The 55181-nt window shown below is 71.3% G+C and carries 50 protein-coding genes and 4 pseudogenes (1 of these 54 cut by a window edge); 26 read left to right on the top strand and 28 right to left on the bottom strand.

Translation table 11 applies throughout. The annotated features are described in order from the left end of the window. Together ACIRP7_RS30950 and ACIRP7_RS30945 are read left to right on the top strand one after the other, a co-directional pair. On the top strand, window positions 1-123 hold the 3' portion of the coding sequence (locus ACIRP7_RS30950; RefSeq protein ID WP_352386196.1) for a YciI family protein. Its footprint begins 219 nt before the window's first position; the window shows 123 of its 342 coding nt (coding positions 220-342); its start codon lies off the left edge, out of view; the stop codon is at window positions 121-123. Beyond that, complete coding sequence (locus ACIRP7_RS30945; protein ID WP_403665884.1) at window positions 120-1481, top strand: RNA polymerase sigma factor; 1362 nt, start codon at window positions 120-122, stop codon at window positions 1479-1481. The genes ACIRP7_RS30950 and ACIRP7_RS30945 overlap by 4 nt, the downstream gene beginning before the upstream one ends. Before the next feature lie 16 nt (window positions 1482-1497). On the opposite strand, the gene ACIRP7_RS30940 is transcribed toward ACIRP7_RS30945, so the two are convergent. Next, window positions 1498-1905: a nuclear transport factor 2 family protein gene (locus ACIRP7_RS30940; protein WP_403665882.1), complete on the bottom strand. Its 408-nt coding sequence runs from the start codon at window positions 1903-1905 to the stop codon at window positions 1498-1500. 68 nt (window positions 1906-1973) lie between these two features. Here ACIRP7_RS30940 and ACIRP7_RS30935 point away from each other — a divergent pair, with 68 nt between their 5' ends. Together ACIRP7_RS30935 and ACIRP7_RS30930 are read left to right on the top strand one after the other, a co-directional pair. Beyond that, window positions 1974-2537 carry a PadR family transcriptional regulator gene (locus ACIRP7_RS30935; protein WP_403665880.1) on the top strand — a complete coding sequence of 188 codons (564 nt, stop codon included), beginning with the start codon at window positions 1974-1976 and terminating at the stop codon, window positions 2535-2537. A gap of 5 nt (window positions 2538-2542) precedes the next feature. Beyond that, window positions 2543-3271: a class I SAM-dependent methyltransferase gene (locus tag ACIRP7_RS30930; protein WP_403665878.1), complete on the top strand. Its 729-nt coding sequence runs from the start codon at window positions 2543-2545 to the stop codon at window positions 3269-3271. On the opposite strand, the gene ACIRP7_RS30925 is transcribed toward ACIRP7_RS30930, so the two are convergent. The 5 genes from ACIRP7_RS30925 to ACIRP7_RS30905 all read right to left on the bottom strand — a co-directional run bounded on the left by ACIRP7_RS30925 (window position 3268) and on the right by ACIRP7_RS30905 (window position 7711). Continuing rightward, a complete protein-coding gene (locus tag ACIRP7_RS30925; protein ID WP_403665876.1) occupies window positions 3268-4470 on the bottom strand; it encodes a serine hydrolase domain-containing protein in 1203 nt (400 codons plus the stop codon). The genes ACIRP7_RS30930 and ACIRP7_RS30925 overlap by 4 nt on opposite strands. 100 nt (window positions 4471-4570) lie before the next feature. Next, a complete protein-coding gene (locus ACIRP7_RS30920; RefSeq protein ID WP_403665874.1) occupies window positions 4571-5539 on the bottom strand; it encodes an acetylxylan esterase in 969 nt (322 codons plus the stop codon). A 101-nt stretch (window positions 5540-5640) separates the two neighbouring features. Beyond that, window positions 5641-6225 carry a DUF3592 domain-containing protein gene (locus ACIRP7_RS30915; RefSeq protein ID WP_403665872.1) on the bottom strand — a complete coding sequence of 195 codons (585 nt, stop codon included), beginning with the start codon at window positions 6223-6225 and terminating at the stop codon, window positions 5641-5643. Between the two features lie 117 nt (window positions 6226-6342). Then, complete coding sequence (locus ACIRP7_RS30910) at window positions 6343-7113, bottom strand: ferredoxin reductase (RefSeq protein ID WP_403665870.1); 771 nt, start codon at window positions 7111-7113, stop codon at window positions 6343-6345. After that, window positions 7106-7711, bottom strand: coding sequence for a sulfite oxidase-like oxidoreductase (locus tag ACIRP7_RS30905; protein ID WP_403665869.1), 606 nt, complete (start codon window positions 7709-7711; stop codon window positions 7106-7108). Before ACIRP7_RS30905 ends, ACIRP7_RS30910 begins: the two co-directional genes overlap by 8 nt. Before the next feature lie 169 nt (window positions 7712-7880). Here ACIRP7_RS30905 and ACIRP7_RS30900 point away from each other — a divergent pair, with 169 nt between their 5' ends. Continuing rightward, window positions 7881-8798 carry an NADP-dependent oxidoreductase gene (locus tag ACIRP7_RS30900; RefSeq protein WP_403665867.1) on the top strand — a complete coding sequence of 306 codons (918 nt, stop codon included), beginning with the start codon at window positions 7881-7883 and terminating at the stop codon, window positions 8796-8798. Beyond that, on the top strand, window positions 8795-9505 hold the full coding sequence (locus ACIRP7_RS30895; RefSeq protein ID WP_403665865.1) for a GNAT family N-acetyltransferase: 711 nt from the start codon (window positions 8795-8797) through the stop codon (window positions 9503-9505). The genes ACIRP7_RS30900 and ACIRP7_RS30895 overlap by 4 nt, the downstream gene beginning before the upstream one ends. On the opposite strand, the gene ACIRP7_RS30890 is transcribed toward ACIRP7_RS30895, so the two are convergent. Further along, window positions 9502-9942 (bottom strand): MarR family winged helix-turn-helix transcriptional regulator, encoded by a 441-nt coding sequence (locus tag ACIRP7_RS30890; protein WP_403665863.1) that lies wholly within the window; start codon window positions 9940-9942, stop codon window positions 9502-9504. The genes ACIRP7_RS30895 and ACIRP7_RS30890 overlap by 4 nt on opposite strands. Before the next feature lie 223 nt (window positions 9943-10165). Between ACIRP7_RS30890 and ACIRP7_RS30885 the strand changes: the two genes are divergently transcribed. Further along, window positions 10166-10954 carry a putative protein N(5)-glutamine methyltransferase gene (locus tag ACIRP7_RS30885; protein WP_403665861.1) on the top strand — a complete coding sequence of 263 codons (789 nt, stop codon included), beginning with the start codon at window positions 10166-10168 and terminating at the stop codon, window positions 10952-10954. Between the two features lie 31 nt (window positions 10955-10985). After that, window positions 10986-11084: pseudogene (locus ACIRP7_RS30880) on the top strand (sulfur reduction protein DsrE); the annotation flags it as partial. A gap of 11 nt (window positions 11085-11095) precedes the next feature. Here the strand turns inward: ACIRP7_RS30880 and ACIRP7_RS30875 are convergent. Continuing rightward, the gene (locus ACIRP7_RS30875) at window positions 11096-12022 is read right to left on the bottom strand and encodes a LysR family transcriptional regulator (RefSeq protein ID WP_403665859.1); all 927 of its coding nucleotides are present in this window, start codon (window positions 12020-12022) and stop codon (window positions 11096-11098) included. Window positions 12023-12155: 133 nt separating this feature from the next. On the opposite strand from ACIRP7_RS30875, the gene ACIRP7_RS30870 reads away from it, so the two are divergent. Next, window positions 12156-13406, top strand: a complete 1251-nt coding sequence (locus ACIRP7_RS30870) for an MFS transporter (protein WP_403665857.1) — start codon at window positions 12156-12158, stop codon at window positions 13404-13406. 236 nt (window positions 13407-13642) lie between these two features. Here ACIRP7_RS30870 and ACIRP7_RS30865 read toward each other — a convergent pair whose 3' ends face one another. After that, window positions 13643-15724 (bottom strand): SpoIIE family protein phosphatase, encoded by a 2082-nt coding sequence (locus tag ACIRP7_RS30865; RefSeq protein ID WP_403665855.1) that lies wholly within the window; start codon window positions 15722-15724, stop codon window positions 13643-13645. Window positions 15725-15986: 262 nt separating this feature from the next. Here ACIRP7_RS30865 and ACIRP7_RS30860 point away from each other — a divergent pair, with 262 nt between their 5' ends. Continuing rightward, the gene (locus ACIRP7_RS30860) at window positions 15987-16862 is read left to right on the top strand and encodes a hypothetical protein (protein WP_403665853.1); all 876 of its coding nucleotides are present in this window, start codon (window positions 15987-15989) and stop codon (window positions 16860-16862) included. A 317-nt stretch (window positions 16863-17179) separates the two neighbouring features. Then, on the top strand, window positions 17180-17548 hold the full coding sequence (locus tag ACIRP7_RS30855; RefSeq protein WP_403665851.1) for a hypothetical protein: 369 nt from the start codon (window positions 17180-17182) through the stop codon (window positions 17546-17548). Here ACIRP7_RS30855 and ACIRP7_RS30850 read toward each other — a convergent pair. Next, window positions 17509-18441: an SDR family oxidoreductase gene (locus ACIRP7_RS30850; RefSeq protein WP_403665849.1), complete on the bottom strand. Its 933-nt coding sequence runs from the start codon at window positions 18439-18441 to the stop codon at window positions 17509-17511. The two genes, ACIRP7_RS30855 and ACIRP7_RS30850, sit on opposite strands and share 40 nt — an antisense overlap. Window positions 18442-18569: 128 nt before the next feature. On the opposite strand from ACIRP7_RS30850, the pseudogene ACIRP7_RS30845 reads away from it, so the two are divergent. From ACIRP7_RS30845 to ACIRP7_RS30835, 3 genes and pseudogenes are all read left to right on the top strand, one after another. Beyond that, window positions 18570-19435, top strand: a pseudogene (locus tag ACIRP7_RS30845) (helix-turn-helix transcriptional regulator). Window positions 19436-19543: 108 nt separating this feature from the next. After that, window positions 19544-21559: an FAD-dependent oxidoreductase gene (locus ACIRP7_RS30840; protein WP_403665847.1), complete on the top strand. Its 2016-nt coding sequence runs from the start codon at window positions 19544-19546 to the stop codon at window positions 21557-21559. Window positions 21560-21592: 33 nt separating this feature from the next. After that, window positions 21593-22135, top strand: coding sequence for a PadR family transcriptional regulator (locus ACIRP7_RS30835; RefSeq protein ID WP_403665845.1), 543 nt, complete (start codon window positions 21593-21595; stop codon window positions 22133-22135). Between the two features lie 35 nt (window positions 22136-22170). On the opposite strand, the gene ACIRP7_RS30830 is transcribed toward ACIRP7_RS30835, so the two are convergent. Then, window positions 22171-22722: a hypothetical protein gene (locus tag ACIRP7_RS30830; RefSeq protein WP_403665843.1), complete on the bottom strand. Its 552-nt coding sequence runs from the start codon at window positions 22720-22722 to the stop codon at window positions 22171-22173. A 185-nt stretch (window positions 22723-22907) separates the two neighbouring features. Continuing rightward, window positions 22908-23888, bottom strand: a complete 981-nt coding sequence (locus ACIRP7_RS30825; protein ID WP_403665841.1) for a fibronectin type III domain-containing protein — start codon at window positions 23886-23888, stop codon at window positions 22908-22910. 347 nt (window positions 23889-24235) lie between these two features. On the opposite strand from ACIRP7_RS30825, the gene ACIRP7_RS30820 reads away from it, so the two are divergent. Further along, the gene (locus ACIRP7_RS30820) at window positions 24236-24961 is read left to right on the top strand and encodes a glycoside hydrolase family 75 protein (protein ID WP_403665839.1); all 726 of its coding nucleotides are present in this window, start codon (window positions 24236-24238) and stop codon (window positions 24959-24961) included. On the opposite strand, the gene ACIRP7_RS30815 is transcribed toward ACIRP7_RS30820, so the two are convergent. From ACIRP7_RS30815 to ACIRP7_RS30795, 5 genes are all read right to left on the bottom strand, one after another. Further along, window positions 24946-25356, bottom strand: a complete 411-nt coding sequence (locus ACIRP7_RS30815) for a PTS-dependent dihydroxyacetone kinase phosphotransferase subunit DhaM (protein ID WP_403665837.1) — start codon at window positions 25354-25356, stop codon at window positions 24946-24948. The genes ACIRP7_RS30820 and ACIRP7_RS30815 overlap by 16 nt on opposite strands. Further along, window positions 25349-25948, bottom strand: a complete 600-nt coding sequence (dhaL, locus tag ACIRP7_RS30810) for a dihydroxyacetone kinase subunit DhaL (RefSeq protein ID WP_403665835.1) — start codon at window positions 25946-25948, stop codon at window positions 25349-25351. Before dhaL ends, ACIRP7_RS30815 begins: the two co-directional genes overlap by 8 nt. A 37-nt stretch (window positions 25949-25985) precedes the next feature. Continuing rightward, window positions 25986-26978, bottom strand: coding sequence for a dihydroxyacetone kinase subunit DhaK (gene dhaK / locus ACIRP7_RS30805; protein ID WP_352386144.1), 993 nt, complete (start codon window positions 26976-26978; stop codon window positions 25986-25988). 131 nt (window positions 26979-27109) lie between these two features. Further along, on the bottom strand, window positions 27110-27778 hold the full coding sequence (locus ACIRP7_RS30800) for a TetR/AcrR family transcriptional regulator (protein ID WP_403665833.1): 669 nt from the start codon (window positions 27776-27778) through the stop codon (window positions 27110-27112). After that, window positions 27778-28182: a PaaI family thioesterase gene (locus ACIRP7_RS30795; protein WP_403665831.1), complete on the bottom strand. Its 405-nt coding sequence runs from the start codon at window positions 28180-28182 to the stop codon at window positions 27778-27780. The genes ACIRP7_RS30800 and ACIRP7_RS30795 overlap by 1 nt, the downstream gene beginning before the upstream one ends. 100 nt (window positions 28183-28282) lie before the next feature. On the opposite strand from ACIRP7_RS30795, the gene ACIRP7_RS30790 reads away from it, so the two are divergent. Continuing rightward, window positions 28283-28936: an NAD(P)H-binding protein gene (locus ACIRP7_RS30790; protein ID WP_403665829.1), complete on the top strand. Its 654-nt coding sequence runs from the start codon at window positions 28283-28285 to the stop codon at window positions 28934-28936. A gap of 41 nt (window positions 28937-28977) precedes the next feature. Here the strand turns inward: ACIRP7_RS30790 and efeB are convergent, their stop codons facing one another. From efeB to ACIRP7_RS30775, 3 genes are all read right to left on the bottom strand, one after another. Next, on the bottom strand, window positions 28978-30258 hold the full coding sequence (gene efeB / locus ACIRP7_RS30785) for an iron uptake transporter deferrochelatase/peroxidase subunit (RefSeq protein WP_403665827.1): 1281 nt from the start codon (window positions 30256-30258) through the stop codon (window positions 28978-28980). A gap of 44 nt (window positions 30259-30302) precedes the next feature. Further along, entirely contained in the window at window positions 30303-32336 is a 2034-nt protein-coding gene (gene efeU, locus ACIRP7_RS30780) for an iron uptake transporter permease EfeU (protein ID WP_403665825.1), read from the bottom strand. 197 nt (window positions 32337-32533) lie between these two features. Beyond that, window positions 32534-33916: a Tat pathway signal sequence domain protein gene (locus ACIRP7_RS30775; RefSeq protein ID WP_403665823.1), complete on the bottom strand. Its 1383-nt coding sequence runs from the start codon at window positions 33914-33916 to the stop codon at window positions 32534-32536. 492 nt (window positions 33917-34408) lie between these two features. Here ACIRP7_RS30775 and ACIRP7_RS30770 point away from each other — a divergent pair. Next, window positions 34409-34675 (top strand): annotated as a pseudogene (locus ACIRP7_RS30770) (glycoside hydrolase family 15 protein); the annotation flags it as partial. A 91-nt stretch (window positions 34676-34766) separates the two neighbouring features. On the opposite strand, the gene ACIRP7_RS30765 reads toward ACIRP7_RS30770, so the two are convergent. Further along, complete coding sequence (locus ACIRP7_RS30765; RefSeq protein ID WP_403665821.1) at window positions 34767-35144, bottom strand: DUF6479 family protein; 378 nt, start codon at window positions 35142-35144, stop codon at window positions 34767-34769. A gap of 127 nt (window positions 35145-35271) precedes the next feature. Between ACIRP7_RS30765 and ACIRP7_RS30760 the strand changes: the two genes are divergently transcribed. From ACIRP7_RS30760 to ACIRP7_RS30740, 5 genes and pseudogenes are all read left to right on the top strand, one after another. After that, window positions 35272-35646 (top strand): ferredoxin, encoded by a 375-nt coding sequence (locus tag ACIRP7_RS30760; protein ID WP_403665819.1) that lies wholly within the window; start codon window positions 35272-35274, stop codon window positions 35644-35646. A gap of 70 nt (window positions 35647-35716) precedes the next feature. Next, window positions 35717-36895 carry an acyl-CoA dehydrogenase family protein gene (locus ACIRP7_RS30755; RefSeq protein ID WP_403665817.1) on the top strand — a complete coding sequence of 393 codons (1179 nt, stop codon included), beginning with the start codon at window positions 35717-35719 and terminating at the stop codon, window positions 36893-36895. A 384-nt stretch (window positions 36896-37279) separates the two neighbouring features. After that, window positions 37280-37642 (top strand): annotated as a pseudogene (locus ACIRP7_RS30750) (transposase family protein); the annotation flags it as partial. A 91-nt stretch (window positions 37643-37733) separates the two neighbouring features. Next, complete coding sequence (locus ACIRP7_RS30745; protein WP_403665815.1) at window positions 37734-38231, top strand: ISAs1 family transposase; 498 nt, start codon at window positions 37734-37736, stop codon at window positions 38229-38231. Between the two features lie 86 nt (window positions 38232-38317). Continuing rightward, window positions 38318-38497: a hypothetical protein gene (locus ACIRP7_RS30740; protein ID WP_403665966.1), complete on the top strand. Its 180-nt coding sequence runs from the start codon at window positions 38318-38320 to the stop codon at window positions 38495-38497. A 48-nt stretch (window positions 38498-38545) separates the two neighbouring features. On the opposite strand, the gene ACIRP7_RS30735 is transcribed toward ACIRP7_RS30740, so the two are convergent. Further along, a complete protein-coding gene (locus ACIRP7_RS30735; protein WP_403665813.1) occupies window positions 38546-40021 on the bottom strand; it encodes a hypothetical protein in 1476 nt (491 codons plus the stop codon). 360 nt (window positions 40022-40381) lie between these two features. Here ACIRP7_RS30735 and ACIRP7_RS30730 point away from each other — a divergent pair, with 360 nt between their 5' ends. Further along, entirely contained in the window at window positions 40382-40750 is a 369-nt protein-coding gene (locus tag ACIRP7_RS30730) for a signal peptidase I (RefSeq protein ID WP_403665964.1), read from the top strand. A gap of 240 nt (window positions 40751-40990) precedes the next feature. Here ACIRP7_RS30730 and ACIRP7_RS30725 read toward each other — a convergent pair whose 3' ends face one another. The 6 genes from ACIRP7_RS30725 to ACIRP7_RS30700 form a co-directional block, all read right to left on the bottom strand. Beyond that, complete coding sequence (locus ACIRP7_RS30725; protein WP_403665811.1) at window positions 40991-42796, bottom strand: RICIN domain-containing protein; 1806 nt, start codon at window positions 42794-42796, stop codon at window positions 40991-40993. 21 nt (window positions 42797-42817) lie between these two features. Further along, complete coding sequence (locus tag ACIRP7_RS30720) at window positions 42818-44983, bottom strand: beta-galactosidase (RefSeq protein WP_403665809.1); 2166 nt, start codon at window positions 44981-44983, stop codon at window positions 42818-42820. A 49-nt stretch (window positions 44984-45032) separates the two neighbouring features. Continuing rightward, window positions 45033-45968 carry a carbohydrate ABC transporter permease gene (locus tag ACIRP7_RS30715; RefSeq protein ID WP_403665807.1) on the bottom strand — a complete coding sequence of 312 codons (936 nt, stop codon included), beginning with the start codon at window positions 45966-45968 and terminating at the stop codon, window positions 45033-45035. Further along, window positions 45965-46909, bottom strand: a complete 945-nt coding sequence (locus ACIRP7_RS30710) for a carbohydrate ABC transporter permease (protein WP_403665805.1) — start codon at window positions 46907-46909, stop codon at window positions 45965-45967. The genes ACIRP7_RS30715 and ACIRP7_RS30710 overlap by 4 nt, the downstream gene beginning before the upstream one ends. A 73-nt stretch (window positions 46910-46982) precedes the next feature. Next, the gene (locus ACIRP7_RS30705; RefSeq protein WP_403665803.1) at window positions 46983-48380 is read right to left on the bottom strand and encodes an ABC transporter substrate-binding protein; all 1398 of its coding nucleotides are present in this window, start codon (window positions 48378-48380) and stop codon (window positions 46983-46985) included. Between the two features lie 353 nt (window positions 48381-48733). Next, window positions 48734-49888 (bottom strand): LacI family DNA-binding transcriptional regulator, encoded by a 1155-nt coding sequence (locus ACIRP7_RS30700; RefSeq protein ID WP_403665801.1) that lies wholly within the window; start codon window positions 49886-49888, stop codon window positions 48734-48736. 326 nt (window positions 49889-50214) lie between these two features. On the opposite strand from ACIRP7_RS30700, the gene ACIRP7_RS30695 reads away from it, so the two are divergent. The 3 genes from ACIRP7_RS30695 (at window position 50215) to ACIRP7_RS30685 (ending at window position 55028) form a co-directional block, all read left to right on the top strand. After that, window positions 50215-51060 carry an oxygenase MpaB family protein gene (locus ACIRP7_RS30695; protein ID WP_403665799.1) on the top strand — a complete coding sequence of 282 codons (846 nt, stop codon included), beginning with the start codon at window positions 50215-50217 and terminating at the stop codon, window positions 51058-51060. Window positions 51061-51120: 60 nt separating this feature from the next. Beyond that, entirely contained in the window at window positions 51121-53394 is a 2274-nt protein-coding gene (locus ACIRP7_RS30690; RefSeq protein ID WP_403665797.1) for a tetratricopeptide repeat protein, read from the top strand. Between the two features lie 62 nt (window positions 53395-53456). Then, on the top strand, window positions 53457-55028 hold the full coding sequence (locus ACIRP7_RS30685) for a phytoene desaturase family protein (RefSeq protein WP_403665795.1): 1572 nt from the start codon (window positions 53457-53459) through the stop codon (window positions 55026-55028). Window positions 55029-55181: the final 153 nt, after the last annotated feature.

Raw genomic sequence — 55181 nt, 5'->3', positions numbered from 1 at the left:
GAGTACATCGCCGGCATCGACATCATCGAGGTCGCCGACCTGGACGAGGCGATCTCCCTCGCGTCCCGGCATCCTGCGGCCCTCGGCGGCGGCTCCGTCGAAGTACGGCCCGTGTGGGAGTGACGGCCGAAGAGGCGGTCGCCGCCGCCTTCCGCGAGGAGTGGGGCCAGGTCGTCGCCACCCTGATCCGGGTGACCGGCGACTGGGACCTCGCCGAGGAGTGCGCGCAGGACGCCTTCGCCCAGGCCCTCGACCGGTGGCGGCGCGACGGTGTCCCGCGCCGCCCCGGCGCCTGGCTCACCACCACCGCCCGCCACCGGGCCATGGACGTACTGCGCCGGGAGGCGGTCGGAGCACGCAAACTACGGGAGGCGGCCATGCTCACGGCACCCGGGGAGCCGTACGACGACAGCGGTGTCCAGGACGAGCGGCTGCGGCTGATCTTCACCTGCTGCCACCCCGCGCTGCACATCGAGGCCCGGGTCGCCCTGACCCTGCGCACCCTCGCCGGACTGACCACACCGGAGATCGCCCGCGCCTTCCTCGTCCCCGAGACGACCATGGCGCAGCGCCTGGTGCGCGCCAAGAAGAAGATCCGCAACGCCGGCATCCCCTACCGCGTGCCGCCCGCCCACCTGCTGCCCGAGCGCACGACGGGCGTGCTCGGCGTGATCTACCTGCTGTTCAACGAGGGGTACGCGGCCACCTCGGGCGCCGATCTCGTACGCCGGAGCCTGTGCGCGGAGGCGATCCGGCTGGCCCGGGTCCTGGCCCGCCTCATGCCCGACGAGCCCGAGGCCCTCGGCCTGCTCGCGCTGCTGCTCCTGCACGACGCCCGCCGCGGGACCCGGGTGGACGCGGACGGCGAACTGGTGACCCTGGAGGACCAGGACCGCACCGCGTGGGACCGCGCCGCGGCCGACGAGGGCGCCGCCCTGCTGGAGACCGCGCTGCGCCGCGGCCGGCCGGGGCCGTACCAGATCCAGGCCGCCATCGCCGCCTGCCACACCACCGCCGCCACGGCCGAGGACACCGACTGGGCCGACATCGCCGCCCTGTACGGCGAGCTGCTCCGCTTCGTGCCCTCGCCCGTGGTCCGCCTCAACCGCGCGGTGGCCGTCGGCATGGCCGAGGGCCCCGAGGCGGGGCTGGCCCTCGTCGCGGAACTGGAGCGGGAGGGCGAGCTGAGCGGCTACCACCTGCTCCCGGCCACGCGCGCCGACCTGCTGCGCCGCAGCGGCCGTACGACCGAGGCGGCGCAGGCGTACGAGCGGGCCCTGGAGCTGGTGGAGAACGACGCCGAGCGACACTTCCTCGACAGGCGGCTCGCGGAGTGCCGGTCGGCGCCGGAGGCGTTCGTCGCGTCAACGCCGGTACTGGAAACCCTGGTGACCGGGGCGGACGACGCTCGCGACGCCGGGCCTGTGCGGGGCGGACATCGACCTGTCGGCGGGGATGATCGCCCCGGCGCAGCGCCCTGACTCCAGGGGCGTGCATTCAGGAGGCGGCGGCGGCCCTCGCTTCCGCTTCCTTCGCGACCTCCTCGAACCGCGCCCCCATTGCCGTCGCGAGGGCCTGCGCGCCCGACAGCGGACGGACCATCACCATCAGCCGGTCGATCAGGCCGTCGTCGTCGAGGTGGATGAAGTCGCAGCCGTCCAGCGCCCGTTCGCCGACCCGGGTCGCGAAGACCAGCGCGTGGTCACGGCCGTCCTCGCTGCTCAGCTCACTCACATAGCGGAAGTCCTCGAAGACCTTGACGACCGTGCCCAGGATCGCCGCGGTGATGGCCTTGCCCTCGTACGGCTTGAACACCACCGGACTCGTGAAGACCACGTCCTCGGCCAGCAACGCCTCCACAGCGCCGAGGTCACCCGCTTCGACCGCTTCTCGGAACGCTCGCACGCCGCCTCCATAGTCAATTTGTTGAGTAGGTGTGGAGTAGACTAATCACCCGCTGCTAGCGTGTCCACATGTCGCTCAAGTACGCCGTTCTGGCCGCCCTCCTGGAGGGCGAGGCCTCGGGCTACGAACTGTCCAAGGCCTTTGACGTCTCGCTGGCGAACTTCTGGCCCGCGACCCCTCAGCAGCTCTACCGTGAGCTCGAACGACTGGCGCGGGACGGGCTGATCGAGGCGCGGGTGGTGCAGCAGGAACGACGGCCCAACAAGCGGCTGTTCACCCTGACCGAGACCGGCCGACACGAGCTGCGCGCGTTCGCCGCCGAACCGCCCCGCAGGCCGGCCGCCCTCCGGGACGAGTTCCTGATCAAGATCCAGGCCATGGACACCGTCGACCCCGAGGTCACCCGGGCGCTGCTCGAGGAGCGCATGTCGTGGGCGCGCGGGAAACTCGCCCGCTACGAGCGCCTCCGTGACCGGCTCCTCGACGGCCGCACCGAGGAGCGGTACCTCGCGGAGGCCGACCGCATCGGCCCCTACGTCACGCTCATGGGCGGAATCGCCCTGGAGACGGCCACCGTCCGCTGGTGCGAGCGCGCGCTCGGCATCCTGAAACGCCGCGCTCCCCTAAGCTGACCCGGATGTTCAGCCCAGAAGGCCCCAGCCTCCGCGAACTCGCCGTCCAGGCGCTGTCCTCCGTCGAGCGCGGCTACGACCTGCTCGCCCCCAAGTTCGACCACACCCCCTTCCGTACGCCCGACTCGGTGCTGGACGCCGTCGCGTCCGCGCTGCGCCGAATGGGCCCCTTCGAGGCGGGCCTCGACCTGTGCTGCGGTACCGGTGCCGGGGTCCGGGTGCTGACGCGGGTCTGCCGGGAGAGCGTGACCGGCATCGACTTCAGCGCCGGGATGCTCGACGTGGCCCGTAAGCGGACCCGGTCCGGGGGGCCGCGCGTCTCCTGGGTGCGGGGTGACGCGCGCGCACTGCCGTTCGCCCCCGCCACCTTCGACCTCGTCGTGAGCTTCGGCGCCTTCGGTCACTTCCTGCCCAGCGAACTGCCGGGCCTGTTCGCCCAGGCCCGCGACGTGCTGCGGCCGGGCGGCTGCTTCGCCTTCCCGATCGTCGCCCCACCCCGGCCGTCGTCGCCCGCCTACTGGATGCTCCTCGGTTTCGACGCCGTGATGCGCGTGCGCAACGCCCTGTGGCGACCGCCGTTCGTCATGTACTACCGGGCCTTCCGACTCGGGGACGTACGACGGGAACTGGAATGGGCCGGCCTTCAGGTGGAACTGCACGCCCTGCCCGGGTTCGGCGTGCGCCGGGACGGCAGTCCGCGGGTCCGGATGGTCGTGGCCAGGCGGCCCCTCTAGCCGGTCGCCGCGGTTGCCCTGGCGGCTGTCTGTCCCAGGGCGCTGTACAACGCCTCGATCAGCGTCATCTTGCGTGGATCGTCGGCGATGTGCGGCCCCATACGGTTCATGACATAGCCCAGCGCGACCCCCGCCTCGGGATCGGCCAGCCCGCACGACCCACCGAAACCGTCGTGCCCGAAGGCCCGGAGGTTGGGCCCGTACGAGCCGTTCGGCCCGCTGAGCCACAGGCCGAGCCCGAGCTCCGTCTCGCTGTCCAGCCCCGCGCCGAGCACCAGGTCACGGCACCTGCCCTGGCTCTCGCGAACCCGCTCGGCGGCCTCCGGGGACAGGATGCGCCGGCCGTCGAGGGTGCCCCGGCCCGCGAAGATCCCGTAGAGCGCGGTGACGGCCCGGGCGGTGCCGTGGCCGTTCGCGGCGGGGATCTCGGCGGCCCGCCACTCGGGCGTGTTCGCCTCCGCGGCGCCCGCGAAGGGGTTGGTCAGGGCGGCGATCGCCGCGGGTGCCAACTGGGCGAAGATTGCGGCCTGTTCGCCGGTCGACGCGACCGGCGGATGCACCAGCTCGGCCGCCCGGTCGGCCTCCTTCTCCGGCAGGCCGATGGTGAAGTCGATGCCGAGCGGCCCCGTCACCTCCCGCTCGAGGAAGGCGCCCGGCAGCAGCCCCGAGACCCGCCGGACGACCTCCCCGACCAGGAAGCCGTACGTGAACGCGTGGTACCCGGACACCGTGCCCGGCTCCCACCAGGGCTCCATGGCCGCGAGCCGCTGTGTCGTCAGTTCCCAGTCGAAGAGCTCGGCGAGGGTGTGGGGTTCGCGCAGTCCGGAAAGGCCGGCCCGGTGCGACAACAGGTGCCGCACGAGAACCTTCTCCTTGCCCGCAGCGGCGAACTCCGGCCAGTAGGCGGCCACCGGGGCGTCGAAGTCGAGCAGACCCCGGTCGGCGAGGAGGTGGGCGCACAGGGCGGTCGGGCCCTTCGTCGTCGACCACACGTTGACCAGCGTGTCGCGTTCCCAGGGGCGGGTGCGGGCCGCGTCGGCCCAGCCGCCCCACAGGTCCACGACCGTCTCGCCGTCGACCGTGACGCTCACCGCGGCGCCCAGCTCGGCACGGTCCCGGAAGTTCTCCTCGAAAGCCGCCCGCACTGCCGCGAAGCGCTCGTCGCAGTGGCCGTGGACAGTCGGCCGGTGCTCGGACATGGACCCTCCGTCGTCGCCGGAAGCCCGGACCGCGACACTGCGATCCGGGTCCCGAGAACATACCGACTGGTCGGGCCGGCGGGAAGGTTCCCGGCAGGACTCAGGCGTACGCGCGCAGCCAGTGCAGCTTCGCCGCCTCCTGGTAGGGGCCGCCGCCCTCGTGGTCGTTGAAGTCGTAGACCTCGATCGCCTTGTCGGCGTGGGCCCAGGCGTTGAAGGCCGCGAAGACGGTGGAGGGCGGGCAGGTCTGGTCCTCCAGGGCCGCCGAGAAGAGCGCCGGGGTGCGGGCGCGGCTCGCGAAGTGCACGCCGTCGAAGTAGGCGAGGGTGCCGAGGACGTCCTCGAAGCGGCCGCGGTGCGTCTTGAGGTAGAGGCCGATCTCGCGGTAGGGGTGACGGTCCGTGATGGTCGCCGCGCGTGGGAAGTCGCACAGGAACGGCACGTCCGGGGCGACCGCCGCCAGGTCCGGGACCAGGCCGCCGACCGCGATCGAGATGCCCCCGCCCTGGCTGCCGCCGAGGACGACCGTGCGGGCCGGGTCGGTCAGCGGGTGGGAACGGGCCGCCTCCACCGCACGCACCCCGTCGGTGAACACCCGGCGGTAGTAGTAGTTCTCGGGGGTGTCGATGCCCCGGGTCATGAACCCGGGGTACGCGGGCGCGCCGGCCACCGGGTCGGCGGTGCCGCCGCCGCCGCCCCAGGCGCTGCCCTGACCGCGGGTGTCCATGACGAAGTGCGCACGGCCCGTGGAGGCCCACAGCAGATGCTCGTGGGGCAGACCGCGGCCGCCGCCGTACCCGATGAACTCCACGACCACCGGGACCGGCGCCGAGACCTCGGCGGGGATCGTGAACCAGCCCTTGACCGGGTGGCCGCCGAACCCGGCGAACGTCACGTCGTACACCTTCACGGTGGACAGGCCCGTGTCGACGAGTTCGAAGCGGGCGTCCAGGTCGTGCTCGCGGGCCTCCTGAAGGGTCTTGGACCAGAACGCGTCGAAGTCCTCGGGCTCGGTGGAGTCACTGCGGTACTCGCGCAACTCGTCGATGGGGAGGTCGAACAGGGCCATGCAGGACCGCCTTTGCGAAGGGACAGGGCCGGATGATCACACCGTACGTGTGTCGTCGGACGAATCGCCAGGCTTTTGCGGGCGCCCCGGGGCCCTCGTGGTCAGGCCCGGCGGCGGGTCCACTGCGGCTCGGTGAGAGTCCAGTCGCGTTCCCACTCGACGAGCCGGCGGCGGTCCGCCACACCGCGGACGACTGAGTGACCGAGAAGGATCACGGCGATCGTGCCGCCGACGCCACAGGCGCCCATCACCAGGGTGTGCTGCCAGATCGCCGTCTCGTCCGGAGGTGCGGTCACGCTCCGGCCCCGGGAGTCGAACCACACGTCGACCTTGTCGCCCCGGTCGGCACCCGCCGGGACCCGGGCCGTGGCGGTCTTCGTGGCGCCGCCCGCATCCGTCCAGTGCACGGTCACCCGGTAGGAGCGTTCCCGGCCGCCCTGGACAGTGGGCGGCGAGTCCGGGACCCTGCCGACGACCTCCGCGCGGACCCGATGGCGTTCGGAGCGCTGCTCGGTCGCCACCGCGCGGGCGTCGTCATGCGCCCACCAGCCCACCACCGCGCCGATCAGCGGCGCGGCCACCAGCATCAGTACAGCGACGGCCAGCACCGTCCACGCCTCGACGACGTCCGACCGGCGCCTGAGCGGATTGCGCCGCCAGCGCCAGCCGCGCACCCGGGTTCGCATGTCGACCTCCGCACCCCGCACTCCTGCGAGTGGGCCTACAGATGTAGTACCCCTCCACCCGCGTCGTTCACGTGTGGTGGGGCGCACATATGCGCCCGGTGTGCCCGCGCCCCACCGTCAGCCGAAGCGCTCGATCCGGATACGGTCCACCGGCTGACCGGCCTCCACCAGCAGTCGCGAGGCATGTTCGGCGAACGCGTTGGAACCACACACATAGGCCTCCCATCCAGCTTCCGGCTGATCGGCCAGGAGTGGCGCCACATGTGCGGCCGACATACGTCCCACGGGCACCCCCTCCGGGGCGCTCCGCGTGAACACCGGGGTCGTCTCGTCGCCGAGCTCCCGCGCGTAGATCAGCTCCTCGGGGCCGCGTGCCGACACCAGCAGCCGCAGCGGAACGGACAGCCCGCGCGCCCGGTGGTGGCGCACCATCGACATCAGCGGTACGACCCCTGAACCGGCCCCGATCAACAGCGCGGGCCGGTCGCCGGGCCAGGCGAAGAAACCGCTCAGCGGCCCCCGCACCTCGACCTCGTCACCGGGCTCGGCCACCGTGTGGAACCAGGTCGAGACCTCGCCGCCCTCGACATGGTCCAGGGTCAGCTCGATGTGCCCGGAGTCCTCCGGCGGCGACGCGAGCGAGTAGTGGCGCTGGGCCGTGTAGCCGTCCTCGGCGGTCAGCCGCAGCATCAGATGCTGGCCGGGCAGATGCCCCTGCCACCCGGGCACGGCGAAGCGGAACGTGGACGCGTAGGGGGTCTCGCGGCGGACCTCGGTGAGCGTGGCGGTCTGCCACTCGGAGGCGGCCCGGTTGCTGACGGCGATCCGCCCGGGCACCGCGAACCGCGTGATGGGAGCGAAGGCGGGGGTGGAGAGCGCCTCAGTCACCGGAGTACCTCTGCTCCTCCCACGGGTTGCCCCGCGCGTGATAGCCGTTCTGCTCCCAGAAACCCGGCTCGTCGTGGTCGAGCAGAGTCAGCCCCGCGACCCACTTGGCGCTCTTCCAGAAGTACAGATGGGGCACCAACAGCCGCGCCGGGCCGCCGTGTTCGGCGGGCAGCGGCTTCCCGTCGTACTCCCACGCGATCCAGGCCCGCCCGCCGGTCAGGTCCGCGAGCGGCAGGTTCGTGGTGTACCCGGTGTGCGAGTACGCGACGGCATGGGTGGCGGACCCATGTGGCCGCGCCACAGCCAAGAACGCGTCCAGTGACACACCCGCGAACCGCACCCCGAACTTCGACCAGCTCGTCACACAGTGGATGTCACCCTCGTAGGCCGACGCGGGCAGCGTGTGCGCCTCGTCCCAGTCCCAGGTGTGGGGTCGTTCGACCAGTCCGTCCACCCGGAACGTCCACTCGGCCGGCGACAGGTCCGGCGTGACCTCCGCGGACAGGACGGGCCAGTCGTCGCCCGCGTCGTACTGGCCGGGTGGCAGCCCGCCGTTCGGGACGCGGGGGCGTCCGGTGAAGCCTCGGGTGACGTTCATGCATCAACCGTACGCTGTCGTCGCGGCGCGCTCCGTCCCAGGTCAGTGCCCCGATCGTTGCGGCCGTATGAACACTGTGCGGCACCGGGAATAGCCGCCGCGCACCGCTCCTTGGCGCTGGAGTGCCGGGCCGGTGTCCCGGTGACAGCGCGAGAGAGTGAGGAAGCAGATGCCCAAGGCGTACGTCTTCACGCGGTACGGCGGACCGGAGACCGAGGCGTTCGTGGACGTGGACCGGCCGAGTCCCGGCCCCGGACAGCTTCTGGTGGCCGTCCACGCGGCGGGCGTGAACCCCGTGGACTGGAAGCAGCGCACGGGCTACCGGCGCCCCGGCGAGAGCGATGAGCGGGCCTTCCCCGTCGTGTTCGGCAACGAGGTCTCCGGTGTCGTCGAGGAGATCGGGGACGGCGTCGAGGGGTTCGCCGTCGGGGACGTGGTCTTCGGCATCGCGCTGGCCGGCGGCTACACCGAGTACACCCTGGTGCCGGCTGCCGTCGCCGCGCACAAGCCCGCCGAGCTGTCCCACCCGGTGGCCGCCACCCTGCCGGTCGCCGCCTCGACCGCGTACGACGGCGTCCGCCAGCTCGACCTGCCCTCGGGCGCCACGCTGCTGGTGACCGGCGCGGGCGGGGGAGTCGGCGCGGCGGCCGTACAGATCGCCCGCGCCTTCGGACTGAGGGTCGTCGGCGTCGCGAGCGAGGGCAAGAAGGACTTCGTCGAGTCGCTCGGCGCCGACCACGTGGCTTCCGGTCCCGGCTGGGCCGAGCGGGCCCGGGCGAGCGCACCGGACGCCGTCTACGACCTGGTGGGCGGTCAGGTGCTCGCCGAGGCCGCCGAGTTGCTCACCGACCGCACGAAGCTCATCACCGCCGGCGCCCCGGAGGAGGACGTGCGGCGGCTGGGCGGCGCACGGGTGGCGCGGGCCCGCAACGCCGCCGTACTGGAGGAGGTCGCCCGGCTCGTCCTCAAGGGGGACCTGGACCCGCACATCACCGAGACGTTTCCCCTCGACAGGGCGGGCGACGCGCTGCGCACGGTCGAGGAAGGCCACGCCCGCGGCAAGACGGTCATCGGGGTCACCCGATGAGCGCCGGTGCACGGCACGTCCTCGACAACCCGGCCCTCGCCTCCCTGACCGGCCCGCACGCCCACTTCGCCGAGAAGCGCGGCCGGGTGCTGCGCTACCCCACCGACGTCTCGCCGTGGCTCGCCCTGCCCGACGAGCCCGACGCCGGCGACTGGGCCGACCTCGCGGCGCTCGCGGGTGTCGGCGCGGAGGTGCCGCTGCCGGGCTACGCGGGCCAGGTGCCCGAGGGCTGGGAGATCACCTTCCAGATCGAGGGCGTGCAGCTGGTCGACGACGGTCTCGATGCCGCGCCCGACCCGGAGGCGGTCCGCCTCGGCCCCGCCGACGTGCCCGAGATCCTCGAGCTGATCGCCCGCACCCAGCCCGGACCCTTCCTGCCCCGCACCATCGAGATGGGCACCTACCTGGGCATACGCCGGGACGGCGCCCTCGTCGCGATGGCGGGGGAGCGGCTGCATCCGCCGGGCTGGACCGAGATCAGCGCGGTCTGCACCGACCCCGCGGCCCGCGGCCAGGGCCTCGCGACCCGGCTCATCCGTGCCGTCGCCCACGGCATACGAGAGCGCGGTGAGACGCCCTTCCTGCACACCAGCGCCGCGAACACCTCTGCCATCCGGCTCTACGAGTCCCTCGGATTCCGGCTGCGGCGCACCACCGCCTTCCTCGCCGCACGGGCTCCCGAGCGGTTGCCGGAGGCGGTCTCCTAGACATCGTCGTCCTCCGGACCGGCCCAGGCGTTGTAGCGCACGAGGTACCCGGCGAACCGCTCCAGGTCCTCCTGCGACCACTCCGCGAGCCGCTCGCCGACGGCCACGCGGCGGCTCACGGTGACCCGGGCCAGGATGCGCCGGCCGGCGTCGGTCAGATGCAGCACCTGGACCCGGTGATCCTCCGGGTCCTGGCGCCGCTCGATCAGGCCGGCCCGCTCCAGGGTGGCGACCTGCCGGCTCACCGTGGACTTGTCCAGGGCGTAATGGGCGGCCAGGTCGGTGGCGCGGCAGCCGTCGCGCTCCTCCAGATGCCCGAGGAGTGTGTACGACACCAGCGACAGCTCGGGATGCAGACGGCCCGCCGAGGCCCGGGCCCGTCGCGCGAAGACCGTCATCTCGCGCTGGATCGTCTCCACGGCCGTTGCAGCTTCCACCGGACCTCCCTCGCAGTACTGGTTGCAGAATACAACTCCCCGTGCCCTGGGGTAGGGTGGCCCTCCGGCTGAGGGCGGTCCCAGCCGTGAGGTACCGAGGAGGTGAGACCCATCAACGCTGTGTCAGATCGGGTGCTCTCTCCTCGAACCGGCGCGGATCACCGCCGCTAGGCCCAGGTGACCGCGAGAGCGCCCTTCGGCTCTCGAAAGGCTCCCGGCTTCCATGCCTTCACTCTCTCCCCGCTTCACCTCCGCCGACTCCGTCGTCGCCGCCCTGCGCACCGCGGGCTGTGTCTTCGCCGAGGACGAGGCCCGGCTGATCCTCGCCGCGGCCCGTACCCCGGCCGAACTGGCCGACATGGTCGACCGCCGGGTCATCGGCCACCCCCTCGAACTCGTCGTCGGCTGGGCCGAGTTCCGGGGACTGCGCATCACCGTGGCGCCCGGCGTCTTCGTGCCGCGCCGTCGCACCGAGTTCCTCGTCGACCAGGCCCTCGCCCGGGTGCCGGACGCCTCCGTCGTCGTGGACCTGTGCTGCGGCTCGGGTGCGGTCGGCGCCGCGCTCGCCGCCGCGCTGGGCCCGGTCGAACTGCACGCCGCCGACATCGACCCGGCCGCGGTGGACTGCGCCCGGCGCAACACCGCCGACGCGGGCGGCCGGGTCCACACCGGCGACCTCTTCGAGGCCCTCCCCGCCGACCTGCGCGGCCGTATCGACATCCTCGCGGCCAACGTGCCCTACGTCCCCACCGACGAGGTCGCCCTCCTCCCCACCGAGGCCCGCGACCACGAGCCCCTGGTCGCCCTCGACGGCGGCACGGACGGCCTGGACATCCTGCGCCGGGTCGCGGCCGAGGCCCCTCGATGGCTCGCCCCCGGTGGCTGCCTCCTCGTCGAGACCAGCGAACGCCAGTCCGCCGCCGCCCTCGACGCCTTCACCCACAGCGGCCTGACACCCCGCCTGGCGGTCTCGGACGAGCTGTACGCCCATGTCGTGATCGGCACCAGCTGATCGAGGCGACCGCCGGTGCCGACGCCCCCGAGCGGTGCTCGCGGGCGGGCGGCGCACCCTGTGCGCCCAGTGCGCGGCTCGCGGGGACATCACGGAGAAGGGCGTCATCGAGGGCGTACGGGCCGCGGGGCGCAGGGCGGCTCAGGCCCAGCTCGGGGCCCACGTCCCCACGCCCGGTGGTTCGGGACGTGTGGTGTGCAGATGGGCCCGGAGGGCGGCGAGCGCCGGGTGCGGGTTGTCGGCCCGCCAGAGAAGGGAGTGCGGGTAGACCGGCGTGGGCCCGTGGACCGGGATGCGGCGCAGGTCCTGGTCGGACAGCCAGACCAGCCGGGTCAGCTCGCCGACCAGGGTCGCCAGGGTGGGGGAGTCGGCGATGGTGTCGAGCAGGGGGTCGGTGCCGAAGTCGGGGCCGGTGACCTCGATGGTCAGGCCGAAGGCGGCGGCGAGGTCGTCGTAGTAGGTGCCCCACTCGGTTCCGGTGACCAGGCCGGGCATCCAGATGCGGTGCCCGGCCAGCCGGGAGAGTTCCACCGAGCGGGCTCCCGCGAACGCGTGGCCGGGGCCGGTGAGCAGTTGAACCGGTTCGTCGTAGACCCGCGCGGACTCGATGCCGTCGGTGGACTGCCGCGCGGAGTGCGGGACGGCGCGGAAGGTGGCGTCGATCGTGCCGGACCGGAGGGCGGCGAGCGCCGCGTCGGCGTCGAAGAGGGTGACGACGTCCAGCTCGACACCGGGGTGCGCGCGGTGGAAGGCGCCCAGCAGCTCCGCGGGGGCGAGCCGGCGGCCGATCACGTCGACACGCAGGGCCCGGCTGCCCGGTCGTACCGAGGCGGCCGCCCGTTCCGCGACCCGGAGCAGTTCGCGGGCGTGCGGCAGGAACGCCTGTCCGTCGATGGTCAGCCGCGCGCCGCGCGGGGTACGGGTGAACAGCCGCGCCCCGAGGTCCCTCTCCAGCGCGGCGACCCGCTTCGACACGGCCTGCTGGGTGACCGCCAGCCGGTCGGCGGCCTCCTGGAACCGCCCCGCGTCCGCCACGGCGACGAAGGTGCGTACGGCGTCGAGATCCATGCACGCAAGGCTAGGCCGTCATGACACAACCGGGGGTTGTGACCGGTCGGTGCCGTGGTTGTTTGATCGGCAGGCCCGGCACTCGGTTGGATGGCGTCGGTCAACGTGGAGTTGTCGGCGAGGGGGTTCGGGCGTGGGTGCGAGACGGTCGCTGGGGCGGCGGTTCGGGTGGTTGTGGGCGGCCTACGCGGTCAGCGCGTTCGGCACCTCGTTGTCGTTCGGCGCCTTCCCCCTCATCGCCGTCCTGGTGCTGCACGCCGGCCCCGCCGCGGTGTCCGCGCTGGCGGCCGCCGGGCTCGCGGTCGGGGCGGCGGTGGCCGTACCGCTCGGACCCTGGGTGGAGTTCCGCCGCAAGAGACCGGTGATGGTCGCGATGGACCTGGTCCGCTTCGCCGCCCTGCTGAGCGTGCCCGCCGCGTACGCGCTCGGTGCGCTGGGCTACGTCCAGCTCCTGGCCGTATCGGTGGTCGTCGCGGCGGCCGACATCACCTTCACCGCCGCCTCCGGGGCCTTCCTCAAGTCCCTCGTCGGCCCGGACGACCTGTTGGTCGCCAACGGCCGGTTCGAGGCCACGAACTGGACCAGCATCGTGATCGGACCTCCCCTCGGCGGGGCCGCCATAGGGCTCTTCGGCCCCGTGACGACCCTGCTGGCCGACGCCGTCAGCTACTTGCTGTCGGCCCTGGGGATCCGCGCGATCGGCGCAGGCGAGCCACGGCCCGGCCCCACCGCCGGGGCGGTGAAGGGGTCCCTCCTGGAGGGCTGGCGTCACATCCTCGCCGGCCCCACCCTGCGCCCCCTGTTCTTCAACACCGTCCTCGTCAACGCCCTGATCATGGTGCCGGTGCCGCTGCTGACCGTCCTCATGCTGGGCCCGCTGGGCTTCGCCCCCTGGCAGTACGCCCTCGCGTTCTCGGTGCCCTGCCTCGGCGGCCTGCTCGGCTCACGGATGGCACGCCCCCTGGTCACCCGGTTCGGAGAGCACCGCGTCCTGATCACCTCGGGCATCCTGCGCGCGTGCTGGCCCCTCGGGCTGGCTTTCGTCGGCCCCGGTCCGGCCGGGCTGCTCCTCGTGATGGCCGTCGAGCTCGGGGTGATCACCTCCTGCGCCGTCTTCAACCCGGTGTTCTCCACCCACCGGCTGCGGACGACACCGACGGACCGGGTGGTCCGCACCCTGTCCGCCTGGTCGGTGACGGGCAAGCTGACCACCGCGGCCCTGACCGCGCTGTGGGGCCTGCTGGCCACGCTGACCGGAACCCGTGAGGCGATCGCGCTGGCCGGCCTCCTGCTGCTGGCCACCCCGCTCCTGCTGCCCCGGCGGCCCACCGCCGTACCCGACGCGAGTCAGGACGCCCTGCCCTCTTCCGCCGGGTCCCCTTGACGGCGGGCGCCCGGGCCTCCCGGGTGCCGCTGAAGACCCCGGCGGCGGTCCTGATGCCGCCGCCGGCGAGCCTGCCGGTCAGCTCCTCACGTGACCCGGTTGCCGTCGATCGCCTCAACGATGCCGGACCGCCAGGCGGTCTCCCGGAGTCGTACCGTCGGAGCCCGTCCGGGACCCCGGCGCAGGTGATCGTCCGGAGTGCGTTTCCCCCGCCCCGTATGCCGGGCGCACGTCCCTCAGGTCACAGGCGTCTGCACCCGTGCGATCAGCAGTGCCACGTCGTCGGAGTTGTCCGGCTGGTGCAGGGTGCGCAGCAGCAGGTCGCAGATATCTTCCAGCGGGCCGTCGGGGGTGTCGAGCAGGTCGAGGAGCGCGTCCAGGCGCTCGTCGAGCGGATGCTGGCGGGTTTCGACGAGACCGTCCGTGTACAGCACGAGCCGGTCACCGGGTGCGAGGTCGACGGTGGTCGTGGAGAAGGCGACACCGCCCACGCCCAGCGGCGCCCCCGTGGGGAGTTCGAGCAGTTCCGGCGGTCGGCCGGGGCGCAGCCGTACCGGCGGCAGATGTCCGGCGTTGGCGATGCGGCACTGACCGAGCCGCGGATCGTGCACGGCGTACACGCACGTGGCGATGGAGTGGTCCAGCTCCTCGGTGATCCGGTCGAGGTGTTCGAGGAGCCTGGCCGGGTCGAGGTCGAGGGAGGCCAGGGTGTTCGTCGCGGTCCGCAGCCGGCCCATCGTCGCGGCGGCGTTGATGCCGCTGCCCATCACATCGCCCACGACCAGCGCGGTCTTGCCCTCGTCCAGCGGGATCACGTCGAACCAGTCGCCGCCGACCTCGGCGGTGGCGCCCGCGGGCTGGTAGCGGGAGGCGACCTCCAGGCCGCCGGTCACCGAGGGGTGGCTGGGCAGCAGGCTGCGCTGGAGGGTCAGAGCGGTGTTGCGGGCGTCCTGGTACCAGCGGGCGTTGTCGATCTGCACCGCCGCGCGGGCCGCCAGCTCCCGCGCCAGCAGCACGTCGTCCTCGCCGAACGGCTCCGGGTTGCGGATGCGCTTGAGGTCGAGGGCGCCGAGCACCTCGCCCCGCGCGATCAGCGGCACGGCCAGATAGGAGTGCAGGCCGGCCCTGGCCAGCTGTGCGGCGGCCTCGGGTGAGCGGGCGATGCGGAGGAGGTCCTCGGGGCCGGCCTGTGCCACCAGGACCGGGTTCCCCGTGCGCACGCACTCGGTGACCAGGCGCTCGGGGGCGTACCGGGCGACCTGTCCGGGCGGATCGGCCGCGGTCAGGGCGTCCGGGGCACCGGCCGCCTCGACGGCCAGGGGACGCATCACGGCGGGTTCGGTGGGCCGCAGGGTGCTCGGCCTGCCCTGCACCACCGCCTCCAGCAGGTCCACGGCCGCCACGTCCGCGAGCTCCGGCACGGCCACGTCCGCCAGCTCCCGGGCGGTGCGGTCCAAATCGAGGGTGGTGCCGATGCGGGCGGAGGCGTCGGCGACGAGCGCGAGGCGGCGCCGGGCCGTCTCGGCCTCCACGGTCGCCAGATGCTGCTCCGTGACGTCCAGCACCGAGCCCGCCACGCCCAGGACGGTCCCCAGCGCGTCCTCCAGGCGGTACAGCGAGACCGACCAGGCGTGGTCCGTGTCGGGATCCGCGGGCGTACGGCCGATCGTGTGCTGGTCGACCAGCGGCTTGCCGGTCCGCAGCACCTCGCGGGCGGCGGCCTCGAAGGCGGTCACGTCGAGATGGGGCAGCACCTCGCCGATCTTCCGGCCGACATGTTCCTCGGCCGGCACACCGTTCAGCTGCTCCAGGGCCGGGTTCACCGAGAGGTACCGCAGCTCGGTGTCCAGCACGGCCAGTCCGATCGGGGACTGGGAGACCATCCGGGCGGACAGCGCCACGTCCCGCTCCAGGCGGCGCACGGTCGTCTGGTCGGCGCACAGCCCGAGCGCGTAGACGTCACCGTGGTCGTCCAGCAGCCGCATGTTGCGGAACTCCACCAGCTTGGTGGAGCCGTCCTTGCGCCGGACGGGGAACGCGCCGGCCCAGCTCTGGCCGGTCTCCATGACGTCGGCGAACAGCTTGACGACCAGGTCGGCGTGCTGCTCGTGGATCATCAGATGGGCCGCGTACTGCCCCAGCGCCTCCTGCGCGGTGTAGCCGAACAGTTCCTCGGCCTGCGGGCTCCACAGCACGATGCGGCCCTGGGCGTCCAGCACCACCGAGGCCATGCCCAACTCGTCGAGCAGCCCGCTCGGCCGTACCGCCCCGCGCGGGGGGTCTCCACCCTCTGACGCGGGTATTCCGGCTGCACCCATTGCACGAACCGCCTTAGACCGTCCTCGCGGCACGCCGTACCCCCGTGCCGACTCCCCTTGTTCTACCGCGTTCAACCGTCTCCGTGACCACGCGGTCGTGTTCTTCCACCATCCCTCAACACGGGGGCGCGCGTCCGGTGAAGTGCGCCGGGGTGACGAAGGCCGCTCGTTCATTCGATTGGTCTGTACATGACTGCCGTGAGCACGTCAGACTGTGCGCCGACCCACCGCACCCCCGCCCCAGGAGCCCCGGGAGTCATTCATGTCCCTGCGCGCCGGACAGCGTTGTCACGCGCTCCTCGCCACCCTCGTCACCCTCACCGCGACGGCCCTCCTGGCCGCCGCACCGCCGGCCTCCGCCGCCGACACCTGGACCGAGACCGGTTCCGACCGGGCCAACCCGCTCACCGAGAGTCAGGGCCTCACCTCGGTCGAGGTCCCCGCCGGATCCGCCAACCGGTACACCGGCATCGGCACCATCCCCATCGGCGTCTCCAGCCGCGGCTGGAACCACGTGGGCGACCCGGACGCCTCCTACGACGGCCACTACATCGAGCCCTACCAGGCCGACTCCGGCACCGCGAAGATGTTCCGGGTGCAGGCGCCCGACGGCACCTGGTCCGAGTACGTCCACTCGCTCAGCCCCGGCGAGGCGCTCAACAACTCCTGGGTCGCGATCTCACCCGACGGACAGTGGATGCTGTCCGGTGAGTGGGGCACCATGACCCGCTTCCTGGTCTTCCCCACGCCCGGAGTCAACGCGAGCACCTCCCCCTCGGTGAACCTTCCGCAGGCGGCCACCGTCACCCTCGACCACGCCGTCCGGGACGTACAGGGCTGCGACTTCCTGAGCGCCACCCAGCTGCTGTGCTCCTCCGACGACCCGGCGGGCACGCTCTTCGGCTACACCAAGCCGCTCCTCCAGATCGACCTGTCCGCCGCCCCGACCGGCTCGGCGAACGTCTCCGGGCATGTCACGGCACTGCGTCAGCTGCCCCTCAGGAGCTCCTGCTCGGGCGAGTTCGAGGCGGAGGGCATCGACTACGACCGCCGTACCGCAACCTTGCGTGTGATCGTCGTCTCGCCCGGCTTCTGTGTGCTGACGGACAGCAAGACGTACCGCTTCACCAGGAGTTGAGCACCTGACGGGCCGGTGCCGGCCCTTCTCGGAATGCGGCCGGCACCGACGGCGGGGCCCTGTGGCCGGATGCGACGGTGGCACAGCCGCCCCGGCGCCTTCCTGACCGCCGCGTTCCGTGGCCGCCTCGGAGGCCGGACCGGGCCGTCGGCCATCCCGCTGTCATGCCCGCCGTCCCCCCGACCCGTACCGGGACCGTTGGCCGCGCTGTCACCGCCGCCGGTAGTGCTTCGGGAAACGTGGTGCTTTTCTGGGGGTGTGGCGCGGCTCGCGGGGAACCCGGCGGTCTGGTCATCGCCACGAGAGGAGCGACCACGATGGATCGTGAGCAAGCGCACGAGGAGTCCGTCTCCCTGGAGATCAGCGGAGGCAGCGCGGAGGACGCGCGGATCGTCTTCGACACGCTGGCCGCGTGTTTCGAGTCGGACCGGGGTGCGGACGACGTGCCGCAGCAGCTTCATGAGTCGCGGCCGATGGTGTGGCTGGGCACCTTCGAGGTGACCGAAACGCGTTCGTGTCCGCCGCCCGCGCCGCTGTCGTCCTCCGTCGAGATCGACGCGCAGGGCGGGTACTGGGCCATCGAGAAGCTTCGGAAGACGCTGGACTCGACGTTCACGGTGCGGGATCTTTCGTCCGCGTCGGGGGATCAGGAGCGGGAGCTGCACGTGCGGCTCGAGAGCCGGTGACGGACTTCCGGTACTCCACGGCGGCGCGGTGGGGGGGGGGGGGGGGGGGGGGGGGGCGGGCCCCCCCCCCCCGGGGGGGGGGGGGGCGGGGCCCGGGGGGGGCCCCCCCCCCCCACCCCGTGGTCAGCCCTGCCGCACCGGTACCACCACCATCTCCGCGACGTTGACGTTGGGCGGGGCCGCGCGGTCGCGAAGGTGACGGCCTCCGCGATGTCGTCCGCGTGCAGGGGCTGCACGGCGGTACGCGGACGGGACAGGGACGCCCGTGTCGGGGCGTCCCGCATGCCCCCGCCCAGTTCGGTGGTGGTGACCCCCGGCTCGATGTTCTTCACGCGCACTCCGCGCGGGCCCAGCTCGGCGCGGAGATCGCGCGTGAGATGGGCCACCGCCGCCTTGGTGGCGCAGTAGACGGACCAGTCGGGGAAGGGCAGATGCCCGCCCACGGAACCGGCGTGGACGAGGTCCGCCGGGCCGCCGCGGGAGGCCGCCGCGAGGAGATCGTCGGTGAAGGCGCGGGAGGTGTGCAGCAGACCTCGCAGGTTGACGTCGATCATGCGGTCCCACTCGTCGGTCGCGGCGCGCTCGAAGGGGGCGCCCAGCATGACGCCGGCGTTGGCCACGACCAGGTCGACGGTGCCGAGCGTCCCGGTGACGGCGGCGGCCGCCCGCGAGAGAGCCTCGGCGTCGGTCACGTCCACGGCGAAGGGCAGGACCGCTCCGCCGGCCGAGGAGCGCAGTTCGTCCGCCAGCGCCTTGAGGCGGTCCTCGCGGCGGCCCAGCAGTGCGACGCTCGCTCCGGCGGCGGCGAGGCGCCGTGCCGTGGCCGCGCCGATCCCGCTGGTGGCACCGGTGACGACCGCGACGCGGTGGGTGAGGTTCCAGGTGTGTGTCATGCCGTCAACGGTGGGACCGGCCCCGGCCTCGGACCAGGCCGCATCACCCCGAGGAGAACGGATCGTAGGAGTACCGCGGCCACCTTGCGTGCTCCCGTGGGCCCCTGCCCGGACCTAGGGTCGAGGGCATGGACAGTGACAACAGGCTCGGTCTCTTCCTGCGCGCCCGCCGCGCCCTCGTCCGGCCCGAGGACGCGGGGCTGCCTGCCGGAAACCGGCGCCGGGTGGCGGGCCTGCGCCGCGAAGAGGTGGCGGTGCTGGCCGGGGTCAGCACCGACTACTACGTACGCCTGGAGCAGGGACGTGAGCGGAATCCCTCTGCACAGGTGGTCGACGCGCCGGCACGAGCCCTGGGCCTGGAGGAGGACGCCGTCGAGCATCTGCACGGGCTGGCCCGTCCCGTCGCCGGCCGTTCCCGGGGCGGCCGGCGGCCCGAAGCGGTGAGCCCCGTGCTGCTGCGGATGATGGAGGGCTGGCACCGCACTCCGGCGGTGGTCCTGGACCGTCGCCTGACCGTGCTGGCCCACAACGTCCTCGGTGGGGCGCTGTTCGCCGGTCACACCCACAGCGGGGACCTGCTGCGGCTCGTCTTCCTCGATCCGGACGCGCGCGAGTTCTGTCCGACTGGGAGCCCGTGGCGGTGAACACCGTGGCCGCGCTGCGGGCCGCCGCCGGAACCGGTCACGAGGACCCGTGGCTGGTCACCACGGTCGGCGAACTGTCGCTGCGCAGCGAGGAGTTCCGCAGGCTCTGGGCCCGCCAGGACATCCGCCGCAAGACCCAGGAGAGCAAACGCTTCCGGCATCCGCTGGTCGGCGAACTCACCCTGGAATAGGAGTCGTTGACTGTCAACAGCGCCCCGGGCCAGCAACTGGTCGTCTGCCAGGCCGAACCCGGCAGCCCGTCCGAGCAGGCCCTCGCGCTGCTGGGGAGCCTGGCCGCGGCCGGGACCGAGAAGTCCCACGAGGCGAGCGGCAAGGACACGTACAGCTGAAGCCGCCGACGTGGCTCGGATCACCCCCGCCCGGTTGTGCAACTAGTTGCATAAAGGTGTCGCGGTCCTCTACAACAGAGGGGCACGAGACCGCGACGGAGGGGCCCGATGAGCCGTTACCCGCACTTGCTGAGCCCGCTCGACCTGGGCTTCACCACGCTGCCCAACCGCGTCCTGATGGGCTCCATGCACGTGGGCCTGGAGGAGGCCGAGCGCGGCTTCGAGCGCATGGCCGCCTTCTATGCGGAGCGGGCGCGCGGGGGAGTGGGCCTGATCGTCACCGGCGGCATCGCGCCCAACGACGAGGGCCGGCCCGGCGAGGGCGGCGCCAAGCTCACCACCGACGCGGAAGCCGAGCCGCACCGGCAGATCACCGAGGCCGTGCACCGCGAGGGCGGCCGGATCGCGATGCAGATCCTGCACTTCGGGCGGTACGCCTACCACCGGGACCTCGTCGCACCGAGCCCCCTCCAGGCGCCGATCAGCCCCTTCCCGCCCCGCGAACTCACCGATGCCGAGGTCGAGCGGACCATCGACGACTACGCCCGCGCGGCCCGCCTCGCCCGGCAGGCCGGCTACGACGGCGTGGAGATCATGGGCTCCGAGGGCTACCTCATCAACGAGTTCATCGCCGCGCAGACCAACCACCGCACCGACCGCTGGGGCGGCTCGTACGAGAACCGCATGCGCTTCCCCGTGGAGATCGTGCGGCGGGTGCGCGAGGCCGTCGGCGAGGACTTCATCATCGTCTACCGGCTGTCCATGCTGGACCTCGTCCCGGGCGGCTCGACGCTCGACGAGGTGATCACGCTCGCCAGGGCCGTCGAGGCCGCCGGGGCCACGATCATCAACACCGGCATCGGCTGGCACGAGGCGCGCATCCCCACCATCGCGACCTCGGTGCCGCGCGGCGCCTACACGTGGGTGACGAAGCGGCTCATGGGCGAGGTGTCGATCCCGCTCGTGACCACCAACCGCATCAACACCCCTGAACTGGCCGAGGAGTTGCTCGCCGACGGGTACGCGGACATGGTGTCGATGGCCCGCCCGATGCTCGCCGACCCGGAGTTCGTGAACAAGGCCGCCGAGGGCCGTCCCGAGGCCATCAACACCTGCATCGGCTGCAACCAGGCCTGCCTCGACCACACCTTCAGCGGGAAGATCACCTCCTGTCTGGTCAACCCGCGCGCCTGCCACGAGACCGAACTGGTGCTGTCCCCGACCAGGCTGCGCAAGCGGGTGGCGGTCGTCGGAGCCGGTCCGGCAGGGCTCGCCTGCGCTGTCTCCGCAGCCGAACGCGGCCACGAGGTCACCCTGTTCGACGCCGCGAGCGAGATCGGCGGCCAGCTCAACGTCGCCCGCAAGGTCCCCGGCAAGCAGGAGTTCGACGAGACCATCCGCTACTTCCGCCACCAGCTCGACGCCCACGGCGTGGACGTACGGCTCGACACCCCTGTGTCCTCGGGCGACTTGGACGCCTACGACGAGGTCGTCGTGGCCACCGGTGTCACCCCGCGCACTCCCGACATCCCGGGCGTCGACCACCCCAGCGTGGTCGGCTACCTCGACGTCCTGCGCGACGGCGCCCCCGTCGGCGACCGGGTGGCGATCCTCGGGGCCGGGGGCATCGGCTTCGACGTCGCCGAGTTCCTCACCGACGGCGGCGACAAGGCGCACGAGAACCCCGAGACGTACTTCCGTCAGTGGGGCGTCGACATGGACTACACGGCACCCGGCGGACTCGCGGCCCCCGAACGCCCGGCCCCGCCGCGCACCGTGCACCTTCTCCAGCGCAAGACCAGCAAGGTCGGCGCCGGGCTCGGCAAGACCACCGGCTGGATCCACCGCACCGAGCTCAAGCACCGGGGCGTCACCATGGTCCCGGGCGTGCGCTACGACCGTATCGACGACGCCGGACTGCATGTCACCGTCGGCGAGGAGAGCACGGTCCTGGAGGTCGACACCGTCGTGCTGTGCACCGGGCAGGAGCCGCGCCGGGGCCTGTACGAGGAACTCGTCGCCGCGGGCCGCAGCGCTCACCTGATCGGCGGCGCCGACGTGGCCGCCGAACTGGACGCCAAGCGGGCCATCAAGCAGGGCACCGAGGTCGCGGCCGCCCTCTGAGGCCCTTACGGGCGCCGTCCCTAGGATGACTCCATGTCACTCCCGCACGCGATCCTCACCGCACTGCTCGAAAGGCCGTCGGCGGGACTGGACCTGACCCGCCGGTTCGACAGGTCGATCGGCTACTTCTGGTCGGCCTCGCACCAGCAGATCTATCGCGAGCTGGGAAAACTGGAGGCCGAGGGGTACATCCGGGCCCTGCCCGCGGCCCAGCCGACCCGCGGGCAGAAGAAGAGCTACGAGGTCCTGCCCGCGGGCCGCGCCGAACTCGAACGCTGGACGGCCGCGGCGCAGGACCCCAAGCCGCACCGGGACGCCCTGCTGCTGCGGCTGCGCGCGGCCGCCGTCGTCGGCACGACGGGTCTGGAGGCCGACCTGCGCCGCCATCTCGACCTGCACCGGCGGCAGTTGGCCGAGTACGGGGAGATCGAGAAGCGCGACTTCCCACCCGGCAACGACAGCGCGCAGGCCAGGCTTCAGCACCTGGTCCTGCGCGCGGGCATCGAGCTGGAGACCTTCTGGACGCAGTGGCTCACCGAGGCACTGCGGGAGCTGGACGAACTCCCGGACGCCTGAAGGTTTTTCGGAGGCGACCGGCCCCCTGAAGGCGTTCAGAGGCGGTACGGCCGTGAGCGCCGACGCAGGAACCACCCCGCGGCCACGGCGCCGACCGCCACCAGGCCGCCGCCGGCCGCCAGCGTCAGGGTGCCGTAGTCCTCGGCGGCGCCGCCGAGACCGCCCATGACACCGCGGGACGGGGAGGCCGTGGCCGTCGCCGAGATCGTGGGCGTGGCGGACCCCGAGACGATGATCGACTGGGTGCCCGCCGTGCTGTTGTTGTGGGCGCACATCACGATGACGGTGTACGTCCCGGGGCTCACGCTCGACCAGGCTGCGGACTGCAGTGAGGTGGTCCCCGACAGGGCCACCTGCCGACCCTGGCTGAAGTTCGCCTGGCTGCTGGTGAGCAGCGAGGCGGTGCCCCAGCCGCCGTTGGGCGCGGTACGGGAGCAGGTCGGGGTCGTGACGGAGACCGTGGATCCGGAGGTGCTCACGGAGATGCCCGATGCCGCGGCGGCCGGCCCGGCGGTCAGGGCGAGCGGCAGCGCGGCGACGGCCGCGACGGTCAGGCCGGAGCGGAGAAGTAGCTGTTCAGTGCGCATGGACTGCCCTCCGGCGGCACGGTCGGCGGTACATCCGTGGCGCCGCCAGGTGGGGGAAGCCCGTGCTGCCTCAGGGACAGCCAATGTGCCCCCGGCCCGGCCCGCATGCGCTGCTGCGCCGGACAGGTGACGGATTGCTCCGTCCGGCGCAGACGCGAGCGGCCGTCATGGGAGCGGGGCGGGCGTCAGGGGGGAGGAGCGGCGCCCGTCGTCACGGACCGCTCCGCCGACAGCCCGCCCCAGGTGCCGTCGGGCAGCCGCGCGCGGATCCGCACCCGGTGCCCCTCCCCGGCCTCGCGCCCCAGATAGAAGCTGTACGTCGCCCTCCCGCGCGGAGGCGTCCCGCCGAACACGAGCGAGGTGGCCGCCCGGCCGTCCAGGAGGACCTGGTACTCCGTGACGACGCCGTCCGTCCGGGGCGGCAGCCAGGACAGGTCGAGGTCGTACGCGCCGTCGTCCCCCCGCCGGGTGGTCGCACGGAAGTCCGACGGTGCCGTGTCCCGGCCGTCGTCGCCGCCCGGAGTGGTCAGGCGGACGGTGTCCCCGGCCGGTGAGAGGTTGTCGGCCGCGTCCCGGGCCCGGACGGTGAAGGAGTAGCGGGTGCCCGGACGCAGCCCGGTGACCACGGCCGCCGTCTGATCGCCGCCCACGCTGTGGATCTTCGTGCTGCCCTGGTAGATGTCGTACGACACCACATCCCGGTCGTCCGCCGAGGCGGTCCAGCTCAGCTGGACGGCCCGGCTGCCCGCCGTCCGGCCCCGCAGCTCGCCGGGGCGGGTCGGGGCCGAGTGGTCCGCCGCCGCGGCTGCCGGAGTCGTCGCCCGCACCTCCCGGCTGGGCGGGCCGAGGCGCCCCTCGCTGTCGCGGGCCCGCACGGTGAAGGCGTACGGGGTCGCGGGCTCGAGCCTGGCGACGTCCACCATGTGCTGTGAACCGGGCACCTCCTCGACCTTTGTGGTGCCCCGATATACCTCGTAGCGCTCGATCCCCGTGCCGACGGCGTTCCACATCACGTGCACACTGGTCGCGCTGCCCGCGGCGGCCGTGACGCCCACCGGGGCGGCGGGCAGCCGGCCGCTCTCGCCGTCGTCCGGTCCGCCCCACCCGCAGGAGGCGACGAAGACAAGCGCGGCGCAGAGGCACAGGGGGACGGGAACGCCTCGCACGGCTCTGCCTCCCGGGAGGACACCACGACAATGGTCCGGACCAATATGACGCCGGGTGGCCGTCCGCATCAAGAGGGCGGACCGTGTGGGCCGGGCTCGGGAGAGTTCCGTATGCTGATGCCTTCACGGCCGAACTCGCCCCGAGGTGACCGGAGTTCGTGCCGGTGGCGCGGGCCGCTGTCGTCGCTGTCCCCGCGCCGTACGGGTGGCCGGGAGGCCGGGGTTCGTCGAGGGCTCGGGCCCCCGGCCCCTGCCCCGTCCGGCCCTTCTGCGGTGGCCGCTCGGCTGAAGCGGCATCAGATTGGGCTGAGTGCCCGTCAATGCCGTCGAGGAGAGGGCCCCTTATCGTGCGTGTCCAGTCGCTGACGCTGGCCGCGGCAAGCGCCGCTCTGCTCGCCCCGACGACGTCCCCCGCCATCGAGCACGCCGCCGCCCGGACCGAGCCGGTGGTGCGGCGCGAGGGGGCGGTCCTGGCCGCCGACCTCCTGGCCAGGGTGCGCACCTGCGAGCCCGTCTCACACGGCCGCTACCGCAGTGACGACGGCACGGCCGCGACCATCCCGGTCTGCGGCACCAGGGACGCCGTCTTCTGGAAGGCCGACATGGACATCGACTGCGACGGCCGGCCCGGCAGCCACTGCAACAGCCGCACCGACCCGCTGTTCTCCGACGCGACCGCCTTCCAGCAGTCCGACGGCCGCTATCTGAGCGCCGAGAGCCTGCCGTACATCGTGGTGCCGACGCCGAGCCAGATCTGGGACTACCGCGAGCACGGGGTACGCGGCGGCGCGGTCGCGGCCGTCGTGTACGGGGACCGGGTGCAGTACGCGGTCGTCGGGGACGTGGGGCCGGGCCAGATCATCGGCGAGGCGTCCTACGCCACCGCGAAGGCCCTCGGGATCCGTCCCGATCCGCGCGGCGGCGGCACGCCCTCCGGCGTCACCTACATCGTCTTCAGGAACACGCAGGTGAAACCGATCGAGGACCATGCCGCCGCCGTCGCGACGGGGGAGCGGCTGGCGAAGCAGTTCGTCCAGGACAAGCCGCTCCCGCCGCGTCACACCTTGCGGTAGCTGTACGCCTCCGCGGCCGCCGCCTCCACCGCAGCGAGGTCCGCTCCGGTGGCCGCCGTGACGACCGCGGCCACCGCTCCCTCGACGAACGGGGCGTCCACCAGCCGGGTGCCCTCCGGGAGTTCGTCACCCTCCGCCAGCAGCGCCTTGACCGTGAGCACCGCACTCCCGAGGTCGGTCAGGACGGCGATCCCGGCGCCCCGGTCCACGGCGGCGGCCGCGCCCGCGATCAGCTCCGCACTCGTACCGAGTCCGCCGCCCTCGGTCCCCCCGGCCGCGGCGACGGGCACCCCCGTGCCACCGCCCGCGAGGGCCTTCGCCAGTTCCGCCACGGACGCGGCGACCTCCGCGCTGTGTGACACCAGGACGATCCCGACCAGCTTCGCGTCACTCACCTGCGGCCTCCTCGAGCGCGGCGATCAGCAGGGCCGCCGAGGTCGCGCCCGGGTCCTGGTGCCCGATGCTGCGCTCGCCGAGATAACTTGCCCTGCCCTTGCGGGCCTGCAACGGCGTGGTCGCCAGGGCCCCTTGCTCGGCGGCCGCCCGCGCCGCGGCGAAACCGGTACCGAGCGCGTCGACGGCCGGCACCAGCGTGTCGATCATGGTCTTGTCGCCCGGGGCGGCCCCGCCCAGCGTCATGACCGCCTCCACCCCGGCCCGCAGCGCCTCGGCGAGCTGCTCGGCACTGACCTCGCCGGCGTCCCCGAGCGCCTTGCCGGTCCGCCGCAGCAGGGTCCCGTACAGGGGTCCTGAAGCACCGCCGACCGTCGAGATCAACCGGCTTCCGGCGAGGGTGAGGACCGCGCCCGGGGTGTCCGGGGCCTCCTTCTCCAGGGTCGCGGTCACCGCGGTGAACCCGCGCTGGAGGTTGCTGCCGTGGTCGGCGTCACCGATGGGGGAGTCGAGGGCGGTCAGGTGCTCCGCCTCCCGGTCCACGGAGGCGGCGGTCGCCGTCATCCAACGGCGGAAGAAGTCGGCGTCGAGCACTGGATCTCCTTGCGTGGTCGGTACGTTGATCTCCTGCTCACACTCCCCAGCGCAGCCCCGGCGTCCGCACCGGCGCGTCCCACAGGCGCAGCAGCTCCTCGTCCACCTGGCACAGGGTGACCGAGGCGCCGGCCATGTCGAGCGAGGTGACGTAGTTGCCGACCAGGGTGCGGGCGACGGCGACCCCGCGATCGGCCAGCACCCGCTGCACCTCGGCGTTGAAGCCGTACAGCTCCAGGAGCGGGGTGGCTCCCATGCCGTTGACCAGGACGAGCACGGGATTGCGTGGGCTCATGTCGTCCAGGATGGCGTGCACCGAGAAGTCGGCGATCTCCCGGGAGGTCATCATCGCCCGCCGCTCCCGGCCGGGCTCGCCGTGGATGCCGACCCCCAGCTCCAGCTCGCCGGCCGGCAGGTCGAAGGTGGGGCTGCCCTTGGCGGGCGTGGTGCACGCGCTGAGCGCGACGCCGAAACTCCGGGAGTTCTCGTTGACCTGCCGGGCTATCGCCTCCACCCGCTCGAGCGACTGCCCCTCCTCCGCCGCGGCCCCCGCGATCTTCTCCACGAACAGCGTGGCGCCGGTGCCCCGCCGGCCTGCCGTGTAGAGGCTGTCGGTCACCGCCACATCATCGTTGACCAGGACCTTCGCGACCTGGATGCCCTCGTCCTCGGCGAGCTCGGCCGCCATGTCGAAGTTGAGCACGTCACCCGTGTAGTTCTTCACGATGAACAGCACACCGGCCCCACTGTCCACGGCGGCCGCCGCCCGCACCATCTGATCGGGCACCGGGGAGGTGAACACCTCGCCCGGGCAGGCCGCGGAGAGCATGCCGGGTCCGACGAATCCGCCGTGCAGCGGCTCGTGCCCGGAGCCACCGCCGGAGATCAGGGCGACCTTCCCGGCAACGGGGGCGTCCCGCCGTACGATCACCCGGTTCTCGACATCCACGGTCAACTCCGGATGGGCGGCCGCCATACCGCGCAGGGCGTCCGCGACCACGGACTCCGGAACGTTGATCAGCATCTTCATGGGTATCTCCTGGTGATATTCAGGCTGCGAGTGCTGCTTTCGGCAGTATCGACCTTGCGGCACCGGAGGTCACGCCGGGAGAGGTTCCTCCGTGCCGGTGACGGCCTGCGGCCGGCTGGGCCCGGCGCGCTTCAGCCCGACTGCGGCACGTCGGCCAGTGAGGGTCTGATCATGTGGGACGCGGTGAGAAGGGCGCCGTGGACGGCCGAGGACGCCGCCCGTCCGATGTAGCGATCGCTGTCCCGAGGCCATGCGTCACGCTCTTGGTGGATCAGAAGAGAAACCGCTCCGTGCACACCGGCACACAGCACTCTGGCCGTTTCGGTCCTGCTCGTCACAGGAACCCCGGCATCAGCACAGGCCGCGACCTTGTCCCGGAAATAGCGGAAGCACTCGTCCTCGTTCCGGCGGCTGGCCTGGGTGGCCTCACCGGACATCACCAGCCGGTACTGGGCAGGATGACGAAGTCCGAATGCGATGTAGGCGACACAGGTTTCGTACAGCGCCGTCACGGGGTCCGGGACGTCCCGGGAGACCGCTTCCAGCTCGGTGAACAGTGAGCTCCACACCCGCAGACACGCCGCGTGGACGAGTTCGCGCTTCGAGGCGAAGTGGAGGTAGACGGCCGGCGGGCTGACTCCCGCACGGGTCGCCACCGCTCGAATCGTCACAGCTTCGGCGCCTCCGTCTTCCAGCAGCTGATCGGCGATGTCGAGAAGCCGGGTTCGGAGCAGGCCGCCCTGGCCTTTGGCGGCGCGCACTCGGGAACCGGTCACGGACACGGGTGCGTGACCGGGCATCAGGATGTCTTCGGTGTGACGGTGGTGACCACCTGGGTCACCCGCACGCACAGTTCGCCCTCGGCATCGTGAATGTCGACCTCGATGACGGTGTTGCGTCCCAGCCGCAACGGACGAGCTGTCGCGACGACGCTCGTGCGTGCCGGCCGCAGAAAATGCGTGCTCGACTCGACGGTGGCCGGTGCGGCGCCGGCTGGACCGTTGAGCGCGGCGCAAACGGCGGCACACACGTCGGCGAGCCCCATCAACGCCCCTCCGTGGAGCCCGCCGCCCATCGTGGAGAGGGAATGGTCGTGCGCCAGTCGGGCCTGCACACCGGCTGCCGTCATTTCCTCGAACTCGACCCCGAGCGTCTTGGCGTACGGCGCGAGCGCATAGACGTCATCGGCCTCAAGTGCGACCACGGGCCACTCCTCTCCTGGTTAACGACGATAAGTTATCGTCGTTAACCAGGATCGTCAACGACGAACCCCCGAGTTGCATCGAGAGAACGGAGAAACAGAGGTGGACGTCTTCGTCATCGGCATCACCGGCGGCATCGGTGGTCTGCTCGCGCGGAAACTGCTCTCTCGGGGAGACACCGTCCACGGACTGGTTCGCCGGGAGGACCAGCAGGCCGAACTCGCATCGCTGGGCGTGCACACCCGAGTGGGCGACCTTTCCGGCATGACCGTGGAGGAACTCGCGACAGCGTTCGGTGACGTCGACGTGATCGTCTTCAGTGCCGGATCGAACGGCGGCGGCAGGGAGGTCACGACGGCCGTCGACGGTGAGGGGGTCGTCAAAGCGATCGAGGCGGCACGTCTCGCCGGGGTGGAACGCTTCGTGCTGGTGTCGGTGCTTCCGGAATCATGGCGGGAACGCGACCTCCCGGACGAGGTCGAGTACTACTTCGCCGTGAAGAAGGGTGCGGACATCGCGGTCAGCCGCAGTGATCTGAATTGGCTGATCCTCCGTCCATCACTCCTTCTCGACGGCCCGGGAACCGGCACCGTCTCCCTCGGGCCGGCGGAGTTCCACGGCCAGATCGCTCGCGCCGACGTCGCCGCCACCCTCGCTGAACTGCTCCATGAACCCCGGATCGGCCGGCAGATCCTCGAACTCGACTCGGGATCGACACCCATCGAAGAGGCGGTCCAGGCAAACGTCCGCTCGTGAGGCCGCCGGCCGCAGGCGTGGCGGAGAGTGCCGCGTGGCCCTCACGGCGTGAGCAGTTCCCGGCCCAGCCAGTCGGCAGCGTCGCGGACACCGGGCAGCGCGAAGAAGTAGCCGCCACCGGTCGGGGAGATGTAGTCGACGAGGGGTTCGTCGATCAGACGGGTCTGGGTGGCCTCGAACTGGCGCCGCACGTCCTGCTGGTAGCAGCAGAAGACCAGGCCCATGTCCAGGTTGCCGACGTCGTCGATGCCGCGGTCGTAGTTGTAACCCCGGCGCAGAATGCGGGAGTTGTCGGTCGCGGCGGTGCGCGGATTCGCGAGGCGGATGTGCGCGTCGAGGGGGATGGCGGTGCCGTGCGGGTCCTTGGCGTAGTGCGGGACGTCGGTCTCCTTGGCACCGTCGAGCGGGGCGCCGGTGTCCTTGCGGCGGCCGAACATCTGCTCCTGCTCGGTCAGCGATACCCGGTCCCAGAACTCGACGAGCATCCGGATGACACGGATGACCTGGTAGGAGCCGCCGCGCGCCCAGGCCGGCTCGCCCTGTTCGTCGCCCGCCCATACGAGCTGGTTCATCTCGCGGGCCGACGTCACCTCCGGGTTGGCGATGCCGTCCTTGAAGCCGAGGAGGTTGCGCTGGGCACCGCTGGGGCGGGGGACGTTCTGGAAACCGTCGATGCGCCACCTGATCTGCATCGCGCCTCGGGTGTGCTTGGCGATGTCGCGCAGTGCGTGCAGCACCGTGTCCTGGCGGGCGGCGCAGAGCTGAAGGGACAGATCGCCGTGGCACGCGGCCGGATCGAGGTTGTCGTTGGGGAAGGTGCGCATCGGGGTGAGCCGGCGCGGCTTCGCCTTCGCCAGGCCGTAGCGGTCGTCGAACAGCGAGGCTCCCACCCCCACGGTGACGGTGAGGGCGTCGGCGGGGACGTCCGGGCCGAGGATGCCGTTGTCGGAGGGCGGGGCACCGACGCCCAGGTCGGCGGGGGTGCCGCCCGCGGTCAGAAAACGGGCACGAGCTGTCAACGTCCGCAGCAGCTCGGCCAGTTGTGCGCGGTCGTCGGCGATGACGTCGAAGGAGACGAAGGTGGCCGCGGCCGGTGCGGGGGTGAGGATGCCCGCCTGGTGGACGCCGTGGAAAGGCACCTTCGCGGTGCCGGCGGCGTCCGCGGCCTGTGCTTCGGCCGTGCCCCCGCTCGCGCTCAGGGCGAAGGCGCCGCCGGCCAGTGCCGCGCCCGCGGCCGAGGCGCCGAGGGCCGTTCGCACGAAGGAGCGGCGACCGGCCCCCGCGGGGCAGCCTGATGCTCCTGATGCTTCGGTCGACGGCATGGGGTGGTTCCCTCCGGGATGCTGGTGTTGCTGGTCGTCGTTCTTCACGCGGACTTCCTGATCTCCAGCAGGTCCGGCACCGGCGCGAGATCCTCCAGCAGTTGCCCGGTGGCCCCGTCCAACCGGGCCCGCGCGCTCGCGTCGAGACGGGAGACCGGGGTCCAACTCCCGCCGGGGTGCGCGGAGTCGAGCAGCTTCTGAAGCCGGGCGATGTCCGTGTCGACGGTGGGCAGCAGATGCGGGGCGCGGCCGGTCAGCAACGGCCGCAGGACGGTGAGAAGTTCGCGGGTGCCGGCGAGATTCGCGTCGGCGGTGGCGAGTTCGGTGCCGCTGCCCTGGTCGGCGTCGCCGGTCAGCTCGAACTGGAGGGTGTTCTCCAGGATCTCGTGGGCGCGCAGGGGCAGGTCTCCGGGGTCGAAGTCCTGGGCGGGGAACGCCTTGCGCAGTGCGGCGGCGTCGGCGGCGAGCTGCCGGGCGGGCGCAACCAGTTCACGCGCCGACTCGCCGTGCCACAGGCCGTACTCGATCCGGTGGAAGCCGGAGAAGTCCTTGTCGTGCACACCGCCGGGGAGTCCGTCGGGCCTGCCGTCGATCTTCTGGTCGTAGTCCTGGAAGGTGCCGTAGGCGGCGCCGAGCGAGGCGTAGGTGCGGTGTGCTGTCAGCCAGTCGGTGCGGGCCGCCCCGAGACGGCCGGCCTCGACGTCGTCGCTGAGCCGTCCGGTCTGTGTGACGAGGGTGGCCAGGCCCCGGTCGACGTACGCCGTGTACGACGTGAGCGGCGCGGCCAGATCGGCGGCGGAGACCGGGACGACCGCCGCCGTGGACCCACCGCCGCCCGTGACCCGTACCGCGCGCGAGGTGACCGCCTTGCCGGTGCTGGGCACACAGCGCCAGGCGTACGTGCCGCCCGCGACGGTCGCCGCCAGATCGCGGGTGGTGCCGGGAGCGAGGCCCTCGACCTCGCCGTAGACCGCGCCGGTGCCCGGGTCGATGAGGTACACCTCGGAGGTCTTGTCGCCGGTGTTGTGCATCCGGAACGTCCGTCGCCCGGGCTTCGGCGCGGTGAAGCCCTGGCCGCAGTCCGTCTCGGACACGGCCACGGTCTGGGCACCGGCGGGACGGGAACCGCCGAGGGTGACCGCGACTCCCGCCAGCGCGGCGGGTACGGCGACGACCGCGACCGGAACCACCCACACGGGGCGGCGGCGCACGGGCGCCGGACTGGCCGGCTCGGCCTCCCGTGCCTTCGGGGCCGGTTGCGTCGTCCGGGCCGGCGAGCTGCGCAGGAACAGCGGCATCACGACCATGAGATAACCGGCGTACCCGGCCACCTGGAGCCAGGTCATGGTCGGCGTCAGGTTCAACACGCCCTGCACGAGGGTGCTGTACCAGGCTCCCGCGTCGATGCTGCCGCCGAGATCCACGGCGTACGACGTCCCGCCGGGGAGCACTCCGCCTTCCTGGAGGTCGCGCAGACCGTAGCCCAGCACACCGGCCGCGATCACGATGAGGACGGCGCCGGTCGCGGTGAAGAACCTTGTCAGGTCGATGTGCAGGACACGGCGGTACAGCCCCCAGCACAGGGCCGCCGCGAGGAGCAGGCCGATCCCGGCACCGGTCAGGGGGCCCGCGGACTCGCCGGCCGCGCGGGCCGTGGTCCACAGGAACAGCGCGGTCTCCAGGCCCTCGCGGCCCACGGCCAGGAACGAGGTGACGATCAGCATGCCCGCGCCCATGCCCAGCGCCCCGGTGACCTTCGCCCGGATCTCGCCTGAGAAGGTGCGCGCCGAGCGGCGCATCCAGAACACCATCGCGGTGACGAACCCGACGGCCACCACGCTCAGCGCACCGCCGAACGCCTCCTGGGCGGTGGCGGACAGCGATGCGGCGGTGAAGGTCAGCACGGCACCGAAGCTCAGGGCGAGGGAGATCGCGGCCAGAACTCCCGTCCACACCTGCGGCAGCCGGGCCCGGGCACCGGAGCGCACCAGTGTGGCGATGAGAACGGAGACGATCAGCCCGGCCTCCAGGCCCTCCCTCAGTCCGATGAGGAAGCTCGGAAACGCGTCGTCCCACATGGGTGCTGGGCCCCTCCACGACAGTCGCTCTCGGCCTGCCGTGGACGCTGGTTAGCGTAGGCACGCCTTACTTACGCCGACCATCATGGGTGCAGGTGGGCAGCTATCCGGTCATGGATCAGCAGTTATCCGGTCATCTCCCTGCCATGGGGCAGTAAAGATCGCCTCCTGTCGACCGTGCGGAGCGGGCGGAGGCGTCAGCCCCGCAGTGGATTGGCGCGGGCCGTGGCCAGGAGGTACCAGGCGGTGGCGCCGGTGTGCCGATAGGGGTAGTAGCCGAACCCGAAACCGGTGTCGAGCGGGCTGCTCGCCGAGACGACCCCGGAGCGGGTCGGGAGGGCCGTGCCGCCTACGGTCTGGGCGTCGCCGAGGCGATCCTGGGCGCGCTCGATCGAGCCGAGCAGGCGGCGGGCGCGCTTCTCGTCCCCGGCATGTCCCCGGTGGCGCAGTGCGAGCGCGAGGTGGGCGGTGCCCTCGAACCAGACGCCGTTGCGGTCCGGCCTGGGCTGGCCGTCGGAGATGGGGGCACCCTCGTTCGCCAGCAGGCTCGCGGAGCTGAAGGTGACGCCCTCGTAGGACTGCCCGGCGGGAACGGTGCTGTTGGGACGCTCGGCCGTGTCCCGTACGGCCAGCTCCGCCGCGGCCCAGTCGAGGGAGCGGGAGTGGGCCGGGGAGGTGAGGGCGAGGTGGGTCCAGGTCTGGGTGTCCTCCGGGATCGGGGACTTGTTGATCGTCACGCCGTCGTTGGTGCCGGTGTAGAAGTAGCCCCCCGAGGGCTCCCACATCTTCTCGACGAAGGCCCTGGCACGCGCGCGACGCTCCCGCCAGACCTTGTCCCCGGTCAGCCGGGCAAGCCGCCCGAACAGGCCGACCAGGTCGGTGTTGTGCTCGGTCGAGGTGAACGGCAGCTTCTGGTCGGCCCCGTCGACCCCGAACTTGTAGCCGCCGAGCGGCTCGTCGGTCCGTCCCACCCGCTCGATCCACTCGCCGATCCGCACCGCGCCGGCGAGGAAGCGCCGCTCACCGGTGCGCCCGGCGAGGGCGCTGAGCGCGATACCGGCCCACGCCATGTCGCCCACGGCGGTCCCGGTGAAGCCGAACTGCGTACCGACGTTGGCAGTGCCGTCCGCCTTGACGAACCCGTCCGGCTGCGGGGAGCCGTCGTAGAAGGTGTACGGCCCGACGTTGTAGGCCTGCCGCAGCCGGCCGTCGTCGTACACGGGGTCGTGGGCCTGGGCGTACAACAGCGCGTCACCGAGGGCCACGGCCCGCGACTCGCCCGCGGGGGACGCGAGATGGGCCAGGACCGCGAGGGCGTTGTCGTACGTGAACGCCGTGCTGAACAGTCCCGCCTGGTCCGTGTAGCTCTGGGTGAGCCGGATGGTGCCGTGGTCCGGGTAGGCGTCCATGGCGGCGGCCAGGAAGGCCTGCGCACGGCGGGGGGCAGAGACCCCGGGCGCCGTGGACGTCCCTTGGGCCGCCTGCGCGGTGCCGGTGCCGGTCGCGGCGAAAGCCGCGACTCCGAGGCCGGTCCGGATGAGCGTGCGGCGGCTGAGGGGCGGACGGGGGCTGCCGATCATGGGTCTCCTCGAAAGGTACGGGCTGCCGGGATGTTCTGAGAGCGCTCTCAAAGAGGCGGGATCATTCTGCTGTCGTGCCGAAGGCGGGTCAACGTCTGGGGTTGGAACAGTAGTTGGCCGCCTCGACGGCGAGGCGGTCGGGGAGCACGTCCGTGAAGCAGGCGTGCGTGCGCCGGACGCGGGAGATCCACCGTGCCCTCGGCCGAACGGCGGAGGGGCGCCGCGCGCCCGGCGCCGCTTCCTGGCCGAAGGACGGATGTCGTGCGTGAGGGGCGATCAAGAGAATGGATCAGTGGTCGGCGCCGGCTGCTGTCGCGTGGGCGGCACCCCGTGGGGCCGGGCGGCGCGGGTCGTGTACTCGGCGCGGCGTCCGTCGAGGTGGCCGCGGGGCGGTGTCGGGGAGCGACGGGAGTGGGGGAGGCGGGGAGAGCTGACGGGATGGGGTGTGGGGGCGGTTCTGGGGGTGCGGCTTGGTCGGTGGGAGGGATGCCGGTCTACCGCTTCCGCCACGACGAGCGCCCCCTGCAAGAGGCAGAGGGCGCCTTCGTGCTGTGCGGGTTCGTCATGGCGCTCGCCGAACACCAGCAGGGCCGGACCGTCGAGGCGTACCGCTGGTTCGAACGCAACCGGGGCGCCTGCGGGGCCTCGGGGCTGTACGCCGAGGGGTTCGACATCGCCCAGCGTCAGCTGCGCGGCAACCTCCCGCAGGCCTTCGTGCACGCGGTGATGCTGGAGGCGGCCGCCCGGCTCGGTGAGTGAGCGGGCGCCCGCCTCCAGCAGTTCGGGCGCTGTTCCGGACGGTTACAGCAAAGCCGGATGTGTGTCATGACCGGTGCCGTGGCCGTGGACGTCAGCCGCCTCCCGGACCGCCGCTGCCGAACGAGCCGCTGCTGCCGTCGTCCCAGCGAGGGCGTTCGTGCCCCGGACTCGTCCGGGTCGGACTGTTGCCGTGCTGGGGCATTTCGTGCGGGGTCAGGCGGGTGTCGCTCCTGGGCACCTCGTCGGGTTCCCGGTGCTCCCTGACCTCACGGACCGGCCCGCTCTCGGGCAGCCTCGGCTGTTCGTCGGGAGTCGGCGGGCGCGACTCGCGGCGCTTGACGCGGGCACCCAGCCAGAAGGCGCCGATCAGCACCGCCACGACCACCACACCCGCCGCGATCACTCCGGCAGCGAGGCCGCCCCGGCCCGCGGCCAGATCCATCCATTCGGTGTTCAGGGCTTGGTTCATGCGGCGCGAGTACCCCTGGTCCGGCGAGCGAATCGACCCGCCCGGGGGATGCCCGGGGGACGCCCGGGGGACGCAAACCCCTGGGAACTCCGGGTTTGGCGGCCCGGACCCCGGCTACCCGCCTGTTGTGACGACTTCGACTTCTCAGCAGGAGCTGTTCCGGTTCCTGGAGGACCGCTTCGCGTGTGCCCAGGCGTGCACCGAGTGCGCACGGGCCTGTGCGCTGCGCGCGAGCCTGGTCGATCCGGACGGGACCGAGGAACAGGAACTACTCCGACGCAAGGGCATCATGTGCGCCGAGGTGTGCGACGCGACCTGCCGGGTCCTGTCCGAGGAGAACCACCTCGACGAGGCCGGCATCCGCGTCCAGTTGGAATGGTGCAGGTCGGTCTGTCTGGAGTGCGCGCAGGTCCTGGACCGGCATGCCGGCAACGAGGACGCCGCCAAGGCGTGCCGCGAGTGCGCCCAGGCGTGCACGGACTTCATGGCGACCCTCGTCTGACCGTTCCCAATTTCTGGAACACGTTCTACCGTGTGCGCCGTCAGGACCGGCCTGGGAGCCTGGAGGCGCCGTGCATCTCGACCACACGCCCGAGCAGCAGCGGCTGCGCACCGAGCTGCGCGCCTACTTCGCCGATCTGGTCCCGGACAACGCGCACGCCCGCTTCACCGACCGGGACGCCCAGAAGCGCTTGTACCGCGACACCATCCGGCGCCTGGGGACGGACGGCTGGCTCGGCGTCGGCTGGCCCAAGGAGTACGGCGGCCGCGGCCTGACCGCGATGGAACAGTTCATCTTCTTCGACGAGGCCGCCCAGGCCGGCGTACCGCTGCCGCTGATGGCCCTCAACACGGTAGGCCCGACGATCATGCGGTACGGCACCGAGGAGCAGAAGTCCTGGTTCCTGCCGCGCATCCTCTCCGGTGAGATCGACTTCGCGATCGGCTACAGCGAGCCCGGGGCGGGCACCGACCTGGCCTCCCTGAAGACCCGCGCGGTGCGGGACGGCGACGAGTACGTCGTCAACGGGCACAAGATCTGGACCACCAACGGCGACACCGCCGACTGGGTCTGGCTCGCCGTGCGCACCGACCCCGACGCCCCGCCGCACAAGGGCATCACCATGCTCCTGATGCCGACCACCGACCCCGGCTACTCGTTCACCGTCATCAACACCCTCGCCTCGCACGACACCACGGCCAGCTACTACGAGAACGTCCGCGTCCCGGTCTCGCACCGGGTCGGCGAGGAGAACCAGGGCTGGCGGCTGATCACGAACCAGCTCAACCACGAGCGCGTCACCCTCGCCGCCCACGGCACCATGGCCATCCGAGCCCTGCAGAACGTCCAGCGCTGGGCCATGGAGACCAAGCTGGCCGACGGCCGTCGCGTCATCGACCTGCCGTGGGTGCGCCGCCGCCTCGCCCAGACCCACACCCGCCTCGACGCGCTCAAACTCCTCAACTGGCGGATGGTGAACGCCGTCGAGGACGGCACCCTCACCCCGCAGGACGCCTCCGCGGTCAAGGTCTACGGCTCCGAGGCCCGCCGGGACGCCTACGCGTGGCTCATGGAGATCGTCGCGGCGGCCGGCGCGCTGAAGGAGGGCTCGGCGGGCGACGTCCTCCACGGCGAGCTGGAACGCGGCTACCGCTCGGCGGTGATCTTCACCTTCGGCGGCGGCAACAACGAGATCCAGCGGGAGATCATCTCGTGGATCGGTCTGGGGATGCCGCGGGTACGGCGTTAGCCTGCCCGTGACGAGGCCTCTTGGTTGGCGCACAAGGGGGATGGAAGGCCCAGGTGGCGCTGGCGTGGGTGCTGGCCCAGGTGAGTACGTCGTCCCGATCCCCCCGGCACCAAGCTGTTGAAGTACCTGCTGGACAAGGCCGGCGCGGCCGACGTGCGGCTCAGTGCGGCAGACCGCGGCCGAACTCGACGCCCTGCCCACGCCGCAGGGCGGCCGCTACTCAGGGCTCCGTCGTTCTCGCGGTTGGCCTGAAGCTGCCGGTATGTGCCCAGTACCTCAAGTCGGCGGTGATGGGCGGTTCGTGAAGGGCAGCGGATACGCGCGCAGGCACGGACTCCGGTGATCATGGAGTATCGAGTTCGCTGATCACCACAACGGAAGACCGTGCCTGCTGCTCCACCGTCACCCGTCCCCGCCGGGCTGGGTCAACTCTCGGGCTGTGATCCGGCCTGCCCCGACGAGCTACCCGACCTGTTGGCCCGGCTGTCTCGCCTGCCCGACCCGCGCCGCCGCCGGGGCCGCCGTCACCCGCTGCCGTACGTTCTGGCCGTGGCCGCCTGCGCAGTCCTGGCCGGAGCGAAGTCCCTCATCGCAATCGCCGAGTGGGCCGCCGAAGCTTCTGACCGACTGTTGTTCTGCTGCGGGGCTGCGCTGCGTGATCCGGACCGGCCCTGCCGCGCGCCCAGCGAGGCGACCGTGCGCCGAGTACTTCAGCGCATCGACGGCGACGCGTTCGACGCGGCGATCGGCGGCTGGCTCACCGCTCGTGCCGCCGCCTCCCGCGCCGCCGGCCAGGACGGACACCCGCCGACCCGCCCGGTCCGGGCAGCCCGTTGCGGTGGACGGCAAGTCTCTGCGCGGCGCGATCCGCTCCGACGGCCGCTGCGTCCACCTGATCTCCGCTCTTCGCGACGACGGCATCGTGCTGGCCCAGCGCGAGGTCGACGCCAAGAGCAACGAGATCACCGCATTCCGGCCACTGCTGGACCCGCTGGACCTGACCGGCGCGGTGGTGACCTTCGACGCGTTGCTGACCCAGACCGACCACGCAAAGTTCCTGGTCGAGGAGAAGAGAGCGCACTACATCGCCGTGCTCAAGGGCAACCATCCGAGCCTGCACACGCTGGTGAAGGACCTGCCGTGGAAGGAGGTTCCGCTGCTGGACCGCACCCGGGCCACCGCGCACGGCCGCGACGAGATCCGCCGGCTCAAGCCGCCACCGTGCCGGGACTGCCGTTCCCGCACGCCGACCAGGCACTGCAGATCGTCCGCCGACGGCGCACCCTGCGCACCGGGAGGGTGTCAATTGAACGCGTCTACGCGATCACGAGTCTGACGGTGCACCAAGCGAACGCCGCTGATCTTGCGGAACGCGTTCGCGGGCACTGGGCTATCGAGAATCGTGAGCACCACGTCAGGGACGTGACGTTCGGAGAGGACGCCTCGCAAGTACGCACGGCCGGTGCGCCGCGGGCGTTGGCTTCACTGCGGAATCTGGCCATCGGCGCGCTCCGCCTGACCGGGTGGGACAACATCGCCGAGGGCCTGCGTCATCACGGGCGGGACATGACCCGGCCGCCGGCCGCCCTCGGACTCACGTGATCACTCCGCGCCGATCGCAGGAACGACAGAGCCCTGGGCCGCGGAGCGCTACTTCTTCGCGGCCCGAAGGAGCTGATCGACTGTGCGTTCAGTCGATCGGGTTTCTGTGGTCATTCCATATGGTTCTTGCTCTGAATCGTTCAGTCTTTCCTTTCCTTCTGAGTCTCGGAAAATTGAGACGTACAGGTAGGGGTTGGTGTCTCCCTTGGCTACGTCGATTTCCCCTTTCGGAAACACCCACCAGCCCGTGGCATAGTCCGTGGAGTGCGTCAGGTTCAGCATCTCGCTGCTGTGGTAAATCTTGGAGTGGAAGCGATAGAAATCGTCCCCTTTCGGTGTGAGCCAGTCCGGGGCATCCTGGAGATGCCTCCCGGTTTCCGGGTCCCAGGAGACTTCGCGCGAACTCGCATAGCTGTTTCCCAGTTTGCCTCGGTCGGCTCGGACGAAGGAGGCGGTCGCGTCGATCTCGATGCGACCGAGCCCGGATCGCAGCGGCACATCGATGACGAAGTCGTTCGAGAGGTTCACCCCCGGGTCAAGCCGATCGCCCGGTTCGGCGAACTTCCCGGTGCCCAACATGTGCGAGTTGGCATACTTTACATGCCTGAATGTTCGGTCGTAATTCAACGTCTCCCACTTCCATTCGCTCTCCCCGATACCCTTTTCCGCGTATTGAGTCGGCCACCCGATGACCTTCCACATGGTGCCGACGACATAGACCCTCACCGAACCGGTGTTGCGGAACTCCACATGTGCCGGAACGTGAAGGGCGGTACCGTCCGCGCTTAGGGTGGATTCACCGAACGAGACACTGAACGGGATTTTCACGGGAGTGGAGTATGGGAGGTACATCTGTGAATAGGTCAGGCTCGCCAGCGCGATGACTCCGGACACCACGACGCTCAGTGCGATGCCCCTGGGATGCTGGATCGCCTGCCACACCTTCTGCAGTGTCAGAGTCCACAGGGCCCAGGCCACCCAAAGCACTAGGCCGATCCACAGCCAGAGGAACGGGGTGTAATCCCGGCCCTGGATCTGTGTGATCAGGAACATCAGATCCGTGACCAGCACGGTGCCGACGCCCGTCAGGACGACCGGGCCCGAGTACCGGATGGCCCTCTTGCCCCAGTAGTCGCATACGGCCAGTGCTGCGACCGCTTCGGCCAGCGCCGCGGCGATGAAGGCGACGCCCACGACGCGACCGCCGTACGCCAGGGCGTTGAACGCATCCGTAGCACCCACACGAAAGAGGACTGCGGCCGAGACCAGGAGGCCCAGCGCCATCAAGGCGCCAGCGGCCCATCTTCGCCACGGGCAGTCGGGCCAGGAGGACTCGTCCGCCTCCCAGTAGACCCGGCCAGGGGCGTCGACATCAAGGTCGTCCGGAGGCACTCCCGCCCGCCGGAGAAGGCGTCTCAGCCCGCGCGCCGACCAGACCCGTCCGATGGTCTCTCCTCGCACGCGCACGGCCCGCAGCCCCCTTGCGTCCGGGGCCTCCACGACGATGAGAGGGTGGTTGCTCACGAACTCAGGGTGACTGTGTCGGAACGAACGTCTCGGAAGCGACACACCTGGGTGGGACAACATCGCCGAGGGCCTGCGTCATCACGGGCGGGACATGACCCGGCCGCCGGCCGCCCTCGGACTCACGTGATCATTCCTCAGCGATCGCGAAAACGACGGAGCCCTGGGCCGCTACTACTGAGCCCCCGCACACCCGCGAAGCCTTATCCTGCGAACGGCCTTGGCATCCCGGACGCCTTCCGCAGCTGTCTCGACTCCGTGAACACCACCGATTTCTCCGCCGAGATCGCGGGTGCTTTGCTGCCCGCGATGTTTTGTGGTCGTATTTTCGCTGCAGTTGAGGCTGATATATTCCATGCTATGGATGACAGCGTGTATGTGGGGAATGCGGGCGATGACGCACTGTTGGATCGAGGTTGGCTGCTCGGTCATTTCAAGGACGCCGATGATCCTCGTCACACCACTGCGGTAGAGGTCAAGTGGGGCGTTCATCCACCTGGTGACCAGCGGCTGCAATGGGTGAGAGGCGAAGCGCGAACGGCCGTCCTGGTGCTCATCAGTGGCAGGTTTCGCGTGGATTTCCCAGGGCGCAGCGTTCTTCTGGCGAAGCAAGGGGATTATGTTGCTTGGGGGCGTGGAGTCGACCACTCGTGGTTCGCGGAAGAGGAATCCGTATTGTTGACGGTTCGATGGCCATCTGTGCCCGGTTATGCGGTGACGCGAGAATAGTGAATGGGGGCGAGTATTTCGCGGTCTCCTGCGGAAAGGCTCCGACCGACCGTACGTGGTCGGCCGGAACCGCCCCCGGAGGCGTACCGCGGAGTCGAAGTCTGCGATATCGGTCAGCGTTCGGGATGTCGAATATGGTGGTGGCAATGGGTAATTGCTGATGAGTGACGAGGTTGCACTGCCCTTCGGGGCCTGGTCGAAGAACCAGGCCCCGATGCGAGGCTCTCCCTCGGATTGGTTTTACTGGACGAGCTCCCAGTCCTGCGAGCCGTCCGTGGCCGCGGTCTGCAAGGTCAGCTGCGCCCCGGCAGTCGCACCGGTCAGGTACAGGCTGGTGTTCTTGACGGACTGGAGCTTGTAGAACCCGTCGCTGGTCTTGACGAGGTTCCAGCTTCCGGTGGCACTGTTGTCGACCCACTGGCCGATCTTCTGGCCGGCCGTGGCACTGCCGGTCCAGATCGCCGCCGCGCGGCCGCCCGACTTGTTCAGCAGGCTCACCCCGCCGTTCGGCTCGGTCGTCACGTGCCAGTACTGGGTGTCCGCGTTGCCCGCCGAGCCCGGGGCCTCCAGCCGGACGTCGGGAACATCCGCGTTGCCGATGTTCGCGTCGTTGGTCTTGTTCCCGGTGCCGATCACCTGGTCGGTCTTGCGGTTCACCAATTGGTAGTAGGCGCCGTCCGTGTGGCCGAGATCGACCTCGGCGAACTTGAGAGTCGAGGTCCCCTGGTTGTTGAGGATCACGATGCGGCCGGTGCCGTCGACGTACTGGAGGTTGCGGCTGTAGCCGGCCTGCGAGGTCGTCTGGTATTCCTTCCAGGCGCCGTCGCTGCGTCCGCTGTCGTTGACCCAGACGTTGCCGCTGCCGGCGGCGTTGTAGACCAGGCGCCCACCGGGCAGCCTGATGAGGACCGGGCTGCCGCCCGTCGCGAGGGCGTGCGAGCCGGTGTCGAGCGGCAAGGTGGTGACGCCCGTGCCGGTGGCGGACCCGGTGAAGAACTTCAGCGGGTCGTCGGCGAGCACATACTTCGTGTTGACTCCGCCGCCCCAGTACTCGAAGGTCAGCAGCCACTTGCCGTCCGTCGTACGGACGACGTTCGCCATGCCCGGCCGCCCGCCGCCGATCTCCGTCTTGCCGCCGGCCATGGTCTGGGTCAGTCCCGCGATGTCCACGACGGGGGCGCTCCACGCGGCGCCGGTGCCGTCCCAGGTCTTGTGGGCCAGGATCTGGCCCTGCGAGTCCGTGGCCGTGTCGTTGGCGGGGTCGAGGGTCGGGACACCGGTGGTCGCGTTGAAGCCGGTGTAGTCGTTCTCGTCGGAGTAGTAGCAGACGAGCTTGCCCTTGTAGACCATCAGGTACGGCTCCCAGACGGGGTCCACCTGTTGGTTCGTGTTCGCGGCCGCGATGTTCTGGCCGGTCGCGCCCGCGCTGCCGCCCTGCCAGCCGCCGGTGGCGACGACGTTCTCGACCTTCCACGTCACGCCGTCGTCGGAGCTGGAGTACAGGGCGATCGCCAGGTCCTTGCGGTCGCCGTCGTTGGTCGGCGTCCAGTTCGGGTCGGCCGCCTTGTGCTCCTTGTAGTAGTAGTCGTCGCCCGAGACGACACTCGCGAGCAGCAACGTGCCCTGCTTCAGGTTCCCGACGTCCTGCGGCAGGACGTACAGGTAGGGGTTCGTCCAGTTGCTCGTGTACTTCGCGTACTGCGGGTCGCTGGAGAGATATGCCGGAGCCTTGACCTCCGACAGCGGCTGCCACGTGGTTCCGCGGTCATCGCTCTTGTAGACGGGGAGCGTCTGCTTGTCGGCGCTGCCCGTCGCCGTCACGACCGTGGACTTCTCGAAGGACGCGACGAGACGTCCGCTCGGCAACTGCGCCGACTTGGGGTAGACCGCGCAGTTGCCCCGCCCTTTCAGACACGGCTCGGTGCCGAGCTGGTACAGGGTTCCGCCCGTCGGGTTGTACGCCTGTGCGCTGACCATGGGTATTGCGAGGATCGCGGATGTCGCCGCGAAGGTTCCGAGGGCTCGTCCAAGCCTTCTTCTCTGCATGGCCCCTCCTCAGGGGATGGATCAGGATCGGTTGGTCGCTCCAGGAGCCGGCGCGCTGTCGGCGTCGGTGGAGACGAGTACGCGTACGTCCCAGGCGCCGAGTTCCAGCGCCGTGCCCGTCGAGAGGGGGGTGTTTGTCAGGGCGTCGGAGAGGTCCGCCGGGGTGGGGACGCTCACGGGTTCCCAGCTCCAGTTGTGGACGATGTGGACACGGCGTCCGTCGGGTGAGGTGCCGGTGGTCGCGGTGACCGTCGCGGGGAGGTCGCGCCACCCGCTGTTCGCGGCCGGGACCAGCCATTCGGCCAGCGCCCGGGCGAGGTCGCGGCTCGGCACCGTGCCGACTGTGGTGACGCGGCCCGCGCCGTGGCCGCGGGTGGTGATCGCGGGCCAGCGGCCGTAGTGCGGGTGCTCGTACACGGCGAGGATCTCGGCGTCGGTGACCGTGAGGCTCTCGATCCACTGCGTCGCCGCGGCATCCGCGGGCACCTCGAACGGGCCACCGGGCACCGCGCGGATCGGGATGTCGCGCGCGAGGTTGCCGAACTCGTCGTACTGGACGCCCGCGGCTGCCACCAGCCGCCCGGGGGCCGGTTCGTGGCGGGCCCGGGCCTCGTGGTCGGCGTAGCCGGTACGCGGGCCGAGCACCAGGTGACCGCCCGCGTGGGCGTAGGCGGCGAGCCAGTCGAGGGCGGCGTCGGCGGCGATGTACAGCGCCGGTACCACCAGCACGGGGTGGCGGCGGGCGGCTTCCTCGGGTGTCATCTGCTCGTGCAGCTGGCGGGCGTGGACGATGCGGACCTGGCGGCCCGCGTCGAAGGCGCCGCGGTAGAAGGGGTCGAAGACGCGGTGGTAGGCGGCAGCGTCCGGTTCGCCGTCAGGGGTCGCGAGTGGTGGGTACTTCTGCATCAGCCACTTGCTCGGCATCGAGTAGACCATCGTGATGTCGGCGTCCGGCTCGAGTCCCGCGACGAGCTCGCCCGCCGTCTCGAACTCCGCGCCGAGGCGGGCGATTTCGGCATAGGTACGGCCGGGCCGGCCGCTGTGCGGGAGGACGCCACCCCAGTAGGTCTCCGCGCCGAAGCGCAGGGTCTGCCACTGCCAGTACTCGATCATCCGGGCGCCGCGCGCGACGTGCGCCCAGGCGGCCTGCCGCCACTGGCCGTCGTAGCCGGGCCGGTTGTCCCATGCGAAACCGATGCTCTGGGCGTTGGTCTCGGTGACCAGGAACGGCGCCTGGCGGGAGGAGAACATCCAGTCCGCCGTCTGGTACATCGACCACACCCCGGTGGTCTTCCACTTCTGCTCGTGGGCGTCCGGAGTGGGGTCGGGCAGCAGCAGGCCGTCCTGCATGTCGTAGTACGGGTTGCCGGAGGCGATGTCGAGGCGATCCGACAGCTCGTCGTCCTCCACCCCCTGGCGGGTGTAGGAGATGCAGGTGGTGACGAACTGGCCGGACCGGGCGTACTCGCGGACGATGTCGGCCTGCCAGCCGATGAACTCGGTGACCTGCCGGGCCTGGAACTCCCGCCAGGCGACGTCGTACTGGGGCTGTTCGTTGCCGTCGGGGCTCCACAGGTCGGCCCACGTGGACAGGCGGTGCGACCAGTAGACCAGGCCCCACTCGCGGTTGAGGGTCTCGACGTCCCCGTATGTCTCCCGCAGGTGGTCCACGAAGCGCTCGAAGAGACCGCGGTTGTGCAGGAGGTGCAGGCCGGGCTCGTTGTCCACCTGCCAGCCGATGACCGCCGGGTGGTCGGCGTACCGGGCCACCATCTTGCGGATGACCCGCTCGGCGTGGAAGCGGAAGGCGGGATGCGTGAAGTCGATCTCCTGGCGTGCACCCCAGCCCAGCCGCTGCCCGGTGGCGGACTCGGCGGTGATTTCCGGGTACTGGCGGGCCAGCCACGGCGGAGCCGCGTAGGTCGGCGTGCCGACGATGACGGAGATGCCGCGCTCGTGGGCGCCGTCGAGGACCGGCTGGAGCCAGTCGAGGTCGAAGCGGCCGTTCTCCGGCTCCCAGGTCGACCAGACCGACTCGCCGACCCGGATCACGGTGAAGTTCGCCTCGGCCATCAGGTCCAGGTCGGTCTTGAGCCGTTCGTCGGGCCGCAGTTCGGGGTCGTAGGCGGGCGTGTACTCGTGGTAGTACGCGGCGCCGAACAGGACGCGGGCAGGCAGAGCCGCCATGAGGGGAAACCTCCGATAAATGCGGGGAGTGGTACGAGGGCTGCGGGCCCTACTGCTTGACGCCGCCGGCGGCCAGGCCGCTCTGCCAGTACCGCTGGAGCAGCAGGAAGGCCACGACGAGGGGCAGGATCGAGATGAGGGAGCCGGTCACGACCAGGGCGAGCATGTCGCTGCTGGCACCGGCCCCGCCGTTCTGCGCCTGCGCCGCCCAGGAGGAGAGGCCGACGGTGACGGGGTACAGATTGGGATCATTGAGCATGATCAGCGGCAGGAAGTAGTTGTTCCAGGTCGCCACGAGCGTGAACAGCAGCACGGTGACCAGGCCCGGCGCGAGGAGCCGCAGCACGATCGTGCCGAAGATCCGCGCCTCCCCGGCGCCGTCGATCCGGGCGGCCTCCAGGAGGCTGTCCGGGACGGCGTCCTGGGCGTAGATGCGCATGAGGTAGAGACCGAACGGATTGACCAGCGAGGGCAGGATGACCGCCCACGGGGTGTTGACCAGACCGGCCTTGGCGAACAGCAGATACGTCGGGATCGCCAGCGCGGTGGCCGGGACCATGACGGCGCCGAGCACCAGGTTGAAGGAGAACCGGTCACCGCGGAAGCGGAACTTCGCGAAACCGTACCCGCCGGCGGCCGCGAGCAACGCGGCCCCGACCGCGCTGACGCCCGCGTACATGACCGTGTTGAGCAGCCAGTGGACGAAGACCCCGTCGTCCTGGGTGAAGGTCTGCCTGACGTTCGTCAGCAGCTGCGGGGCGTGCGAGAACCACAGGCCGAAGCTGTTGAACAGGTCCTGGGTGCTCTTGGTCGAGGCGATCAGCAGCCAGAACAGGGGCAGGAGGAAGTAGGCCAGGACCGCCAGCATGGCGATCGTCAGCGGGGTGCTGCGGCGCCGGGAGGCGGATCCCCGCCGAGGCGGCGCGGCGGAAGGCGGCTTCGTCGACGGCTCGGCGGTCGTGGCCCTGCGGATGGTGGTCGTCATGCGGACCTCCTGCGGTTCGCGGTCAGGAGTACGGCGTAGGAGGCGATGACGATGACCAGGCCGAGGAGGAAGGACACCGTGGCCGCATAGTTGACCTGCTGGCCGGTGAAGGCGAGCGTGTAGGCGTAGAGGTTGGCGGTGTAGGAGCTGCTGATCACGTCCGGGGCGATGGTCATCAACAGCTTCGGCTCGTTGAACAGCTGGAAGCTGCCGATCACCGAGAACAGCAGGGTGAGCATCAGCGCGGGGCGCAGGGCCGGCAACTTGATGGACCAGGCGATCCGCCCGGCGCCGGCCCCGTCCATCGCGGCGGCCTCGTACAGCTCCTCGGGGATGGTGCGCAGGGCGGCGTACAGGATGATCATGTTGTAGCCGACGAACTCCCAGGTCACGATGTTGGCGAGACTGCCGAGCATCCAGCCGTCGCTGAGGAAGTGCGGGACGGGCAGGCTGAGATCGCGGCTCAGCTGGGCGAAGGGGCCGAAGTCCGGTCCGTACAGATAGCCCCACATGAGCGCGGCGACCACGCTCGGGACGGCGTACGGGACGAAGATGCCCAGCCGGATGACACGGGCGAGCCGGAGCAGCCCGCTGTCGAGGGCGAGGGCGAACACCAGCGCCAGCAGCAGCATCACCGGGACCTGGATGACGAAGAACAGGGCGACCCGTCCGATGCCGTGCAGGAACTGCGAATCACTCAGGGCCTGGGCGTAGTTGTCGAGCCCGACGAACGTCGTGCCGCCGATGAGGCGTTCCTGGAACAGGCTGAGATAGGCGGCGTAGCCGAGCGGGGCGAGGAAGAGCAGCAGGAACAGCACCATGAACGGTGCGACGAACAGCGGTCCTGCCGTCCGTTGACGGCTCTCGCCGCCGCGCCCGAGGCGTGTCGACCCGTCTCGCCTTCTGCCCTTGGGGGAGGCCGCGGTTGTGGCAGTCATCATCGGGCCTTTCTGAGGGATGGGACTGTGTCGGTGGGGGCGGGTCCCGCGCCACCGCACGGGACCCGACGGGCCGTTACGACGTCTCGACGGTGAAGCCCTGGCTCTTGGCGTAGGTGGTGAGTCGCGTCTGCCAGGTACCGAGCGCGCGGACCGTGTCGGTCTTGTCGGCGAGGGACTTGCCGACCGTCTCGGTCCAGTCGGTCGCCGCCTGGTCGAGGAACGGGGGCCACTGGAAGGAGGAGTTGACCGTGGAGCTGATGTCGGCGAAGACCTGGTTGACCTTCTGGCCGCCGTAGAAGGCGGGCGCGTCGCCGGTGAACGTGGCGTCCGTGAGGAGGGCCTTGGTGGCGGGGAAGAAGAACTGTTCGGTGGCGAACATCTTCGCGCTGGCCGGGTCGCTGTTGAGGAACTGCGCGAACTGGGCGGCCGCGATGGGGTTCTTGGTGGAGCGGATGACGGCGGTGGTCGAGCCGCCCCAGTTGCCCGAGCTCGGCTTCGACGCGTCCCACTGCGGGAGGGGGGCGGCGCGCCACTTGCCGGAGGTGGCCTTGGCGGAGCCGGAGAGGAAGGCCGGCCCCCAGGCGGCGGTGATCCAGGTGGCGTACTTGCCCTTGTTGAACCCGGCGTACCAGCCGTCGGTGAAGTCGGGGTCGGTGCTGACGACCCCTTCTCGGGCCAGGCCGCCCCAGTACGCGCCGAGCTTCCTGGAGACGGCGTCGTCGACACCGATGGTGATGTCACTCCCGCCGGACACCACGTACGGCTTGGCTCCCGCCTGCCACAGCAGGCCGTGCCAGGCGGCGACCTGGTTGGCCGCGAGGTTGGTCAGGTAGACATCGGGGTCGGCCTTGTGGAGCTTGCGGGCCGCAGCGGCGAACTCGTCCCAGGTCGTGGGGACCTTGATGCCGTGCTTGTCGAAGATGTCCTTGCGGTACAGCATGCCGAGCGGGCCGGTGTCCTGGGGGATCGCCCAGACCTCGCCCTTGCTGCCGCTGACCTGCTGCCAGGTCCAGTCGACGAACTTCTCCTTGAGCGCGGAGGCGCCGTACGGCCGCAGGTCGAGCAGGCTGTCGGTGATGGTGAAGGTCGGGATGGCCTGGTACTCGATCTGCACCATGTCCGGGGCGCCGCTGCCGGCCTTCAGAGCCGTACGCAACTTGGTGTACTGCGGAGTGCCCTGGCCGGCGTTGACGACCTTGACCTTGATGGCCGGGTACTTCGCCTCGAAGAGGGCGACTTCCTTGTCGATGTTCGGGACCCAGGTCCAGAACGTCAGCTCGGTCGGCGTCTTCATCGCCTTGTCGATGTCGGCCTGGCTGACAGGCTTGGAGGACCCGGACGAGCCGCCCGAGTCGCTGCCGCCGCAGGCGGTGAGAGTGAGGCCGAGCGAGACGGCACCTGTCGTGGTGAGGAACAGTCGACGGCTCATCGAGGAGCGGCCGGACATGGATGTGGACGTGTTTCTGGGCATGGTGAACTCCCGCCGGTGGCGAAGATGACGGCACGCCTGGCAAGGGCGTACGGAGGTGTGGTGAAGGGGCGCGGACGCGCCTGCCGAGGCTCGGACACCGACGGGGCCGGGTGCGGGTCCTCGTGGACCGGGGCCGGCGCGCCTTCCGTGTGCGGAGGTGGGGTCGCGGCCGAAGAAGAAGGGGACGAAACCAGAGGCAGAGAGGGTGGGGGAACCTGGCTCAGCGGCTGCTGGGTTCTGGAACGGCCCCGCGGCGATCGTGCGGCGGAGGCGTCGAAAGGAGCGGGGCGTGACCGGAAGCAGCGGCTTGTACTGACGTCACGCGCCCGCCTTGGACCTGCTGATGTCCGGGCTCACCGGTGCGGGTCACGGTGGGTGGACGGGCCTCCGTTCGGGAGCGGCGGACGGTCCGCGCCACCGAGTGCACGAGAGGCGGTACGCCGGCCACGAGCCGGGGTCGTCCGGCTCGGTGGTGGCGCGGTCGAGGAGCGGATGATGAGATCGATGGGTGGATCGCTCGCCGGTAACGGATCCGCGTCCGGGTTCTCGATGGCATGCACCAGACGCTTGAGTCCCTCCTGCGCCACGGCGTCGAACGGCTGCCGCACCGTGGTCAGCGGAGGAGTCACATAGGCGGCGACCGGAATGTCGTCGAATCCGACGACGCTGACGTCCTCCGGCACCCGGCGTCCAGCCTCCGTCAGTGCGCGGATCAGGCCGATCGCCATGTCGTCGTTGGCGGCGAACACCGCGGTGACGTCAGAGTCTTCGGCCAGTTCTTGTCCCGCCCGGTATCCGGACGCGGCCGACCAGTCGCCCTCGACGACCGGCGGTACGGCCCTCCCGTGCGCGGTCAGCGCCGCCCGCCATCCCTCGAGGCGGTCCCGGGCGGCGTACCACCGCTGCGGACCGGCCAGGTGATGGACTGTCGGATGCCCGAGTTCCAGCAGGTGCTCGACGGCGGAGTGTGCCATCAGGTCGGCACCGCCCCCGGAGGTCAGCGCCCTGGGCGCGGTGAGAGGCAGTGGCGCACCAAGGACGAGCACCGGAACGTCGATGCGGAAGGACGCGTCTCCTTCGGCCCCCGCTTCGTCGATCGGTTCGGAGATGACGATGCCGTCCACGCCCTGATCGAGGAGTGAACTCACGGCACCGGTCACACCCGAGGCGTCGCCCTCCATCGTGTTGACCACGTGCAGCGCGTATCCCGTGTCCCGGACGACCCGCTCCACGCCCATGAGCAGCGTGGCGGGTCCGTACAGGGCCGTGCCCAGAGTCACCACACCGATGGAGCGAGTGCGTCCGGAGGCCAGTGCCCGGGCGGCGTTGTTACGCCGGTAGCCGAGCTCTTCGGCGGCTTCGAGGACGCGCCTGCGCACATCGGCGGAGACGTACTGCTCGTCATTGAAGACCCGCGACACCGTCTTCTGCGAGACCCCCGCCAGACGGGCCACATCCACGCTGCGCGGAGCCGCGGTGTTACCGCTCCGTGTCGTTCCTCGCGTCATGGTGTCTCCCGATGGCCGGATGTACGAGCCAGATGATGCCAGACCCGCCAGTGACTGGCCACGCGGTCTGTCTGCGCTGTCATGTCTACGCAGTCATACGGCTGTCGTCAAGAGTTCGGAACAGATCCGTAACCGAGCGACCCGGCCGCGTGCTCCTGGGCGGCGTGCCGGACGAGACGCCTCATGCCGAGCTGCTTGAAGCCAATGTGCTCGGCACGCACAACGTTCTGGAGGTGGCGCACCCCGGCTGCTGAAGCCGGTCGGCGTCAGCACAGGTCACCGACCGTTGCCTTGTGCCGACCGGCGATCCTGGTCACACTGCCGACATGACGGCTGATCCGGGGTTGTTCGGTCCATCGTCCGTGACCTGGCAGCTGCACGGCGACCCCATGATGTGGGTCGCCGGCATCCGCGCGCTCTACCTCCAGGCCCTGCACCCGCGCGCCCTGCGCGGCGTCATGCAGAACTCCGACTTCCGGCGTGACGCCTGGGGTCGGCTGATGCGGACCGCCAACTTCGTCGGCACCACGACCTACGGGACCACCGAGGCCGCGGAGAAGGCCGGCGCCCGGGTCCGCAAGATCCACGGCATGCTCGGGGCGACCGACCCCGACACCGGCGAACGCTACGGCGTCGACGAACCCGAGCTCCTGCTGTGGGTGCACTGCGCCGAGATCGACTCCTATCTCCAGGTCGCCCGCCGCTCCGGCTTCCGGCTCACCGACGAGCTGGCGGACCGCTACATATCCGAGCACCGGGTCAGCGCCCGCCTGGTGGGCCTGGACCCTGACGCCGTACCGGCCGACCAGGTCGAGATGGCCGCCTACTTCGAGAAGGTGCTCCCCGAACTCGCGGCTACGCCCGAGGCCCGCGACGTGGACGACTTCCTGCTCCGCCCGCCGACGCACCCCCTTCTTGTCCCGGCGCGCGAGGTGCTGTGGCGGCGCGTGGCGCAGCTGGCGTACGCCGCCCTGCCGCCGTACGCCCACGAGCTGTACGGCAGGAAAGCCCCCCAACCCACCACTGTCACCCGCCAGTTGCGCGCCACCGGCACCCTGCTGCGCTGCGTTCCCGCACGTCTGCGCTGGCAACTCCCACCCAAGCACATCCTGCGCGCCATGGACCGGCTCGGCCCCGGCACCCGCCCCGCCCCGTACAAACTCGGACGATAGGTCGCCATACTGGACAGGCCAGGGGTGGCGGGGCGAGTTCGACGGGGGCGGTCGCAGCAGATGGGGGACAGCAGGCTCATCCAGGGGCGGTACCGACTGCTCGATCTGATCGGGCGCGGGGGCATGGGCGAGGTGTGGCGGGCCCGCGACGAGTCACTGGGCCGTCATGTCGCCGTGAAGTGCCTCAAGCCCCTGGGCGGGCAGCACGACCAGAGCTTCACCCGGGTCCTGCGGGAGCGTTTCCGGCGCGAGGCCAGGGTGGCCGCCGCGCTCAGCCATCGCGGGGTGACCGTCGTCCACGACTTCGGCGAGTCCGACGGTGTCCTCTACCTGGTGATGGAGCTCCTGGAGGGGCGCAACCTCAGCCAGCTCCTGGAGGACAACAAACAGCACCCCCTGCCCGTCGCCGACGTGATCGAGATCGCCGACCAGGTCGCCGCCGCCCTCGCCTACACCCACCAGCAGGGCATCGTGCACCGGGACCTGAAGCCCGCGAACATCGTGCGCCTCACCGACGGCACCGTGAAGATCTGCGACTTCGGCATCGCCCGGCTCGGCCACGACGTCGACTTCACCTCCCGGCTGACCGGCACCGGCATCGCGATGGGCACCCCGCACTACATGTCGCCGGAGCAGATAGGGGGTTCCGAGGTCGACGAGCGCAGCGACCTGTACTCCCTGGGGTGCGTGCTGTACGAGATCGCCACCGGGGCACCGCCGTTCGACCTGGAGGACGCGTGGGCGATCCTCGTCGGCCACCGCGACACCCCGCCCCGGCCGCCGCGCAGCCACCGCGCCGAACTTCCCGCGTACCTCGACAGGGTCATCCTCGACCTGCTGGCCAAACAGCCCGAACAGCGCCCGCGCGACGCCCGTGAGCTGGGCCGCCGGATCACCCTGGGCCGCACCACACCGGCGTACGTGCCCACCGTGGTCACCCCGCGGCCCGACGTCCGGCCCCAGGAGCCGGCCGACCTCCGCCCGCAGGAGTGGCCCGACCCCGACCGCCCGCGCGAGACCCGGCTGCCGTCCTGGACCCGGGGCATGACCACCGGCCACAAGGCCACCGGCGCCGGCCTCGTCACCACACCCCCGGACGCCGGGGCCGCTCTCACCGGCGAGTGGATTGCCCGCCCCGCCACCGGCCGCGTCGAGGAACCCGTGCCGGACGTCCCGGCCGTGCCCTCCGCGCAGGCCCTCACGGCACTCGCCGGGCGGCACAACGCGGGACTCAGCCTCGGGCGCCTGGGCCGCTGGGCGGAGGCCGGCGAGGTGCACCGCGCGGTCGCCGCCGAACGCGAGCACCTGCTCGGCCCCGACCACCCCGACACCCTCGCCAGCCACTACGAGGTCGCCTTCACCCTCAGCCGCACCGGCCGCGCCGCCGACGCCCTGCGCGCGTACAAGCACGTGGCCGCGACCAGGACCCGCACCCTGGGCGCCGACCACCCCGACACACTCGCCGTCCGTCAGGAAATGGCGTACGTCCTCGGCCAGTTGGGCCGCCACTTCGATGCCCACCAGGTCTACACCTCGGTGCTCGCCGCCCGCGAGCGCGGGATGGGCCCGGACCACCCCGACACCCTGCGCTGTCGTCACAACCTTGCCTTCAACCTCAGCAGGCTCGGCCGCCTGGAGGACTCCTACCGCATGGCGTGCGAGGTGGCCGCCGCGCGCGCCCGGGTGCTGGGCCCCCACCACCCCGACACCCTCGTCACCCGCTACGAAGTCGCCTACGCGCTCGGCCAGTTGGGCCGCTGGGCGGAAGCCCTGCAGACCTACCACGAGGTCGCCGAGGCCCGCGCCCAGGCCCTCGGCCCCGATCACCCCGACACCCTCGCCGCCCGCTACGAGGTCGGCATCAGCCTCGGCCGCCTCGGCCGCAGCGCCGACGCGCTCCGCCTCTACCGCGACCTGATCGAGGACCGCACCCGCGTCCACGGCCCCGCCCACCCCGAGACCCTGCGCGCCCGCCACGGCCTCGGCGTCAACCTCGGCCGCCTCGGCCGCTGGGAAGAGGCCCTCGCCGAGTCCCGGGACGTGTGCGCGATCCGCGAGCGCGTCCTCGGCCCCGACCACCCGGACACCCTGGTCAGCCGCCGCGAGGTCGCCGTCGGTCTCGGCTGGCTCGGCCGCTGGACCGACGCCCTCACCGAGTACCGCACGGTGGCCGGCGCCCGCGAACGCGTCCTCGGCGCCGATCACCCCGACACCCTCGCCAGCCGCAACGACGAGGCCCACTGCCTGGAACAGCTCGGCCGGGGCGCGGAGGCGGTGGAGCTCTACCGGAGAGTGGCGGTACTGCGGCAGCAGCGGGCCCCGGGCGCCCAGTGACCGTCGCCGCCGGGTGCCGCCCACCTCTGGCCGACCTAGATCATCACGTGTTACGAAGAACCATGCCTGCACACGAGGGACTCCACCGCGCCTACGACGCCGTCATCGTCGGCGGCGGCCACAACGGCCTGGTCGCCGCCGCCTACCTGGCCCGCGCCGGGCGGTCCGTACTGGTCCTCGAACGGCTCGGGAACACCGGGGGAGCCGCGGTCTCCACCCGGCCGTTCACGGGCGTCGACGCCCGGCTGTCGCGCTACTCGTATCTGGTCAGCCTGCTGCCCAAGAAGATCGTCCGCGACCTCGGCCTGGACTTCCGGGTCCGGACCCGCAACGTCTCGTCGTACACCCCCGTCGAACGCGACGGCAGGCCGACCGGACTGCTCGTCGGCGGCGGCGAGCGCCGCACCAGGGAGGCCTTCGCCAAGCTCACCGGCGGCGAACGCGAGTACCGGGCCTGGCAGCGGTTCTACGACATGACGGGCCGCGTGGCGCAGAGCGTCTTCCCCACGCTCACCGAGCCGCTGCCCACCCGGGACGAACTGCGTCTGCGGGTGGACGACGAGGAGGCCTGGCGGGTCCTGTTCGAGGAGCCGATCGGCGTGGCCGTGGAGGATCGTTTCGCCGATGACCTGGTCCGCGGTGTGGTCCTGACCGACGCGCTCATCGGCACCTTCGCCGACGCCCACGATCCTTCCCTCAAGCAGAACCGCTGCTTCCTCTACCACGTGATCGGCGGCGGGACCGGCGCCTGGGACGTACCCGTCGGCGGCATGGGCGCCCTCACCGACGCCCTGGCCACCGCGGCACGGCAGGCCGGCGCGGTCCTCGCCACCGGTCACGAGGTCGTGGGGATCTCCACGGACGGCGGCTCGGCGGAGATCACGTACCGCACCGGGGAGGCGGAGGGCACCGTCGCGGCCCGGCACGTCCTGGTCAACGCCTCCCCGCGGGAACTCGCCGCCCTCACCGGCGACCGGCCGCCCGCCCCCGCCGAAGGCGCCCAGCTCAAGGTCAACATGCTCCTCAAGCGCCTCCCGCGGCTGCGCGACAGCGAGGTGGACCCGCGCGAGGCGTTCTCCGGGACCTTCCACATCGCCGAGGGCTACCAGCAGTTGGCCACCGCCCACGCCCAGGCCGCCGCCGGCCGGCTCCCCACCGCCCCGCCCTCGGAGATCTACTGCCACTCCCTCACGGACCCCACGATCCTCGGCCCGGACCTCGTCGAGCAGGGCTACCAGACGCTCACCCTGTTCGGTCTGCACACCCCGGCCCGGCTCTTCGACCGGGACAACGACGCCGTACGCGAGGAACTCCTCAAGTCGACCCTCGCCCAGCTCGACGCGCACCTCGCCGAACCGCTGGCCGACTGCCTGGCCACGGACGCGGACGGCCGGCCCTGCATCGAGGCGAAGACCCCGCTCGACCTGGAGCGGGACCTGCGGCTGCCCGGCGGCAACATCTTCCACCGGGACCTGTCCTGGCCGTATGCCGAGGAGGGCACCGGGCGGTGGGGCGTGGAGACCCCGCACGCGAACGTGCTGCTGTGCGGGGCGGGCGCGGTGCGTGGCGGCGGGGTGAGCGGGGTGCCGGGGCACAACGCGGCGATGGCCGTGCTGGAGGAACTGGGCGGCTGACGCACACGGGCGCGTGGCCTGCCTTCGTCGGGCCGGCTGCCGCGTCCAGTTGTGTGCGCCTGTCTTCGGGCGCGGCTGTCGCACGCTGCTCGTGTGTGTCTGCCCTCGGCCCGGCTGCCGTGCGCCGTGCGTGTGTGTCTGCCCTCGGCCCGG

It is taken from the genome of Streptomyces sp. NPDC102270, assembly GCF_044766405.1.
GTDB lineage: Bacteria > Actinomycetota > Actinomycetes > Streptomycetales > Streptomycetaceae > Streptomyces.
The sequence above is the reverse complement of the archived record's forward strand: the minus strand, read 5'-3'. Positions and strand labels throughout refer to the sequence as shown.

What these genes read in the sequence shown, in the direction of transcription:
- ACIRP7_RS30935 (WP_403665880.1), top strand. Translation starts at nt 1,974, where the DNA reads ATGTCGCTCAAGTACGCCGTTCTGGCCGCCCTCCTGGAGGGCGAGGCC.
- ACIRP7_RS30930 (WP_403665878.1), top strand. Translation starts at nt 2,543, where the DNA reads ATGTTCAGCCCAGAAGGCCCCAGCCTCCGCGAACTCGCCGTCCAGGCG.
- ACIRP7_RS30925 (WP_403665876.1), bottom strand. Translation starts at nt 4,470, where the DNA reads ATGTCCGAGCACCGGCCGACTGTCCACGGCCACTGCGACGAGCGCTTC.
- ACIRP7_RS30920 (WP_403665874.1), bottom strand. Translation starts at nt 5,539, where the DNA reads ATGGCCCTGTTCGACCTCCCCATCGACGAGTTGCGCGAGTACCGCAGT.
- ACIRP7_RS30915 (WP_403665872.1), bottom strand. Translation starts at nt 6,225, where the DNA reads ATGCGAACCCGGGTGCGCGGCTGGCGCTGGCGGCGCAATCCGCTCAGG.
- ACIRP7_RS30905 (WP_403665869.1), bottom strand. Translation starts at nt 7,711, where the DNA reads ATGAACGTCACCCGAGGCTTCACCGGACGCCCCCGCGTCCCGAACGGC.
- ACIRP7_RS30900 (WP_403665867.1), top strand. Translation starts at nt 7,881, where the DNA reads ATGCCCAAGGCGTACGTCTTCACGCGGTACGGCGGACCGGAGACCGAG.
- ACIRP7_RS30895 (WP_403665865.1), top strand. Translation starts at nt 8,795, where the DNA reads ATGAGCGCCGGTGCACGGCACGTCCTCGACAACCCGGCCCTCGCCTCC.
- ACIRP7_RS30885 (WP_403665861.1), top strand. Translation starts at nt 10,166, where the DNA reads ATGCCTTCACTCTCTCCCCGCTTCACCTCCGCCGACTCCGTCGTCGCC.
- ACIRP7_RS30875 (WP_403665859.1), bottom strand. Translation starts at nt 12,022, where the DNA reads ATGGATCTCGACGCCGTACGCACCTTCGTCGCCGTGGCGGACGCGGGG.
- ACIRP7_RS30865 (WP_403665855.1), bottom strand. Translation starts at nt 15,724, where the DNA reads ATGGGTGCAGCCGGAATACCCGCGTCAGAGGGTGGAGACCCCCCGCGC.
- ACIRP7_RS30860 (WP_403665853.1), top strand. Translation starts at nt 15,987, where the DNA reads ATGTCCCTGCGCGCCGGACAGCGTTGTCACGCGCTCCTCGCCACCCTC.
- ACIRP7_RS30855 (WP_403665851.1), top strand. Translation starts at nt 17,180, where the DNA reads ATGGATCGTGAGCAAGCGCACGAGGAGTCCGTCTCCCTGGAGATCAGC.
- ACIRP7_RS30850 (WP_403665849.1), bottom strand. Translation starts at nt 18,441, where the DNA reads ATGACACACACCTGGAACCTCACCCACCGCGTCGCGGTCGTCACCGGT.
- ACIRP7_RS30840 (WP_403665847.1), top strand. Translation starts at nt 19,544, where the DNA reads ATGAGCCGTTACCCGCACTTGCTGAGCCCGCTCGACCTGGGCTTCACC.
- ACIRP7_RS30835 (WP_403665845.1), top strand. Translation starts at nt 21,593, where the DNA reads ATGTCACTCCCGCACGCGATCCTCACCGCACTGCTCGAAAGGCCGTCG.
- ACIRP7_RS30830 (WP_403665843.1), bottom strand. Translation starts at nt 22,722, where the DNA reads ATGCGCACTGAACAGCTACTTCTCCGCTCCGGCCTGACCGTCGCGGCC.
- dhaK (WP_352386144.1), bottom strand. Translation starts at nt 26,978, where the DNA reads ATGAAGATGCTGATCAACGTTCCGGAGTCCGTGGTCGCGGACGCCCTG.
- ACIRP7_RS30800 (WP_403665833.1), bottom strand. Translation starts at nt 27,778, where the DNA reads ATGCCCGGTCACGCACCCGTGTCCGTGACCGGTTCCCGAGTGCGCGCC.
- efeB (WP_403665827.1), bottom strand. Translation starts at nt 30,258, where the DNA reads ATGCCGTCGACCGAAGCATCAGGAGCATCAGGCTGCCCCGCGGGGGCC.
- efeU (WP_403665825.1), bottom strand. Translation starts at nt 32,336, where the DNA reads ATGTGGGACGACGCGTTTCCGAGCTTCCTCATCGGACTGAGGGAGGGC.
- ACIRP7_RS30775 (WP_403665823.1), bottom strand. Translation starts at nt 33,916, where the DNA reads ATGATCGGCAGCCCCCGTCCGCCCCTCAGCCGCCGCACGCTCATCCGG.
- ACIRP7_RS30765 (WP_403665821.1), bottom strand. Translation starts at nt 35,144, where the DNA reads ATGAACCAAGCCCTGAACACCGAATGGATGGATCTGGCCGCGGGCCGG.
- ACIRP7_RS30730 (WP_403665964.1), top strand. Translation starts at nt 40,382, where the DNA reads ATGGATGACAGCGTGTATGTGGGGAATGCGGGCGATGACGCACTGTTG.
- ACIRP7_RS30725 (WP_403665811.1), bottom strand. Translation starts at nt 42,796, where the DNA reads ATGCAGAGAAGAAGGCTTGGACGAGCCCTCGGAACCTTCGCGGCGACA.
- ACIRP7_RS30720 (WP_403665809.1), bottom strand. Translation starts at nt 44,983, where the DNA reads ATGGCGGCTCTGCCTGCCCGCGTCCTGTTCGGCGCCGCGTACTACCAC.
- ACIRP7_RS30715 (WP_403665807.1), bottom strand. Translation starts at nt 45,968, where the DNA reads ATGACGACCACCATCCGCAGGGCCACGACCGCCGAGCCGTCGACGAAG.
- ACIRP7_RS30710 (WP_403665805.1), bottom strand. Translation starts at nt 46,909, where the DNA reads ATGATGACTGCCACAACCGCGGCCTCCCCCAAGGGCAGAAGGCGAGAC.
- ACIRP7_RS30705 (WP_403665803.1), bottom strand. Translation starts at nt 48,380, where the DNA reads ATGCCCAGAAACACGTCCACATCCATGTCCGGCCGCTCCTCGATGAGC.
- ACIRP7_RS30700 (WP_403665801.1), bottom strand. Translation starts at nt 49,888, where the DNA reads ATGACGCGAGGAACGACACGGAGCGGTAACACCGCGGCTCCGCGCAGC.
- ACIRP7_RS30695 (WP_403665799.1), top strand. Translation starts at nt 50,215, where the DNA reads ATGACGGCTGATCCGGGGTTGTTCGGTCCATCGTCCGTGACCTGGCAG.
- ACIRP7_RS30690 (WP_403665797.1), top strand. Translation starts at nt 51,121, where the DNA reads ATGGGGGACAGCAGGCTCATCCAGGGGCGGTACCGACTGCTCGATCTG.
- ACIRP7_RS30685 (WP_403665795.1), top strand. Translation starts at nt 53,457, where the DNA reads ATGCCTGCACACGAGGGACTCCACCGCGCCTACGACGCCGTCATCGTC.